Below are 57,671 nucleotides of genomic sequence, written 5' to 3' on the forward strand. Positions count from 1 at the left end.
ATTGTAGGAAGTGATAAACGGGGGACGATTTACGGGTTGTATTCGATCTCCGAAAAGATTGGAGTTAGTCCTTGGGTGTACTGGGCGGATATTGTGCCGGAGAAGAAGCCGGCATTGTCCATTCCTGATAACCAGCTTCATGTGATCTCCAAGGAGCCTTCGGTTAAATATAGAGGTATTTTTTTGAATGACGACTGGCCGTCTTTAGGTTCTTGGGTAACTCAAAGCTTTGGTGATTTTAATGAAGATTTCTATGACAAGGTATTTGAACTCATTCTTCGCTTGAAGGGGAATTATTTATGGCCGGCGATGTGGAGCGCCGAATTCAGCCTGAATGGTAAAAGCAGCCCGATTGCCAACGCCAAGCATGCACAAGAATACGGAATTATTATGGGGACCTCCCATCATGAACCCTTATTCCGGGCAGGCAGTGAATGGCAGAAGGTATACAGTCAATACGGGACAAGTAACCTATGGGATTTCGCCCGTAATAAACAGGCGATTACAGATTTCTGGGAAGACGGAATCAAGCGCAATCAGGACTTTGATAACTTGATTACTCTAGGTATGCGGGGGGAAAGTGACTCTGCGCTGGAGGGCTCCGACCAGGAGAATATTGATCTGCTGAAGGACATTATACTTACGCAAAAAGAACTATTGAAGAAATACAATCTTGAACATGCGCCGCAAATTTTGGCTGTTTATAAGGAAGTTGAGAAGTACTGGTATGGCACTGCCGGGGTGGAAGGGTTGAAGGACTGGGATGTTCTGAATGACGTTACGATCCTGCTTGCTGACGATAACTTTGGCAATCTCCGCAAAATCCCGACGAAAAACGAACGTAACCGCAGCGCAGGATGGGGGATGTATTATCATTTTGACTATCATGGTGGTCCGCATTCCTATGAATGGTTAAATACGACCCCGCTTGAAAAAGTCTGGGAGCAAATGTGTATGGCATTCGACTATGGCATCCGTGATGTATGGATTGTGAACGTCGGGGATTTGAAGCCTATGGAATTGCCTATTTCCTACTTTCTGGATTTGGCCTACGATTTTGAGGTATGGGGGACAGGTGCAATCAATCGGACTGTGGAATACACCAACCGTTGGGTAGAGCAGCAATTCGGATATGCGCTGGAACAAGAGACATGTCTGGGAATCGCACAATTGTTAGGGGATTATACCCGGATGAACGGTCGGCGCAAGCCTGAAATTATTTATCCGTCCACCTTCAGTCCTATCCATTACAATGAGGCGCACAGAGTTCTGGAGCAAGCGGTGATGATCGAGAAGGCTGCCGGCAAATACGATGAGCTAATCCCGGAACAACTAAAGGATGCTTACTTCCAGCTCGTATATTTCCCTGCTGTTGCCTCGGCCAATGTGGTCAAAATGCAAATTTATGCTGGACTGAACCATCTATACGCTAAACGAAATAGTATGTTGACAAATACTTACGCTGCTCTGACCCGCGAAACCATCGAACGGGATAAGTATCTGGAGTTGGTTTATAATAGCGGGATTTCGGATGGAAAATGGCAGGGAATGATGAGTTCCCCTCATGTTGGGTATATACATTGGAATGCAGAAGGGTGGAACTATCCGGATGTAAACACCCAAACTCCCGCCAAAGGTTCTTTAATGATTGTCGATGTGGAAGGAACGGAACAAGCGTATGTTTCCGGCACAGTTGAACTTCCGGTAATTACAAATCTTCAAAAAGAAAATTATCGCATAACAATCAGTAACGGTGGAGAAGCGGGTTTTGAATATCAGGTGCGGAGCAGCGTGGATTGGATCAAGCTTGAGAAAATACGCGGCTGGATTGAGGCAGGGGAGACGCTTCAGGTTTCCGTAGATTGGGAGAAGGTCAAAGAAGCGTCGACGGGCGAAATTACGATCTCCGGTGCCGGGAATATAGTTAAGGTGAAGGCAGCCGTGGATTGGATAGACATTCCGGATGTGCCACCGATGACTTTCATCGAGACCCATAATATTGTGTCCATTGAAGCGGAGCATACCATAACTCGTGTTTCGAAATCAGGGGTGGTATGGAAGACCATTGACAGCTATGGACGTTCTTTATCCTCGGTTAAAATGTATCCGGATGCTGTATCTTTTGAACAACCGGAGGATGCACCTTATCTGGAATATCGGATTATAGTGCAGCAGGACACTGATTATAGCTTAACCGCGTATATTGCGCCGACAAACAATCTGTCACAAACTAGTGGGTTGAAATATGCGATAGGTTTCGATGATCAGGCACCCGTGATTAAGGATGCTTTACCAACGAACTTTGAAGGCGGTAATCATGATAATGAACCGTGGTGCCGCGCGGTTATGGACAATATTCATGCTGTGACCACCAGCCATGCTTTAACAAAGGGTCTTCATACCCTCAGCTTTTACGGATTGGATGCGGGTCTGGTTCTGCAAAAGCTTGTATTGTCCGCTGCCCAGCTTCCTTATTCCTATTTAGGGCCGGAGGAGAGCTTTTATACTAGCGGGACGGCGTCCATTCTTAGTTAGGTTGAATTAAAAGGGCGAACAACTGGGTTGTTGCTTCGAATCCTCCGTTATTTCAGGGCAGATGACGGAGGATAACCCTTTATATTTTTGAAAACGTTGCTGAAGTAGGCGACATCTTGATAACCACAGTGCGCTGCCACTTCGGACACATTAAAACCACCTGCCGATAGAATCATCTCAGCATTGTTCACCCGCACCTTGTTTATAAATTCTTTATAGGTGGAGCCAGTGTTCTGCTTAAATAGCTTACCAAGATATACGGGATTTAGGGCAACCAAATCTGCCAGCTCCTTGATCGTAACTTCCTCCGAATAATGATCCATAATATAGGTCATCACTTTTTGGATTCTTAGATCTATCAGAGGTGTTTCTTGATGGTGGGCGATACTTAATAAGCGGTACACTATCAGTTGAAAGATGGCCCGGGCCTTCATTTTGTAGAAAGGTTGTTTGCCCATCCAGACATGTGAGAATTCTTTAATATCCTCTAGAATCTCTTTAGTTCTCCAATTCCTAGTTACAGTCTCAAAAGGGAGCTGCACATGATTGTCCTCCCCCTCCCAGAAGAAATTAAACGCAAAAGAACGCATGGGTGCCTCCTTAAAGGTCTGAGCTTCCCGAATGCTGCCAGAAGGGGCATAGAGCATATCTCCGGCTTCAACCGTGAATTTCTCTCCATTAATAAAATAGTCAGACTTCCCTTCTACGATGAAGGTAAGATCATGGAAATCGATTTTACTCCTCGTAATCTCCCAATCCGGGAAGGATCGGCGATCAACAAACAAAAAAACACGGGGAACAAGATTTTCATATTTGGTAATGTCCATTTCTACCACCCCTCCTTCCTAATAAATAGAGCCGCGCTAATGCCGATTGGTATATTATACAAAAATGAAACCGATTAAGAAATGGGATTGTAAATTGACTTTGCGCAATCAGAAGAATAAAATAGTTTTATGACTATCGAACAATATTCCTTAAAAGATGATGAAAAGCGAGTGAAGATTTTTAAAGCATTAGCAGAAGTGAAACGAATTGAAATGATTCGTTATCTTCATCTCCATAAGGAGAACAATACATGTGGGTCCATTGGTGAATCTATGGGAATGGACAAATCTAATGTGTCGTACCATCTGAAGATTTTGTATGAAGCTGATTTAGTAAGTGTCACACGTATGGGGCAGAATAAGATTAGCCAGCTTCGAGAGGATACGTTTAGCGAATTATTACCGGGTTTCTTGGACAGTTTATAATATGTCCGGAAACCTATAATTTTTTCTTGATAGTTTGATAGTTTTATAACTATTTGATAATCATGTACAGGGTTTGGTTAATAGTTATAGGTAGCAGCAAAAATAAATATTAATGGAGTAGTGATCTATGAATCAGTTGAAAAATAAACAGGTCCTGTTAATTTCACGTCCTGTAGGCATGCCAACCCAGCAAAATTTCGAGTTCAAAGATATTCCTGTAGTTGAAGCAAAAGAAGGACAAGTTGTTGTACGTACGTTGTATTTGTCAGTGGATCCTTATATGCGCGGAAGAATGAATGATGCTAAATCGTATGTTCCTCCGTATCAGCTTAATGAAGTCATCGCTGGAGGACTTGTGGGAGAGATCGTAGACTCCAAATCGGAGCTATTCAAAGCTGGAGATAAAGTCATCGGTATGCTGGGCTGGCAGTTATATAATACTGTAGATGCTAAAGCAGTAACCAAAATCGATGATTCGATTGCACCTGTATCGGCTTACTTAAGTGTTCTTGGTTTGACAGGGCTCACTGCATATTTCGGTTTACTTGATATCGGTCAGCCGAAAGAAGGAGAGACTGTCGTAGTGTCTGGGGCAGCGGGTTCAGTGGGGATGTTTGTTGGACAGATTGCCAAAATCAAAGGCGCTCGTGTCGTTGGGATCGCAGGTAGCGATGACAAATGCGACTTTTTAAAAAAAGAACTTGGCTTTGATGCAACCATTAATTATAAAACAACGGAAAATTTAGGCCAGGCTTTGGAAGAAGCATGTCCAAATGGTGTTGATGTTTATTTTGACAACGTGGGTGGAGCGATTTCAGATGCTGTGATGAGCTTGCTTAATGATTATGCACGTATTCCACTATGTGGCGCTATTTCTTCCTATAATAGTACAGACGGAGATATGGGTCCACGTATTCAGAGCAGATTGATCAAAACCCGCTCCCTTATCAAAGGATTTGTTCTTAGTGATTACGCAGCCCGCCAGTCAGAAGGCCTTCAAGAGCTTGGAAAATGGCTAACAGAAGGTAAATTAAAATATGAAGAAACAGTTGTTGAAGGATTCGACAATGTGGTGGAAGCATTCCTGCAATTGTTCCAAGGTGCGAACCTAGGGAAGATGCTTGTTAAGGTGAGCGACTCCGAATTCTAAAACAACACAAACAGCCCTGGTAGAGACTTCTATATATCAGGGTTGTTTGTATTATCACCAATCTAATTTGTTCAGACCATACCCTGTTTGGACTTCATGCATTTAAGATTGTATGTGCGGCCATAGGCTTTCGCATATTTGACGATTCGCTCAATCATGCTGGTGTCATTCAGTTTGGTAAACGGGCACGGATCGGGGGCCGTATTTACTTCCAAGATCCATGGTTTAAGGCGTCGATCCAAGGCAATATCCACACCGATTTCCTGCAGGTCGGGATAGGCTGTGCTTAGCTGTCTGGCGGAGTTCACTCCAATTTGTTTCATGGACCGGATCAACGTGCTACTATTCTCTACGTTTGTGTAGAATTCTAATAATGCCTCTACCGGATAAATCGTTCCCCCTTGGCTCCCATTCGTAACCACTTTGCGAGGATGAGCAACGCGACCCGCAATGCCTGTAGCTTCCCACCCACCCTTAAGATTTCTTTGCACCATTACCCGGATATCAAATGGCCTTCCTTCATAAACCAAAAGCCAAATCCCCTTTTGCACCAAATAGGATTTTCCTTGGGTCTCGCTAAAGATTGCCCGATAAGCCATCTCGTAATCAGAAAATGTATGTTTATGCGTACCGGATTGATAGCTGTAGGCTGGTCGTTTTTTGGCGGAATGATCTTGTGATCTTTCAATCCGGATTACACCCTGTCCCAAAGATCCACAGCAGGGCTTAATGTACACCATTCTATGTTTTTGCAACATCTCATAGAGTACGTTTTTATTCATTTTTTTCGTTACCGGGATATACTTCCTTAGCTCTTGTTTTCTAAGCAGTACCCTTGTTTTCGTCAGCTTATTGGATATCCGCCGTATTGGCTCCTTCATTTTGTTCCTCCGTTCTATATATCTATAGGCTATATTACGGGAATACGCAGTTTTTGCTTGGGCAACCACAGAATAATAGAACACATGCAAAGAATTCTACATATGAATATTGGAGGCATTTATTAAACTTGGGCTGCAGCATGCGGTCAACGGGAGGCGGCTATGATGCTGCTCGGGAAATTGCAGAATAAGGTGCAAGAAGTAATGGACGAATACCCTTGGTACAAGGGGCTGATCGATGGGGAGAAAACGAATTATAACCTGCAGAACTTACCTCTTATGTCTTCGAAAACACTTGAAACCTTCTATTATAACCAACCCATCGATCCTTCTTGGACTGTTTATAGGACGTCTGGTACAAGCTCAGGCCGTAGAAAAGCAATCCTCTACTCTGAGGAAGATGACAAACACTATGTGGATATTAAAACGAAGCTATTCGGCGAGCTTATTGCGGGAAGCGGATGTAACAGAGCGTTGGCGGATATGGGCACTGGACATGCAGCAAATACTGCGCTGACCATTTTTGAAAGGTTAGGATTGGAAAAAAGTTCAATACCCTTTGAACTGCCAATCGAACAGCATATTGAACAGCTTAAAGCTTTTAAACCTGACTTGCTCTATACGATGCCGTCCATCCTTGACCATATCGTATATGCTGCCGGAAACCCGCGTGAATTCGGAATTCGCAAAATTATTTTGGTAGGGGAAATTGCTCCGCCTGAGTGGCAGCGGAACATGGCTGGCATGTTCGGTATTGAGCCTAGAGACATCATCGATACTTACGGCTCCATTGAAATCGGTACGATCGCTTATTACTCCCATGATCATGGCAGGTACATTTTTGCCGACGGAATTTTTGCGGAAGGAATCGGGGTTCAGGAGTTAGACGAAGAAGTAAGGCCACTTCGGAACAATGAAAGTATTCTGGTGCTTACCTCAACTGTCCGCAAGATGCTGCCAGCTCTTCGTTTTGTTACTTATGACGTTGTAAGGGATTTTAGGCCTGTGATGATAGACGGGGTTGAACAACAAAGCTTTGAGTCTATTGTAAAAAGAGTGGGTCAAGAACTGAAGCACGGTGAGAAGATCAGCCTGTACGATATCGAGCAGGTCGTATACCGTCATATTGAAGATGCGATCATTCGGGTCAAGGTAAAAAACAATGCGCTCTCTATTTATATCAAGAGTAAATCTGTGAAGCCCTCTATTATTCCGGTAATCAAAGAGGAAATCAGGGAGTGTATTCCGGAAATCGGGATGATGATTCGCAACCATCTGCTTGATGATATTGAGATCATTATAGTAGCTAAAGGGGATTCGCTGGCCAGCGGGCAGGTCAAGAACAAGAAGTTATATTATCAGAAGGACAAAGCTAAGGTGGACATAAATATCCAAGGCGGTATCTTGTCGACTATCGGAAAAACACCATTAATCAAGCTGGATAATCTGTTCCAGAACAGTGAGTTCGAAGTCTACGCAAAAATGGAACTGCTAAATCCGGGAGGAAGTGCGAAAGACCGTCCAGCTCTGCGGATGATCCATGAGGCATGGAAGGAAGGGAAAATCGGGCCGGGAACTACTATTATTGAGTCGAGTTCGGGAAATATGGCGATTAGCTTGGCGATGATTTGCCAATATTTAGGGCTGCGGTTTATTAGTGTGGTTGATCCAAGAACTACCACAACAAATCTGCAGATTCTGAAAGCATTAACTGCAAAAATTGACTTTGTTAGCGAACCCGATCCCGAGACCGGTGAATATCTGCCTGCTAGACTGAATCAAGTGCAGCGACTCTTGGAGGAAATACCGGGCAGCTACTGGCCGAATCAATATGCAAACGCAAATAACTATTTGTCCCACTACCATACGACCATGAAAGAAATCGTGACTGAGCTTGGCGAAGTGGATTATTTGTTTTGCAGCGTAAGTACATGCGGCACGATTCGTGGCCTCGCGGAATATGTAAGGGATCAGGGTCTGAAGACTAAGATTGTTGCCGTCGATGCGGAGGGAAGTAGTATTTTTGGTGGCAAGAAAGAGAAACGGCGGTTCCCGGGACTGGGTGCTGGCATCGTACCCCCTTTCTGCAGAACGGATTTAATCGACCGTATTGTGCATGTCTCAGACTTGGATATCGTAAAAGGATGCCGAGCACTCGCCCAGAATGAATCGATTCTGGCCGGTGCATCCTCGGGGGCTAACCTTGCCGCTGTTAGGCGTATGGAGCAAGAAATGGCTCCAGGATCTGTCTGTGCGGTGATTCTGCATGACAAAGGGGAGCGTTACCTCGATACAGTATACTCTGACCCATGGATTCAGAATGAATTTGGGCAGGAATTCTCGCCTGACGGTGGAGATGTTCTTGCTTAACGAACGGCAAAAGGAGGTTGTGGAATGCTGTATTTAAACGATCGGGACATCCGGGAGGTGGGGCTTGATTGGCCTTCTCTCGTGGAATCGATAGAAACTACGGTGCGCATACTTGATTCTGGAGATTACGCGCAGCCCGTAAAACCTTACCTAAGGTATAAAAATCCTCAAAATCGTATTATTGCAATGCCCGCATACGTAGGGGGGAACGTGAACGCAGCAGGGATCAAATGGATTTCCAGCTTCCCGGATAATATCCAGGTTGGTCTTCCCCGCGCGCATAGCATCATTGTCTTGAATGATCCCATTACGGGCGAGCCTATATCCGTCCTAAGCTCTCCGCTCCCCAGCATCGTAAGGACAGCTTCCATCAGTGGACTGATGATTGGTCACTTTTTGCAGGCTCGTTCACTTGAACGGATTCATCTTGGCATTATCGGCTGGGGACCAATCGGGCGATATCATTTTCAAATGGTTATGGCATTGTACGGAGATCGAGTTGAACGTATCCGCATCTTTGATATAAGGGAAGTAGATTTGTCAGACATCTCATCTATATATAAGGATAGGATAGAAGTGGAGGAGACGTGGGCGGGCGTTTATCGAAAGTCCAATATCTTTATCACCTGTACCGTATCCAATCATAGATATATCGATATGCTTCCGGCGGAAGGTAGTCTTCTACTGAATATTTCACTGCGTGATTATAAGCCTGAGGCATTAGCTTCGGTGAAGGCCATAATCGTCGACGACTGGGATGAGGTGTGCCGCGAGAATACTGACATACAGCAGCTCCATCTGAAACATGGGTTAACTCGTGCCGATACCCGAATGATTACCGATGTTGTCTCGCGCCATTGCCTGAATGAACTCAGAGCAGATGAGCCGATTTTCTTTTGTCCGATGGGGATGGCGGTTTTTGATATCGCAACAGCGGTATACTTCGTGAAAAAGGCGAGAGAAAAAGGGATCGGGACTGAGCTACAGTAAGGTGGTAGGCATACGTTCGCTATGGGATTTTTTATAGGTTTTTGTGATGTAACTAGACTATGATCCGTCACTTTTAAGGGTGGATTGCTGTCTAGTTTTTTTATTGTCTTGTTAACGTTCCATTCATAATACTCTGATAATCTCTATAAGTGTTAGGCGGATGATCATCCACCCCAATAAATGATGACTCGGAGGATAATAATGTTAACACCTATGAAAAAAAGGCTGATCGCTGGTCTGACTCTATTGGCTATAATTAGTGCCGGCTTAGGCGCAAGCTTGGTATTTCCCGGGAAACAGGCCTCGGCTGAGACCAAAATGGGTCAAACCACGCTACCGGCAGCTCAAATTGAAGCATCTGCCAAGCTCGATGATACCGCAGGACTGACTAGCTTCGTTGATGGAATTATGGAAAAAGATATGAACCGGCTGCAAATTCCGGGAGCGGTTATCTCCATTGTAAAAGACGGCAAGATTATTTTAGCCAAAGGTTATGGCAGTTCCAATCTGGAAGAAGCGGCACCGGTTGATCCGACAACCAGCATGTCTCGAATCGCTTCAACAACAAAGCTGTTCACCTGGACAGCGGTGATGCAACTGGTCGAACAAGGCAAGATAGATCTGGACACTGATATTAACACCTACCTGAAATCAGTGAAGATCCCTGCTACTTATCCTGAGCCGATCACGATGCGCCATTTGATGACACATACAGCGGGGTTTGAAGAGGGTGGAGTGGGTTATCAAATCACTACCGACCCTGCCAAATTGCCGGGATCAATCTCGGAAACACTCAATGAACATATGCTGGCACGGGTAAGACCTCCCGGAGAGATGAGTTCTTATTCGAACTTCGGGGCTACACTCGCGGGTCTGATAGTGGAGGAAGTCAGCGGTGTTCCTTACAATGACTATATACAAAAGTATATTTTCGATCCGCTCGACATGAAATATTCGACTGTGGTAGAGCCTTTGCCGGAGTCATTCATACCCAATCAAGTTGTAGGGTACACGAGTGAGAACGGCAGCTTTATTCCTGGCACACCTACCTTCGAGGGCGGCTTTCGTCCTGCCGGCTCGGGTACAGTATCAGCAGTAGATATGGCGCACTTTATGATTGCCCATCTGCAGAACGGGAAATATGGTGACCAGCAGATTCTTAGAACGGAGACCGCAGAACTAATGCATTCAACGGCGTACCAATTCGATAAACGTCTGCCGGGAGTAGATCTGGGGTTCTCTGAGAAACGCATCAATGGTCTTAGACTAATTACTCATGGTGGTTCCGACCCCATGTTTAATACCGAGTTTTATCTTGTGCCTGCCAAGCATATAGGTATCTTTGTTTCCTATAACGGCGGTCAGGGCGGTGATTCCGCGGCAGGCCTAGTCCATGCCTTTTTTGAGCGCTATTATCCCGATCCTGAAGCGAAGCAGCCTGAATTCTCCACTTCTGTGGAATCTGTTCAGAAATATGCGGGAACCTATCAATTCACACGCCGTAACCACAGTGATATTGATAAATTTTTCAATTTTTTTGCCCAGCTAAATGTTAAGGTAGAGGAGAATAAGCTATCTTTGGGAAGTGGTAGTGAACAACAGCTGTACAGAGAAATCGGTCCTAATCTGTTCCAGCTCGAGGGAGGTACCGAACAAATCGGCTTCCGCACAGATGAGTCCGGTAAGGTTACACATATGCTCTTAGGTATGGCGCCGGAAATGCCGCTGGAGCGTACGCCACTCTTGAATCAGAATAAGTTTTGGCTTATTTTACTTGGCGGCTCGGGGTTGATTTTCATCACTGCATTGCTTGGACTAATCTTCTCCAGACGCAAGATCAAGGCGATGACGCCTCCGGAAAAGTGGGCCATCCGCTTATCTGCGGGAACTGCCGGGTGGGCGCTGCTATCTTTCGTCACGATATTTATGGTGGTTATGTCCATGGACACGATGCAGAAGTTCAGTGGTATCAGTCTTTCGCTTTCTCTCAGTTTAGTTATGCCAATCCTTTTGGTTGGTCTGACTTTAGCTTTGCTAATCTCGGCTATACTGGTTTGGAAGAATAAATACTGGACAGTTTTCAAGCGTGTGCATTATACACTAGTGGCACTTTCGGCTGTAGCAATAACTCTGTTTTTCTACTATTGGAACCTGTTGGGTTGGCAGTTCGGATAACTTCGTTTCTTGTCAAGAATTTATCATATATAATGTAAGCTTATGAGAGGAGGACAATCGTGGCTACTATACTTATTGCTGATGATGATGATAACATCCGAAAGCTAATGTCTTTGTTTTTGCGAAAAGAAGGTTTTGACCTCAAAGAAGCCAGGGATGGCACCAAAGCGCTGTCCATTATAGAGAACTCGCGAGTCGATCTCGTCATCCTAGATATTATGATGCCAGGATTGGATGGTTGGGATCTGTGCAGAGAAATCAGGCGCTCTGATGCCAACATTCCCCTCCTCATGGTGACGGCTAAAGGAGAATCTGCACATAAAGTGAAAGGTTTTCAACTCGGCACGGATGACTATCTGACCAAACCGTTTGATCCGCTTGAACTGGTGATGCGAGTAAAGGCTTTGCTTAAACGCTCGCTGGTCGTTTCTTCCCAGTCTGTGCAGTTGGGCAATGTGGTGCTTAACCGCCGCACTTTCCAGGTTACGCGTGATGAAGAACCGGTAACGATTCCTTTGAAGGAATTTGAGCTACTGTTTCTGCTGGCTAGTCACCCTAGGCAAATCTTCACAAGAGAACAGTTGATTTCTCAAATCTGGGGATTGAACTATGAAGGAGACGGCCGGACTGTAGATGTGCATATAAGCCGGTTGAGGGAGAAATTCTGCGGTAACGACGAGCAATTTCAAATCGAAACGGCCCGCGGCCTAGGATACCGGCTGATCCCTGCGCTATGATCAAGACATTGTATGTACGCGTCGTTCTCACGTTTCTAGGCATCATTATCTTTAGTCTGATCTGTTCCTTTTTCATTGGTTTGTATGTCTTTCAGAAACAAATAAGTTACGAGGGACAGAATGAAATGATCACAGTGGGGAAGGAGATCATTCACCGTTATGATGACGCCAAGCCTGAGGATACAGACGAGTTCTTGAATAGTATGGTTAAGGTATCTGCATACCCTATCCACCTGTATAATCATTCCGGGGAATATACCTTCTATGGGCTTAAGGATAGTCCGGCCGTCACTATCACCCCCGATGCTGTGAAACAAGTGCTGCAAGGAAAACTCTATCGTTCCTCTGCGAAAGATAAGGATACCTTTATCGGGATGCCCTTTATGTTTAACGGGGAGTGGCAAGCAATGTTCTTGCAGTATTCTGCCGAGAACGAAAATATCGTCAATCGGATGCTGCTCTTTGTGCTTTTACTCGTGCTTTTACTGGGTAGTCTATGCATTCTTATTGCCGCCAGATATTTGGTGGAGCCGATCAAAGCTTTGACGAATGCGACAAGAAGGCTAGCCAAGGGTGATTTCGAGGTAGCGCTTAAAGTAAACCGAGTAGACGAAATAGGGGAACTGACACAAAGCTATGTGGAGATGGCCGGGGAGTTGAAGCAGTTAGAACAGATGAGGCAGGATTTCGTATCCAACGTGTCTCATGAAATTCAGACACCGCTTACGTCTATTTCCGGCTTTGCTAAGGCATTGCAGAACAATGATCTAATCATGGAAGAGGAACGTTCTGAATATCTTGATATCATCATTGCTGAGAGTGAGCGTCTGTCGAGGTTAAGTGATAATTTGCTGAAGCTCGCTTCCCTGGATTCTGAACATCATCCCTTTAATGCAGGTTCCTTCAATCTTGACGAGCAGATTAGAACCATCGTTGTGACCTGTGAGCCACAATGGTCAGCCAAAGGCATCGTTATCGATCTTGAGCTGCCGGAAGCTGTCAAAATTAAGGGTGATGAAGATCAGCTGAAGCAAGTATGGATGAATTTGCTTAGCAACAGCATCAAGTTCACACCGGAAGGCGGGAACATCCGCATCAGTATAGATGACAGTGCAGCAGATGTATCGGTCACCGTCAGTGATAACGGGATCGGGATTTCCCCGGAAGAGTTCAACACCGTATTCCAAAGATTTTATAAAATAGACAAGTCACGGAATGGAAACAACAATGGCAATGGCTTGGGACTTGCAATCGTTAAAAAAATTGTCTCCCTGCATCAGGGAAACATAGAAGTGGACGGTGCGGTTGGAGCGGGAACGACGATTATCGTCAGTTTGCCCCATAAGTGAAATTAAGGGTTTGTCTCATTCTTGGATTGCCGTACGCCAAACATAATGAAATCCTTGAATTGCCGGTCCATAACCCGATCTTCCTCCGTAACCACACCCCCCCGCTGATGAGTAATAATGACGGCTTTTTGTAAATACATGAAATACAGGTGGGTGGACTTGTGCAGAATGTCCAGCCACTTATTTTTTTCCTCCGGAGCGACTGAAATTGTCTCAAGGAGAATTAACCGTGAATACCAGCCTTCCATAGCCTGCTTAAAGTCAGGAAGTTCCGCGGGATTTTTGGAAAGCGTGCTGTAGTAAACTCCAAAAATGGCATCATAGTAGATCAGGGCTTCCTGATGATCTCTTAACGCCAGATATTTATCGAGAATGTTCTCCAATGACTGTACAGGGTGTTCAAAATCAAAATCAAACAGCAGCTGTCCAAACATCCGCTCCAGATTAAGGGCATAGATTTGAGCGGCTAACTCTTCCTTGTCCTTATAATGATGATACAAAGTACGCCGGGAGATGCCGGCTTGTTCCGCAATCTGTGCCATATCCGTGCGCTCAATACCTTGGGCACAGAATAAGCTAAGCGCTGTATCCTTAATGATCTCCCTTGTCATTTGCATTTGCTTTTCCCGCAAATTCATTGATTTTCTCTCCTGTCTTGTTGCAACTCTTCCGCTGCTTCTAGCACTATTTCTGAGCTGGCTTCGAATTCATGAGGAATTTGCTGCCCACTGAATAGGGGTTCTGCCGGTTGATCGCATCACCTAACCAATTCAGAAGCTTCACACCATCCTGTTCAGCCTGAAAGAAGGTCTCTCTGGTGGCAAAAGTGTGCGGAGTTGTACCCGTCTTTGCGTTCAGTCCATAGTCGGTGAGATAGTAATAATAATTAGGTAAAGTGGCTGCCAAAGAAGAAACAGATTGCCGCATTTCCTGTGACCACTCATTAATGATGCTTTGATCTCTTGGCCCCTTGTAATCGTTGATGTTGTTCTGAAAGTGGATCAGAATCTCGTCAAATACCGAGTAGGATTGCAATATTATCGCATTCGCAGGAAGTAGATGGCCGTTCGCTTTAAAAGCTGCCCCGATGATATCCGCTTCAGGGGCATATCCGAAGTTCTTCACGAAGTCTGCCTGCCATTCCTGCTTCACAACATTTGGCCACTTGTCTGATTTCAAGAAGGAACTGTCCGAATATTGGAAGATCTCGGAGTCCTTGTAGTGAGAGGCGATCTCGGGAGCCCAAAAAGCGGACCCAAAGCCACCAGCACTTTCGCCAGCAATCAGTAGTTTGCCGGGTTTATCCACGTTGGCATATATCCAATCGAGGCTGCTTCGCACATTATTGCTGCCGTTATAACGCATAGTAAAGGGGCTGCCGTCATCTTTTTTATATTCAACTGTGCGGTTGCCGATATGGAAGTCACCGGTCGAATAGGGAAGGTAGACCACATTCCAGCCATGAAATGGATTGGCAGGGTTATCCGTATCCATCATGCCTCTCAGCAATGTAAGCATATAGAAGGGGATGTTGGGGAAATAGTTGCCTGTATCTCCACCTTTAATAAAGTTCATAAGCTTTATGGGGTGTGCGGCACTTTGGGCATCCCAGCTGGCCCCGCCCCCGGAAAAGAAGATGATCCAGTTATTATTTTCACCCTTTTTATTCCACAAAAAATACTCTGATCCATCACTTGATATGACATTTCCGTCTAGCGTGACTTTATTCCACTTGTAAGGCTTCACTTCCGCGATTACGGGGGTGGTAGTCGCCGGTCTTTTGATTACAAAAGCGCTGATTACAAACATGGCAATCAAAACAAGGCTGAATAACCCAATACCTGTGAATATTGTGATTTTCCTCATTTTTCTCATATCCATCTCTCCCTTACTCGGAGTATACGTCAAGATTACTCATTGCACAAGGTGTATACTTAAAAGCATAAGAAACAATCGTGAGAAAATATATAAAGAGGTGTCCTACGTAACCTTTGATCTATGGCTACAGGGACACCCCGATTTTTGTACGTTACTTTATTAGTTTTGCTGCTTCGATTTCAAATGTTTTTAGTTCGTAAGGTTCAAGTATAAAAGTAATGACAGGTTCAGTGAGGACTTCCCCTTCAGGACGCTCCATTAGATTACACTCTTGCCACGAAATAATATTCAAGTCGCTAGTCATATCAATTTGCTGGCGGCTTCCAGAATAGTCGTGCACACGTACGATTAATTTTTGACCATCCTCAGACTTCTTGATCGCAGAAACCATAACCGTTTGATTAGAAAGGCGAATAAGCGACTTGGTTGCTACTTCTGCTTGACCCATGGTGCTCCGTAGAGGGTTGTTGACGGACCAAGCTTGACGGACGGTGCCACCCTGTAGCCAATCCCCAGTATGAGGCAGGATAGAGTAGGTGAAAGTATGTTCGCCTTGATCCGCTTCAGGGTCAGGGTGCGTTGCCGATTTGATTAAGGATAGACGCATCACATTATCCTTGATGTCATAACCGTATTTGCAGTCGTTCAGCAAGCTAACGCCATAACCACGATCTGATAAATCCGCCCACTGATGCCCCACAGTCTCGAATCTAGCGTAATCCCAGCTAGTGTTCCAATGTGTTGGACGCGTAACATTACCGAACTGGATATCATAAGTGGCTTCGGTAGCTCGTATCGCAACAGGGAAAGCTACTTTCATTAGCTGTTGTCGCTCATGCCAGTCTACCTTCGTCACGAAATCGATACGACGATGGTGTGCATGTAAGATCATTTGCTGCTTAATCGTGGAATCCATATAACTCCATGTGAATTGTACAACACATCGCAGTGAACCCTTTTCTATGACTTCAATACTACGGCAGTCGATTACTTCGCGCATTTTTTGTTGATAGTAGATGTCAATGTCCCACGCTTCATGGGCCAGAGGTTTATCTTCAAACACTTGGAACACGTTACCGTGACTTCCGTTTGCTAATACTTGTCTTTGTTCATTTATATCATAGATGGATACTAATTGCCCTTGTTCGTTCCATTCAATTTCGAAGTGAGGCGTTGAAACTCCTGATTCATTTAGCTTGAATGGAGCGCTTAGAGACTCAGAATTTACATCTTCTACGAAGGAAATGGTTGTGTATCCGAGAGAAGGAATGTTAGATACTTCAACGATCCAGCGGTCACCTTCACGTTGAGCTTGTAGTTGTTTTCCTTCTGAGCTTATCCAATGTCCTGTTTCCATCCCGGCTTCAACAGTAATTTCTACGAGTTCTGTCAGCTCCCAAGCAGCATTGTTCCAGATCGTATATTTACCGGCTTCATTTCCGCTCACAAGTGCCTTACTGGATTGCTCCCAGACAGACTGACCTATTGCTTCTGCTTGTGCATATTCAATCGTACTGTCTTCATATACTTCACGAATCGAAGAGCCCGGAATAATATCATGGAATTGGTTGCGCAAAATAATTCTCCAGCCCTCGTCTAAATCGGTCTGACGATAGTTCGACCAGTCACCTGTCATCACACTTTGCAGTGTATTTAGCCATTCCGCCTCACGGTATAGCAGTTCAAGCTTACGGTTCATCCGCTTATTGTAGGCTTGGCTTGTGTAGGTGCCGCGGTGATATTCTAAGTAAAGCTCGCCATCCCATACATGGACATAACGATCCGTATTTGCAACAGTTTCTTGCAAGTTACGGAAGTAGTCTCCCGCTGTTCCTGTTTCAATCTTCGGCAGACCGGGAAGATCGTTTAGCCGACGGCGCATCTCTAGCATTTCACGGTTCACACCCCCGCCACCATCGCCATATCCGTAAGAAAGTAACAGATTGCGATTCACTTCTTTATCCCGGTAGGTATCCCAAATTCCTTTTACAGTCTTAGGAATAATCCGGCCATTATAAGTGTAGAACCAAGAATCTTCTTCGGACCAAGGCTCTGGCGTTGTAATAAAATGTGTTAACACCTCTGTGCCATCAATCCCACGCCATTGAAAGGTATCATGTGGCATCCGGTTATATTGATTCCAGCTAATTTTTGTGGTCATGAAGGTATTAATTCCTGATTTTTTTAGAATTTGTGGCAAGGACCAGCTGTAGCCAAATACGTCCGGCAGCCATAAATAGTCACATTCAACCCCAAATTCATTACGTAAGAAGCGAGTTCCATACAGTAATTGACGGACTAGAGACTCTCCTGAGGTCAAGTTGCAATCTGCTTCAAGCCACATGCCGCCGCCAGCTTCCCAGCGTCCTTCAGCCACACGTTCACGAATATTTTCGTAGATTTCTGGATAGTCATTTTTGATATATTCATAGAGTTGCGGCTGAGTCTGTAAAAAGGTATAGTCCGGGAACATTTCCATCAGACGCAGTACGGTTGAGAAGGAACGCGCACATTTCTCACGGGTGTGTTTCAATTGCCACAACCAAGCCACATCAATATGGGTATGGCCAATACAGGTAACTGTGACTGGTGAGGATTTTTCCATTTTGTTAATTTCATCACGCAAATAATTGCGGGCTTCCCCGATCGAAGCGTAGAAGTTGTCTGAACCTGGACGAGACCAGTCGATCAGAAGAAAGGAGCGGTCTACTGTACTCATAAGTTGTGTATATTCTGGAGTTTTGGCATCGAGTACGTTCAGCGTCTCGACTACAGCAAGCGCGGTAAAATAGAAATCATCCGTTGCTTCATCCAGCCAACAAATTTCAGCCATGCGAATGCCATGTGTCTGATCCTTTTTAGGGCCGCCACCTTCGAGTCCCGACCATAACCGGAAGGTCAGTGGAAGCTTAGTGCCTACCGTTTCATTTGGCAAGAACACTTCGGTATGATTGGAATCTACACCTTGATAGGGTTTGCCGTTGAAAAAGAATAAGGATTCAAATCCGGAGTTGTTTCCAGCACCCGTCTCGCCAAAATCAAATCGACCCAGTACTCTACGGCCTGCCCAAGTGGCGGGTACGTCTATATTTGTCGTTAGCCATAAATACAAATCGCGGCCTTTCCAGGTATCGCCAACTCGTAGCTCAGACCATTCTCCATCCACGGGCGGTTCGGCTGCAATTTCACCTTGTTCGTCAATCAATGAGTTGAAAAAAGGAATGTGTATACGATCCCGGTAACGATATTCGGAAATTTCGTTTAGTTGGGAGTTGAGTTTGCGTTTGGTTAGAAACATGAGTAATAGCCCCTCCAATATGTTGATGGGGGACGAGGAAATTAAGATCTATTTGGGTTATTATAGGTTTGTTTGGGGGGTAGAAATCAACTATAGACGATTTTTTGTGAGTTGTAAACTCTCGGTGGAGAGAAAAGTTGGAGCGCTAGAATTTATAAATAAAAAATGCATGCGCTTCCATTGCAGAAAAAGAAGTGTGATGTTAAGCTTCTAATCCTAAAGGTGATATTCAGAAAGAAGGTGGCTTTGTTGAATGTAAAGAAATTTTATCAAAACCATTTGCAGAAAAAACTGTTCAATAAAATATTAGCTATATACTCTTCAATCATCATAATTACGTTAATAGCCTCTTCCATTACCGTATATAAATACTATGAACAGACGATCACTCGCCAACATGTAGATGCCAATCGGGAGGTGCTGGATTATGTAAGTTTGTATATGAATCAGCAGTACGAAAGCATCCAAGTGGCTATCCAGCAAATATATAGCGATGCCTCTGTCAGTGAGGATTTGTCCTACTTTTTGCAAAATGATTATGGGGATTATCTTAAATACCGTTTAGATCAATATGCAGATATAGGGAGCTCCGTTCCTCATACGTTCGATACGTATTTCAAAACCTATTTGAATCAGAAAAATGGGATTTATGACGTTATTTTGTACAGCACAGAGAAAGAATTTTATTATTTATATAAAAATAATACCCGACAATTCTATTTGAGCGACATGGACGGTCCTAAGCAAAAATTATCCTTACCGAAGAATGGCTGGGTCTCGCATGAAACCAAATTAGTGCTTAAGGAAATAAGAGAAGACAATAACAATTTGTATACAATGACTAGGGAGATTAAAGATCCGATTACACTGAAAACGATCGGTATGCTCATAGTAGATTTTGACGCGGAACTTATTTCAAAATGGCTTGGCACAAAAGTTACAGAAAATAATGGTCAATTGTTGGTCTTAACCCCAAGCGGTGACGTTATATATGATTCATTGGGAAGGTATATGGGACAGCGATATCCACATATCGATGCGCTTCATACGGATGGCTGGATAACACTGGATGAGATCTCCAAGGTTAACTTAAATACAACGAACAGCTCAGGTCTTATTATGGCAGGAATCATTCAGAAGTCACAGGTCAACAACGAAATGAAAACGGTTCGAACTTGGATTATCGGAATTACCACAGCGCTTATTATTACTGCAATGTCTTTTACATACGGAATTATTTTACGTTTCTCTAAAAAAGTGAAGATCATTGTCAAATCTATGAAGCGCTTACAGGAAGGTGATTTGAGCACACGTATTCACCTTAATCGAGAAGATGAATTGCAGCTAATTGCCAACAATTTTAACTATATGTGTGAAAGACTAGAACTCTATATTAACAAAGTGTATATTTCGGAGCTTACCCAGAAAAATGCTGAGCTAGTTGCACTTCAATCACAGATTAATCCACATTTTTTATATAACACACTTGAGGCGATTAGGATGCGGGCAATTACGCAAGGAGCGAAGGATGTAGGTCAGATGATTTACATTTTATCGACATTATTTCGAACGATGATTAAGAAAAGCATGGTCGTTACAATATCTGATGAGATTGAATATTGTAATTTGTATCTGGAGTTGTTCCAGATTAGACATAAAGATAGGCTCCAAATCGAATCACAAATAAGTCCAGCTGCCATGAATTGTTCTATCGTTAAATTGCTTATTCAACCGGTTATTGAAAATTATATTGTTCACGGATTTAGACCTGACCGTTTTGGCAATCTCATCCGTATTGAAGTTACTGAATCTGGCGGGGAAATTCAAATTGCTATAAGTGATAACGGAAATGGAATTACTCCCAGCAAGCTAACAGAGCTACAGCAAATGCTTCAAGTCAGTATGAGAATGGATGAACCTCCTTCTTCGGTAGGCCTATGTAATGTGAATGAACGAATTAAACTTTATTATGGGACTGAATATGGATTGACGATCGCTAGTGAAGTAAATAAAGGAACAATAGTCATCATGAATATACCAGTAGTAAGGGAGAGTACTAATAATGCACAATATACTTATCGTGGATGATGAACCTCTTATTCTTGAAGGATTACGTTCAGTGATTGAATGGGAAAAATATGGATTGAGAATCGCGGGACAAGCGTCTAATGGGGAAGAAGCTTTAGAATTTCTGCGCAATCATAATGAAGGGATCGACATATTAATTACTGACATTACGATGCCAAAACTTACGGGACTTGAACTGATTCAACAAATAAAGGTTTTTGATTCAAAAATGAGATTTATTATCTTGAGCGGCTATGAGCAATTTGAGTATTTAAAAGCTGGAATGAGTCTAGGCATTGAAAATTATATTCTCAAACCCATTAATATAAATGAATTGGAATCAACCATTGAACAAATTGTTGAAGTGCTGAATCAAGAGGATGTTGAACAATTTCATGCTAAAGAGGATTGGCAAGTTCTGCGCAACAATATTCTAAACCGCTGGGTAACTGGCAATATAGGTAGGCAGGAGCTACAGCACCGTTCAAAAGTCTTAAATATCTCACTGGACTGTTCATTTTTTACGGTGGCTGCGATTCGGCTTATCACCGAACAGGATGACGATGAGGGGCAGGATAAACTCCACAGGAATCAGCTTATGGATGAATGTTATCGTATCGCTGTGAAGTCATTAGAGCAACTTGGAACCGTTATTGTATTTATAGATATGGAAGGTGATCTTGTTCTTATTATTGCTGAGCGGGCTGAAGCTGAGAACAAAGAAGAGCTTTATTGTGTACTGGAACGAGTACAATATGAGATTATGCATGAGTTGGAGAAGTCTGTCTGGATAACGATAGGAAGTAAGGAGCATGCTTTTCAGGAAGTCCCAAAAAGTTATAAAAAAGCGAAGAGTTTATATGTTGATCATCTAATGCTACCTGGCTACCCGATTATAGATGCGGAACAACTGTCAAAGATGGTTCTGCACGAGGAGAAGCTCGAAATTGATTATGAGGAATTCACCAAATTATTATTATCTGGAGACCGTGAAGCTACGAACCAGTTTATCGCAGAAACGTTCGAAAAGCTGTTTGGCTGTGGCATGATTACCCGTATTGATAATTACAACGTAGCGATTGAGTTAATGTTGATTGCCAAGAAAATGGAGAAAAACTCTAATTTTAGTGCCGTGTTTAATCCATTGCTGCGCATACATACTATTGAGCAATTGGTGCACCATGTGCAGGAAAGTGTGAAAGAAACACTGGACCAATTATCGTTAGTAAGTGATGAGCTCAGTCCGAATATGAGATATATGGTTGATCAAGTAAGCAAACACTATAGAGAAGAGCTATCCCTGAAAACGCTCAGTCAGCGTATGGAAATGCATCCTAATTACTTGGGACAGCTATTTCAGAAGGAAATGGGCCGTAGTTTCTCTGATTATGTTAATCAATTTCGAATTGAAAAGGCAAGACAATTGCTGCTACAAACTACGTTACTAACCAACGAAATTGCAGCTGAAGTAGGGTATCCGGATCCAGCATATTTCTATCGCCAGTTCAAAAAATCAGTAGGTGTATCGCCGACAGAGCTTCGGAATATGTACAAAAAAGCAAAATCCTAAAATAAAGGAAATGTTCCTGGCTATCCACGTTCAAGTACGGGTTTCATGGACGCTGATAACGAGAATGTTTCCTTTTTTTTGCTCAAATTTAAGGGGAAATAGACTTTTTAAATGTCCTTTCTGCTGTGGATCTTTAATTTTTACATCTGATTCTGGAGTTTTTCAACTTTATGAAACCGCTTTTATAGCGCAGAATTAAGGGTAGTTAAAGGGGCGAGGGAAAAAGATCGAAGGGATATATAGGGGTTGTTTGGGGATAGAGAGAAGGGGGATGTGGAATAATGCCTGCATTTTTCAAAAGTCTAATTAAGGATAAAGTACTCTGGTTTATGGTATTACCAGGGACATTATGGTTCCTGATCTTTTGCTACTTACCGATGTTTGGAACAGTAATTGCATTCAAGGATTTCAAGATTCATCGGGATGGATTCTTTGCAAGCGTTTTAAATAGTAAGTGGGTTGGCCTTGAAAATTTCAACTTTTTGTTCTCGACGGAGGACGCCTATATCATTACAAGAAATACGATTCTTTATAACTTGGCGTTGATCTCTCTCGGTTTAGTTCTTGCGGTGGGCATTGCGATCACCTTGAATGAACTTGTGAACAAACGGACGGCTAAAGTTTATCAAACGGCGATGTTTATGCCTTACTTCCTTTCTTGGGTCATTATTAGTTTCTTTACCTTCAGCTTTCTGAGTGTAGATAAAGGAATATTGAATCAAGTGGTTGTTTACTTCGGAGGCGATCCTATTTCCTGGTATGGGGATACTCGCTTTTGGCCATATATCCTAATTTTCATGGGGATTTGGAAATCAATTGGTTATTCAAGTGTTGTTTACTTAGCGGCTATAGCGGGTATCGACAAGTCCTACTATGAAGCGGCTATGATTGATGGGGCCAGCAAATGGCAGCAGATTAAGTTTATTACACTTCCTTTGCTTAAACCTTTAATGGTAACGCTAACGATTTTAGCGATTGGTGGTATTTTTAGATCAGACTTCGGTTTATTCTATCAAATCCCTCGGGATTCAGGTGTTCTATACTCCGTAACGAATGTTATCGATACTTATATTTATCGAAGCATGAGTACGACAGGTAATCTAGGAATGAGTACAGCGGCGGGTCTATATCAATCGATTGTTGGATTTATCATGGTGCTTGTAACGAATTCTATTGTGAAAAAGATCAGCAAAGAGAATGCGATATTCTAGAAAGGAGTTAGTGACGTTATGGCAGTATTCAAACGTAAGCCAAAAGAAATCGACAACAACGCCATTACTCCTTTATGGAATGTGGTACTCAATATTATAATTGGCATCTTCGCTTTTACTTGTGTGTTTCCGTTCTTGTTTGTCATAGCCATTTCTTTTACAGATGAGAAAGTACTTGCTCTAAATGGATTTAGCTTGTTACCCGAAAAATATAGTTTAGCAGCTTATCAGTTTGTTTTTAACACAGGTGATCAATTACTTCGTTCCTTTGGAGTTACTTTGATGGTTACTGTACTAGGTACGCTCATTAGTTTATTTCTAATAACAACTTATGCGTATGTTCTCTCTCGAAGATCATTTCGCTATCGTAATTATTTCAGCTTCTTCGCCTTCTTCACGATGTTATTCTCAGGCGGAATGGTTCCCAACTATATCGTGGCTACGCAGTTTTTACATTTGTACAACACGATATGGGCTTTGATATTGCCAATCGCGATGAATGCATTCTTTATTCTAGTAATGCGGACCTTCTTCCAGACTAGCGTACCTGATGCACTCATTGAGGCTGCCAAAATTGATGGGTCTGGTGAGTTTCGGACCTTCCTGCAAATTGTACTTCCAATCTCTTTACCGGGGATTGCAACGATTGGATTGTTCTGTACGCTGGGATATTGGAATGATTGGTTTAATGCCCTGCTGTATATAGATGATGCTAGTCTTGTTCCACTCCAAGCGATGCTGATGCGAATTCAGAATAATATGGAGTTTGTCATTCAGAACAGTATGCAGATGGGATCAAGCTTTGAGATTGCTGCAACCTTGCCAACAGAAACCGTTCGTATGGCGATGGTTGTACTGGCAACCTTGCCTATAGCACTAGCGTATCCGTTCTTCCAAAAGTATTTTGTACAAGGTTTAACCGTGGGCTCTTTAAAGGAGTAACACTACTAAGATGTATTTATTCGAATCGCTAGGATAGGAATCGATATAAATAAAGCGTTCATTAATCTAAAGGGGGAAAATAGAAATGAAAATGAAAAAAGGCTTAACACTCGCTCTTGCAGGGACAATGCTTTTTTCTGGCCTTCTAGCTGGATGTGGTTCGAATAATAATACAAATGCTGCTAAAGAAACAAACAATTCAGCGGCAGCAGGGAATTCAGCAGGGAACACATCAGAATTAAAGCCATATGAGCTGAAGATGTATTTAATTGGTGGACCTCAAAAGGATTTGGATCTTGTCTTAAAAGAAGTTAATAAATATACCCAAGAAAAAATTAACGCGACGTTGAACATTACGATGTTCGATTGGGGCGATTACGATAAGAAGATGCAAGTCATCACCGCTTCTGGTGAGCCTTATGATATTGCCTTTACCTCTTCTTGGACAAATGACTTCCGTCGTAACGCTGCTAATGGTACGTTCTTGGGTCTGAATGATCTGCTAGATAAGTATGGTAAGGAAACGAAAGAAGTTTTGGACCCTCGTTTCTTAGAAGGAACTAAGATTAAAGGTGAGATCTATGGTGTTCCCGTAAATAAGGAGCTTGGACAGCAATGGGTATGGCGCTTCAATAAGAAATATGTTGATAAATACAACATGGACATTTCCAATATCCGTACATTGGATGATCTAGAGCCACTTCTTAAAACGATTAAAGAGAACGAGCCGGGTGATATTACACCGCTAGCTGTTCCTAAAGGCTTTAAACCATTTATGCCATTTGACTATGTACTAGGTGATGAGTTACCTATCGGGGTCTATATGGATTCCACAGATGGCAAGGTTGTTAATATTCTGGAGACACCTGAACTTGCAACATCGTTAGATACGATGCGTAGACTTTACACAGCAGGTTACTTACGCCCAGACGTTGCGACACTTGAAGGTATTGATAACATTAAGACGGGTAAATGGTTTGCCGATCGCGAAATTACACAACCTTATGCAGAAAAAGGTTGGTCTCGTTCAGCAGGTTATGAAATTGTAACTTCGCCTATGCATGAGCCTTATGTATATACACAGTCCGCCGCAGGTTCGATGCACGCGATTTCCGTAACCTCAGGTGATCCTGAACGGGCTATGATGTTCTTGAATCTTTTGAATACAGATAAGTACTTACGCAATTTGCTCAACTATGGTATTGAAGGCACTCATTATAAGAAAATCTCCGACAATGTCATTGAAGATCTGCCAGCTATGCAAGATAGCTATGCAATGCCAGGCTTCACACTTGGAAACATGTTACTGACTTATCTGCATGCTGATGACCCTGCTGATAAATGGGATGCTTTTAAGAAGTTTAATGATTCTTCAAAAGAAGCCCCTACCTTCGGTTTTGCATTTGATCCTACACCTGTGAAAACAGAAGTAGCGGCTATCAACAACGTAACTAAAGAATTTATGCCAGCGCTATACACAGGTTCTGTTGATCCTAAAACATATCTGCCAAAAGCAGCGAAGAAATTTAAAGAAGCTGGACTTGATAAAGTCATTGCAGAAGTTCAAAAGCAACTTGATGAGTGGAACCAGACAAAGAAATAAGCTAATGAACGTAACACGCCTAAGATTAATCACTAAAGGTAACACAAATAGGATTAGTGGAGACGGGCAGCTATGCTGCCCGTCTCTCTATCTATCCCCATTTATTATGAAGGAGTGAGAATATGGAACAATTCCGACTTCCCACCATCTCTATGCCGAAGCTGACGCTTCCTCAAGCGGTTCAAGAAGTATTAAACGAAGCAGAGGAGAAGTTAGCTCATCGGCCGAAGCTATTGCAGCTCTTTAAGAATTGTTTCCCTAATACGCTTGAGACAACGACTAAGCTTATGGATGATGGAACAACGTTTGTGATTACAGGAGATATCCCGGCTTCTTGGTTGCGAGACTCTGTGGAGCAGGTTATGCACTACGTGCCCTTTGCTAAAAACGATCCCGATCTTCAGCGGATTATTGGCGGGTTAATTAAACGTCATATCGAGTATATTCATATCGATCCGTACGCCAATGCGTTTAATGAGACGGCGAATGATTGGCATTGGAGCACTAGCGATATTACGGAAATGTCCCCCTGGGTGTGGGAACGTAAATTCGAGATCGATTCTCTTTGTTTTTCCATGCGTCTGGCTTATGCCTATTGGAAAGAAACCGGAAAGGCTGATATATTCGACGCCGGATTTAAGGCAGCAATGGTCAAAATATTCAACCTGTTCAAAACTGAACAGCGCCATAGTGAGTTATCTCCATACCGCTTTACGCGTAACAATGGGATTCCTGAAGATACAATGCGTAATAACGGCCTGGGTATGCCTGTTAATTACACGGGCATGGTCTGGTCCGGGTTCCGCTCGAGCGATGATGCTTGCGACTTCCATTACAACATTCCGGGGAATATGTTCGCTGTTGTTGCATTACGTCATATGCAGGAATTCGCTGAATGGGTATTCCGTGATCTTGAATTTCTGGAACAGCTTAAAGCATTAGAAGCTGAGATTGATCACGGAATTCAATTGTATGGTATTTATCGTCATCCAAAATTCGGTCCAATCTACGCCTACGAGACCGATGGTTATGGCAACTACTGCTTGATGGATGATGCGGGAACACCAGGACTCATGTCGATTCCTTATCTCGGCTATGTTACCGCAGAGGATGAAATTTATCAGAATACGAGACGATTTGCTCTGAGCAAGGATAATCCTTTTTATTTTGAAGGAACCGCAGCGAAGGGAATCGGCAGTCCGCATACTCCCAAAGACTACATCTGGCATATGGCATTATCGATGCAAGGTTTGACGGCTTCCACTAAGGAGGAAAAGCTGGAGATGCTTGCGATGTTAGAAGCTACAGATGCGGATACTGGCTTTATGCATGAGGGATTCCATGTTGATGATCCGAATACGTTCACTAGAAAATGGTTCGCCTGGTCCAATAGCCTGTTCTCCCAACTTGTCTATAAAACGATGAAGGAAGGACTACTATGAGCAGCCCGAGCAGACCTGTAATCATATTTTATGATTCTGATTTTCCAATTTCCAGTCCCATTCCTAGCGATGCGATTACATCCATGAGTGAGTTCGGATCTATTGTAAATGAGAATCAGCTTGCAGAAACGCTTCGCGAAACGGAAGGCGGCTGTTTCATCAATCTGCATGCACCCTATTTCCCCAAAACGACCTGGATAGCCATTCTTGAATACCTGCAAAGAGGTGGCGGGCTGATTAGCATTGGAGGCGCACCCTTCAAACAACCTGTTCGTTGGGAAAATGGCCAATGGCATGTGGAAGCGGAGCAGACTTCCTATCATCAGGAGCTGTATATTCATGAGGCACTTCATGTTGAATGCTCACGCAACCATTCATTGCTTGCCTCGGATGTCATTCCTCTGCTTAAGGGTCAAGAATCTCTTTTTCTAACGAGTGCGAATACATGGAACCTCGTGCCACATACGACAAAGACGAGTGATTTACCACATCAAATGGGCTCTGCAGGTCCGATGAGCACACGGATTTACCCGCTATTAAAAGGAGTTACACTCGAGGGTCGGGAAATTTCTGCGCCAGTAGTTCTTTGGGAGAATACGAGCGGTTTATTTGCAGGCTCACGCTGGCTGTTCGTAAATACACCTGCAACAGCTTCTTTTTGGGAGCAAAAAGGTCCTTTCGCGATATCCAATTGGGCTCGTTTCTGCAGCAAGGGTGTAACGGAAATGTGGGTTAAGCCCAATTACGCGTCTTATGAATTAGGAGAACGTGCTTCCCTAACCCTTCAGATTCAGCAGCTTGAACGAGTGAGACCTTCTATGCGTAATGAAGATACATGGAATTTCACAATTCATGTAGAGCATGAATCAGATACCTCTTTGAAGTGGTCTCAGAGTTTGGAAATGAAGGCGAATGCTGAACTAAACATGGTGCGTCTGCCTATTCCTTTGGAGATAAGTAGGGGCCTCTACCAGATTGTCTGTGAAGCAGAAGCCAGTGATGGTGAGGTTCGCATTCTGCGCCAAGGGTTCTGGGGTCATGCTCCTGAGCTGCTGGCAGCAGGCAATCCGGTAACGAGCGGCAGAGATTATTTTATAAAAGATGGGCGTCCGCTACCAGTGGTCGGCATGACTTATATGGCGAGTGATGTGGCGCGGAAATTTCTATTTCTACCGAACGTGGGAGTTTGGGACCGTGATATGGGCCAGATGCGGAAGGCCGGGATTAACTGGATCCGTACAGGGATCTGGACAGCTTATCGCAATGTGATGCAAGACGATGGACATGTCTCGGAAGAAGTATTGCGGGCGATCGACGCCTTCATCATGACGGCAAAGAAGCATGATCTTCAAGTGACTTTCACGTTCTTCTCCTTCACACCGGAAACGTGGGGAGGGGTAAATCCTTATCTGGACCCACAAAGTGTGGAAGCTCAGAAGCGGTTCATTTGGTCTATTGTATCTCGTCATAAAGATTCTTCGAATGTAGATTGGGATCTTATTAATGAACCGTCGATGTTTGATCCGGCACGTATTTTTTCGGACGGCCCGAGTTCATGCCATGATCGTTTTGAGCGACAAGCCTTTATGGAATGGCTACAAGAAAGACATGGTGTAATCGACGTGCTGCAGGAACGCTGGAATATGACACCTGCACAGCTTCCGAACTTTGCATCTGCAGGGCTGCCAGAAGCAAAAGAGATTAACTTCGACGTACAAGACATGCACAGTGCTAAGAGGGGAACACGCTGGTTGGATTATTGTTTGTTCTCTATGGAGATGCATAACCGTTGGGTGAAACAATTATACGACGCCATTAAGGAGCAATGTCCAGCTCAGATGGTTACGGTTGGTCAGGATGAGGGACTAGGAGCGCAGCGACCTTCGCCGTTCTTCTACGAGGAGGCAGTGGATTACACCACTGTTCATTCCTGGTGGTTTAATGATTATCTGGTGTGGGATGGCATCTTTGCCAAGACGCCTAATAAGCCAAACCTAATTCAGGAGACTGGCGTCATGTATGTAGAAACTCCAGATGGCCGAGCCAAACGTTCAGAACAAGAGCTGCAGAATTTGCTGGAACGCAAGTATGCTTACGCTTTTGGAACGGCAGGTGCGGGGGCTGTTCACTGGATCTGGAATACGAATTTCTATATGGATAATGCGAATGAGTCCCATATCGGAGCACTGAGAGCAGATGGAACCGAGAAGCCTGAGGCAGGCGTATCTTATGATTTCGGGAAGTTTATAGAAGGTATCCGTGATATATTTGGTGATCGGAAATTGGAAGAGATTGCGGTGGTGTTCCCTTATTCGAATGATTTCTCTAATCGGAAGTTGGCTTTTGCTGCTACAACAGAGCTTACCCGCATTCTGTCTTATGAGCTCAAGATGTCTTTTCGGGGGGCTTCCGAATACCATCTAGATGATTTGGAGAAGAACCCTGCGAAACTGATTATACTGCCAAGCGCGCATAACTTCGCTGATGCAGCAATGGAACGGTTGTTACACATTGTTGAAGAGACAGGAGCGGTATTGCTTGCCACTGGACCGTTAGGCATTGATGCCTATTGGCGTTCTTCGGATCGGTTGAGTGATATCCTTGGCAAACGTGAATTGCGTAATGTGCGCCGCGAAGAAGTGCTTATGCTTCAAGGTCAAGTCCTGCCTGTCTCTTTCGGCCACCGCCGGATAGCTGAGGTGACAAAGGAAACGATCATTCAAGAAACTGGTGGAAGTTCAACTATAGAGACTGTCGTGAACCTTCCGCTTGGCAAGGGTCGACTCCTATGGAGCCCACTGCCAGTTGAATTGAGTGAGCGTAGGGATACTACGGCTGCACTTTACCGCTACGCGGTTAATGCTGCTTTTGTGGAATGTGATTTTGAATGGATTAGTGGTGGGGACTTAGCGGGTATCTACGGACGGAAATTGAGCTTTGCTACGGGTGCGCTTTTTACCTTCGTGTCGGAATATGCCCAAGATGCAAAGATCGAGGTGAAGGATTCAGCCACTGGCCGAACCTATTCGTTCGTGTTAGAACAGGAACGTTCTGTTCTCTTTGCTACGGATAGTAAAGGAGACTTGCTTGGTGTTTATCGCCCGCAGGAAGTCGAGATCCATGTAAATTAACCACATCTTCTACATTAAGCATCTTGGTAGAGAGAACGCATTGCATATAAGGAGGTCTTCACTTTGGAAAGTTCAAATCAATCTATTAAACCTCAGACTGCCCATATCATTTCCCATACACACTGGGATCGGGAATGGTATCTTCCCTATGAGAAACATCATGTACGCTTAGTAAAACTGGTTGATGAATTACTGAACCGGTTGGATGAGGATAACGAATTTAAGAGTTTCTATCTGGATGGACAGACGATTATTCTGGATGATTATCTTCAGGTACGTCCCGAAAATCAAGAGCGGCTACAGAAATATATTACGGAAGGTCGCCTTCTAATAGGACCTTGGTATATTTTGCAGGATGCGTTCCTTACTAGTGGGGAGGCCAATGTTCGTAATATGCAGATTGGCCATCAGGATTCGAAGCGTTACGGAGAACCCTCCAAAATCGGTTATTTTCCGGACACCTTTGGTCTAGTCGGCCAGACTCCACAATTAATGCGGCAATCCGGCATCAATAATGCCTTTTTTGGAAGAGGTGTGAAGCCCACTGGATTCAATAATACGGTGTCAGATGGAGGTTACGAATCCTCATTCTCGGAGCTGATTTGGGAAGGTCCTGATGGATCAAAAGTGCTCGGCATCTTATTTGCTAATTGGTATTCTAACGGAAACGAAGTGCCTGTAAATGAAGCAGAAGCCAAAGTGTTCTGGGAGAAAAAGCTGGCAGATGCGCGGAAGTTTGCCTCTACAGGTGAGCTGCTGTTCATGAATGGTTGCGATCATCAGCCGGCTCAACTGGATTTGCCAGAGGCTATCGAAACTGCGAAGCGGTTGTATCCAGATATGGAGTTCATTCATTCGAACTTTCCTGATTACCTTAAGGCCGTAGAGGGTGTAATGGATCGCAGCAGCTTGTCGACTGTAAAGGGAGAACTGCGGAGCCAGCATACCGATGGATGGGGTACGTTAGTGAATACCGCGTCTGCGCGTGTCTATTTGAAACAGATGAATCAGGAAGGGCAAATCTTGCTTGAAAAGGTGGCCGAGCCACTTGCTTCGTTCGCACATTTACTGGGCAAAGAGTACCCCCATCATCTGTTCACCTATGCATGGAAGACATTAATGCAGAATCATCCGCATGATAGTATTTGTGGATGCAGCGTGGATGAGGTACACCGTGAGATGGTCACCCGTTTTGACAAAAGCCGTCATATGGCAGAGACCATTGTTGAGGGTAGTAAACGAGAGATTGCAGAAGCTGTGGATACGACCGGGTTTACAGCATATGGTGAAGACGTGCTTCCACTAGTTGCGATGAATATGACGGGTTGGAGTCGCACGGGTACTGTGAGCGTAGAACTTGATGTGGCGCGTCTATATTTGCGAGAAGGGTTCTCTCTGGAAGAAACGGCTAGCCGTATGACCGGAATTGACTTGCACGGTCGTGTGTTAGTAGACGATCAAGGGAATGATATTGCCTGTCAGATGGAGGACTTAGGTCTTCAGTTTGGTTATGATTTGCCAGATGACAAGTTCCGTCAGCCGTATATGTGCCGCCGGGTAAGACTTACCTTTGAAGCCGTAGAAGTTCCTGCGCTAGGTCTTCGTTCATATGCTTGGGTTCGCCGAGCATATGCAAAACTGCCAATAGCCGCTGAATCTTTGCTACAAGGAGATCGGGTGCTGGAAAATGACGTTATCAAGGTAGTTATTAATGATGATGGTTCGTTTATGCTAAGTGACAAAACTAGTGGCGTGACCTATCAAGATCTTGGCGTATATGAAAACACCGGGGATATCGGCAATGAATATATGTACAAACAGCCAGAGGCCGAACAAGCTCTGACGACTAAAGGACTAAAGGCTAATATTTGTGTACTGGAAAATACATCGTTTCGCGCCACTATAGAAATTAAGCATGACTGGGAGATTCCAGCTTCGGCAGATGATAAACTGGATGAGGAGCAGCGTGCACTGGTTTACTATCCGGAGCGCAAAGCTCAGCGCAGTAGTGACACAGTCATTCTAAAACTTCGTACTGTAATCACCTTGGAGCGGGGCGGAAAGGGATTGCATATCGAAACGACAATAGATAACCAGGCCAAAGATCACCGGATTCGTATACTGTTTCCGACAGATCTGAATGCTGTCACGCATCGTGTAGATTCGATGTTCGAGGTTGCTGAGCGGAATATTGAACCAGCTACAGAATGGAAGAATCCGAGTAACACGCAACATCAGCAAGCCTTTGTTGATATTAGTGATGGGAAGGCGGGTCTAACCGTCGCTAATTTTGGATTAAATGAATATGAAGTGCTGCGAGATGGGCGTAACACTATTGCGATTACACTGCTACGTTCTGTTGGTGAACTTGGTGACTGGGGGCTATTCCCTACTCCAGAAGCGCAGTGTCTTGGAGAGCACATTGTTCGTATGGAGCTAATCCCACACACAGGTGAGGGTATAACTTCTGGTGCTTATGCTGAAGCTTACCAATTCCAGGTTCCGTGGATTGTATGTCAGACAGATGTACATGCAGGCGTGGTTGCGCCGGTGTATACTCCATTCGATTGGGAGAGTAAGGAACTTGCATTTTCTTCACTAAAAATGAACAAGCAGACTGGAGACTTGCTGCTGCGTTGGTATAACATGAGTCAGCAGAACACCAACCTGTCCTTCCGTTCAAGTATTCCACAGCAGTATTTCTATAAAACGACGATCCTAGAAGAGGCGAGCCACCCAGTCTCTAGTGATGAGAAAGAGAAAGGAAGCTTTGACTTACAGATCGGTCCATGCGAAATTGTAACGATTGGTATTAGAAAATAAATGAAAAAGGACGGTATCCAGAGAGTCGTATGACTTTTGGATATCGTCCTTTTTTGTATAAATACGTATCTTAGGAAGAAGATTTGCCGCGCGCAGTGGATCCAAGATGATCAATCTGCTCTTCTAGAACCGCACTTGCTTTGCCTAAAAACTGCGAAATAAGGGCGAGCTCTTCATCCGTATAAGAAGCTGCGAGCTTAACCATGGCGGTATGGAGCGGTTGGTACGTATTAATGACATCATCTTTATTCTCATATAATGGCACAATAATCACTTTACGGCGGTCATTCGGGTCATTTTGTCTGCGGACATAGCCATTTTTTTCGAGCCGGTCTATTAATGCTGTAACACTTCCGGTGGTCAGACCGGTTAATTTAGACAGTTCTCCGGCAGTGATCGGACCTTTCTCCCGTAGAATATCTATAGATAAGAAATCATTATTGTATAACCCAAGTGAGGCGGCTACATTTTGTTGGTACAATACCGTTCGGTTTCCCAAACTGCGCATAAGCAAGGTGAATTGTTCCTGCTCTGGTGTAGGTTGTTCGTGGCTTGACAAAAGATAACGCTCCTTTTAAAATAATTATATCTTGATAGTCAAGATATTAGATTATAAAGTTATTTGAAAATTTTGTGATTTATCAAATACATTCTATCGAAATTAGAAATGTTTTGCAAAATAATTGCAATACAACAACTTTGGGCAACCATATGGATAGAAGATATAACTACAAACCAGTGGGTTGAAATGAGAGGGGAATAGATGTGAAAGAGACTATTGTTATTAAAGGTGCAAGAGAGAATAATCTGAAAAATGTCTCGCTCACGATTCCTAAGTATAAGCTAGTTGTCCTGACAGGACCTTCGGGATCAGGCAAATCGACGCTAGCTATGGATACACTACAGCGGGAATGCCAAAGACAGTATTTGGATTCCATGGGCATGACGTCAGATACGATCAGTAAACCAAAGGTGGAGTCTATTATTGGACTGTCTCCGTCCATTAGTGTTGGACAACATGTCACCAATCGTAATCCCCGTTCGACAGTCGGGACTGTCACTGACATCTATACGTTTGTCCGGTTTATCTTTTCCAGATTAGGCGAGCAGGTTTGCCCTTCCTGTAGTGGCAGCATCCCACCTTCTTTTGAAGCGAGGGGATTGCTGATGGAGGAAGACGAGGAAATGGATGGTCAGACGATGGATTGTCCACATTGCGGAGCAGAGCTTGAGAAGCTGGGTATGTCCCACTTCTCTTTTAATAAACCGGAGGGAGCTTGTGAAGCCTGCGGTGGTGTTGGATCTGTGGCAACAATAAATGAAGCGGCGGTGTTTAATCCAGAGCTTAGTATGCGTGAGGGTGGGGTTGCCTCGCTGAATGGTGTTCATCGTGATATACAGATGCGTATATTATTGGCCGCTGGCAAGCATTTTGGCTTTGAGTTTGACCCGGATCAGCCCTTAAAAGATTACGGTGAAATTCAGCGCGACTTGTTGTATTACGGAGTGGAAAGTGAGGCGTTTAAGCGCCATTTTCCCAATGTTAAGCCGATTCAAGGCACCAAATTTGAAGGCGTCATTCCTGGTTTGTGGCGGCGTTACAAGGAGAAGGAAGGAGAAGCTGGTACACAGGAAAAAGACGGCCGATTTTTTCATGAGCAGCAATGCCCGGAATGTCTTGGCGCTCGTCTGAAAAAAGAAGTTCGTCTCGTACGGGTAGCTGGCGCATCGATTACGGAGGTATCGGATTGGTCATTAAGCGATGTTTACGAGTGGACGAAAGGCTTGGAGGCGGCTTTGCCCGCCGAGGGACTTCATCTGCTTGAGCCCATCCTTCACGATATGCCTACCCGACTAAAACGGATTATCGATGTTGGTCTAGGTTATCTTTCTATGAACCGTCAGACGGTCTCCCTATCTGGTGGAGAGGCACAGCGGCTGCGCCTTGCCTCATTGCTGGGGTCAGGTCTGACTGGAGTGTTATACATTCTAGATGAACCGACGACCGGGCTTCATCCGCGGGATACTGTTGGCCTCATTCGTGTGCTTCAGGAGTTACGCGATTTGGGGAATACGGTGCTCGTTATCGAGCATGATATTGAGATGATGCGCGCTGCCGATCATATTATTGATATGGGTCCGGGTGCTGGTCTGGACGGCGGGCAAGTTGTTGGCGAGGGCAGCATTGAGGACTTGATGGCAAGCGAGACTTCTGTTACGGGAGCCTATCTTAGAGAAGAGCGTCATAAGACTGCTGCATATGTTCGCCGGAAAGGTGACGGAAAACAGATCACCATCCGACAGGCTCAATACCGGAACATTGAGATCCCGGAGGTTACATTTCCTCTAGGTTGTCTAGTTTCTGTAACTGGGGTTTCGGGTTCAGGCAAGTCGACGCTAGTCTTTGATATTCTTGCGCAAGGTAGTGCGAAAGAACATGAGCAAACAGGCTGTGCGGAGATTGCAGGCTTAGATCAGGTTGGAAATATAGTGATTTTTGACCAATCGCCCATGGGGAGGATGTTGCGTTCTAATGTAGCGACATTTACAGATGTTTTCACACATCTGCGCCAGCTGTTTGCTGCATTGCCGGAGGCGAAAAAAAGAAAACTGACCTCCAAGCATTTTTCCTTTAACACACCGGGTGGACGCTGCGAAACCTGTCAGGGTCTTGGGGTGCTGACTGTAGACATGAATTTCTTACCCGATTTGGAGGTTAAATGCCACGTTTGCAAGGGGAGAAGATTTACGGATGAGGTTCTCCAGGTGAAATATGATGGATATTCCATCTCGGATATGCTGGACATGTCCGTGCAGGAAAGCTTACCAATTCTTAAGTCGGAAGCCAAAATGGCGGGGATAATCGAGACGTTGTGTGAGGTGGGTCTCGGTTACCTTAAATGGGGACAATCTGTCAAAACCTTATCTGGTGGTGAAGGGCAACGGATTAGACTGGCTAAAGAGTTGAGCAAACCTTCCAAAAACCATACGCTCTATCTGCTCGACGAACCAACAACAGGCCTTCATCCGTCAGACATCAGGCAGCTCCATACCTTATTGAGCAAATTGGTTGATACGGGAAATACGGTCGTGGTTGTGGAGCACAGCTTAGAGTTGATTCGGGAGTCCGACTGGGTGATTGACATTGGCCCTGAAGGTGGCGTTGTGGGCGGTAAGCTTGTAGCTGAAGGTACACCGGAGCAGGTTGCTGAAGTGCGGGAATCCTACACAGGGATGTTCCTGAAACGGATTCTGGCTGAGGGGATGTAATCAAAAAAAGGAGGTGTCCAAAAGCCATGAAAATGGCTAGGACACCTCCTTTTTTTGAACTTAAACCAACCACTGCTCTCAACTCTAAACTTCGTCTGAACGTTTGAACCGATCCCATTCACGCGTACTTAACACTTTCGGAATAACAGATGATCATGAGTCGATGGTGTTTGATCCGCAGATGATTAGGATACGGTAGCAACAGACAGCGAAAGACTATGCTTCGGCGGTATCGGACTCAGCGGACCTTAAATGCAGGAAAATCCGCCATTTGGAGTATTATCGGACCGCATAGCTCCTATTGGCGAAAAAAACGCCTTATAAGAGCCAGTTTCTAAGAAATAGCTGCACTGGAGTCCGATGGATTGCTGAAAAGGCGATAAATTAGTAAATAGCATCATTGGAGTCCGAAAGCCTCAGCAGGAGATCATGGTGTCAGCAGCAGTAGCAGTAGCAATAGCAATAGCAATAGCAGTTGACCCAGCGAATGACTATGCTTCGGCGGTATCGGACTCAGTAGACCTTAAATGCAGGAAAATCCGCCATTTGGAGTATTATCGGACCGCATAGCCCCTATTGGCGAAAAAAACGCCTTATAAGAGCCAGTTTCTAAGGAATAGCTGCGCTGGAGTCCGATGAGTTGCTGAAAAGGCGATAAATTAGTAAATAGCGTCATTGGGGTCCGAAAGCCTCAGCAGGAGATCATGGTATCAGTAGCAGTAGCAGTAGCAGTAGCAGTAGCAGTAGCAGTAGCAGTAGCAGTAGCAGTAGCAGTAGCAGTAGCAGTAGCAATAGCAATAGCAATAGCAATAGCAATAGCAATAGCAGTTGACCCAGCAAATGATCATACTTCGGCGGTATCGGACTCAGGAGTCCAGCAAATGACCATGCTTCGGCGGTATCGGACTCAGCAGACCAGTGAATGACCATGCTTCGGCGGTGTCGGACTCAGGAGTCCAGCAAATGATCATTCTTCGGCGTATCGGACTCAGCGGACCTTAAATGCAGGAAAATCCGTCATTTGGAGTATTATCGGACCGCATAGCCCCTATTGGCGAAAAAAAACGCCTTATAAGAGCCTGTTTCTAAGGAATAGCTGCGCTGGAGTCCGATGGATTGCTGAAGAGGCGATAAATTAGTAAATAGCGTCATTGGAGTCCGAAAGCCTCAGCAGGAGATCATGCATCTAGCGCAGCTTAATAATCTAGCAGACGTCCATTATCATGCCATTGCCCGTACATTTTATTTTCTTTAGTGTTTGTTATGAATTTGTCTAATTTACTCTTAAATAAATCTGGCTGATGTTTATTGCTTTGGATCGTGTCGATCCGAACTCTTTTATAAAGGGGGGGAAAGGCCCGGAAATTCTCATATACTTGCCTGTCCTCTTTTAGCCTTTGCTCTATAATCTTATCTACTATAAAAGAATCAGGGTTCATATCAGGAAGTATCCGTTTTCCTTCAGCACTCATTAACCCCAGCTTTTCGAGGCGGCGGACCCGTTCTTTGTTCAATTCAGTCCAAGAGCTTTTTTTACTTCGGGGAGAGAGTCTTTGCGCCAGCTCTGTTTCCGAAATTTTCTTTTTCACTCCATCGATCCATCCAAAACACAAACATTCCTCGACCACGTCCAAATATAGCAACGTTTCTGGGTTTGGCTTCATACTAACGAGTACCCAACAAGATTTTTCAGTCTTACAATTCTCCTGCAGCCAAACTCTTAAATCTTCCCTCGATTTTACTGTAATTAGATTTTCAATCTCCATAATTAAAATACAATTTCCTTTCTAGGTATGGAGTGGAGTACATTGCCCATTAGTGTTTAAATAGCTTCCGCTGTTACCTGATACCAAAAAAGAGAATAGTCATTCATGGTGGAAACGTGGCCTAACTGCCGTAACATAGTAGATATATTACCTCTATGATAAGTCCCGTGATTGACGACTTGCAACACAATTTCTGATAGGCGTGTTTGGCGGATTCCGGCGAATGGATTGTCAAGCAGAATGGTTTGCTCCAAATCGGATTGGTTGTGTAACCATTCTTTGTATTGTTCTGATAGCTGGGCAAAGATATTTACGTATTCATCCACAGAATCTAGAATGCTCAAATTTAGCGGGATACTTTGTTGAAAAGCCTCAGGCATGGCAGTGCCCGTTAAAACAAGATACCAGATCGTATCAACCGCATAGATATGGCTAAGGGCATGAGCGATGGTGGGAAATGAGCTGTTCACTTCTTGACTTAGCACAGAAGCCGGGAGTTCCTTGATTCTCCCCAGGATAGTTTGGTTTGCCCATGTGTGGTATTTAAACATTTCTACTGGATAATTTGTCATTCGTATGGTCTCCTTTTGAATTGTCATGGATTTGTTTTTGTTACTGTTGTTAATATAAAAGAAGAAGTATGACATCAGACTGTCATACTTCTTCATAAAGTTTGAGTGTGTTTTGAAGCTGCTCTTTTAAAATACCTCGCAATGCAGGGGGTTCGAGGACTTCGGCCCCGCTGCCGAAACTCAGCAGAATGGACCAAAGCCAACGAGCTTCCAATGGCTTATACACAGGAATTCGCATCGTCATGCTTTTATCGGAATGAAATTCCTTGTCGACTTGATGAAACTGATCCAAAGCTTCTGCCAAAGCCTCAGGGTCCACCCGGATTACTATTTCCTCCACCTGATCTACCCTGTTTGAACAGCCAGCCTCTTTGGGTACTTCATGTTGTGATTGAAAGGTATCCTGCGTCAGGAACAAATTCAGCATCCGGGAAAGACGAAACTCCCGATAGTCCTGCCGTGCCCGGCAATAACCATAGATGTACCAGTTACTATATTTAAAATGAAGCTTTACTGGTTCCATTTCACGGGTTGTACGTTCATTTTTTACACTGATGTAATCAAAACGGACAACATTTCGTTCCGCTATAGCCGCACGTAAAAGAGGAAGTGCGTCAGGATCCGTACGCCGGGTTTCAAGATCCACCGCGAGACTAGAAGTCTGTGGCTCCGTTCCTATCGTTTGCAGCCGTTCAATGGTTCCTTGCGTATGCTCATCTTCAAACACGGAAGAGAGACTGTTAAGTACAGTAATCAGAGAAGTGACATCATACGAACGGAGCAGGCTTTTATCCATTTTATATCCGTCCATAATGCCATATCCACCTTTAGTACCCTGATACGATACGACCGGGATACCAGCGGCACAAATCACATCGATATCCCTATAGATTGTTCGCTGGGAAACCTGAAACTCTTCAGCCAGCTTGGAGGCAGATAAAACTTCGTGGTTCAATAGCTTGTAGATCATAGAAATCAATCGTTCCAATTTCATGTGTGCATTCCCACCCATTAGTCCATTTCGTGTTACAGCGTGATTATATCATAGATTTTTTCGGGCTAATTTTGGGAGGGAGGAGTTTTGTTGTTGGTGATGAAGAAATATCCTATGACAGAGTCTGACAGAGCCGATTAATTTATTTACAGATTAAATCCGCAGGCTCTGATAAATCATTAACAGAAATAATAGCATCGTTTTTTTTCACAGGTGGGGTCCAATATTGCTCATTCCCAGGCAGGTCATCGAACCATTCGGCGTCCTTTGGACAATCTAGAATCATGAATTTTCCGTATTCCTGATCTCTGGATTGATGGTATTTGAGATAGGCTTTCCCGTTATCAATGGCGAGAATTTCTATTTTTCCTGAGGTGTGGCTCATGGATAAGCGTACTCTTTTGCCAAGTCCTGAGGTTCTAGCTTTGGCTTCTTCTACAATTTGATAGACTTGCTCGAGCGGTAATACGAAATCCCGGTTTCCGGCAACGGGCCGGTTCACAAAGAAGTAGTAGGGTGTAACGCCAGCCCATGAAAGTCGGTCCAGTAGTTCCCCTAAAATAATGGGATCATCGTTGATGCCTTTGAGGATGGGAGTCTGATTTACGACAATTGCCCCTGCGTTGTGGAGAGCTTTAAATGCTTTTTTGGCTTCAGGTGTGATTTCACGAGGATGATTGATGTGCGCCATAACATAGATTCGTTTGTCTTCGGTAGAGTAAGTACGAATCAGCTCCAGCAGCTCTTCGTCTTCAGAGATCCGCATCGGATTAAATACGGGAATTTTGGAACCTAGTCTAATGATCTTAACATGCTCAATGCTTCTTAGATTTTCAATAATGGATCTTAGCTTCGGTGTGGAGAGAATTAAACTATCCCCACCCGTAAGAAGTACGTTGTTAATCTCCGGATTCTTTGCGATATACTCCAAGCCCGGAGAGACATCAGCCATCGCCTCTTTCACGTCATTTCGGAACAGACGCTTACGAAAACAGTAGCGGCAATAAGCCCCGCAGACCTCGGATACAATCAGTAGTGCAGTGGTTCTATACTTGTGCTGACAACCAGGTACCACATAATTCGTGTCCTCATCGGAGGCGTCCCAGCGCCCATACTCCAGCAGTTCACCTTCGTTAGGAATAACCAGCTTACGGATGGGATCATCTGGATCATCCCAGTTAATCAAAGACAGATAGTAGTCATTTACACGAAAAACAAATTTGTCTGTAATTTCTTTCAGATTCTCTTTTTCCAGCTCAGACAACATAGCTATTTTGTTAATATCCGTGAAGTACTTTACCTTTTGCACGTACATCTCTCCTTTGTCTCGTAGTGTGAGAAATGAGGGAGCCTTAGTGTCAAAGGCCAATCTACTGCCAGCAGGGTCCAAAAAAAGCACAAAAAGAGACCCTTAGCAAGGGTCTCTGGTTATGTAAATAACATGAAAAGCAGACCCATCCACTGCTGACGAGGTTAGCTGACGGACTCGGGTAAGATGGTACCCTACATTCTAATACTCAATGATTCGCCCCAATTAACTGGTTCCCCCGCTTTTCAACTGTAAAAGTTGGAAATTAAGCGTAGATAAAGTATACCCTATGAAGTTTTGAAAAGTCAAAAGAGAATCCTAGATTCACCTTCAATTGCTAGCGCTACTTCCGCCGAGTAGTTTAGGCAGCAGCGTTAGTAGCTTCTCCCGGGTTAACGCATCACTGGAGTTCCATTTGCTTCCATCGAGCAGATAAACATGTCCCTGGCGTACTGCCGGGAGACTGTTCCAAAGTGAACTGTCTAGTAATCGTTCCATCGCAGCTCGCGAGTCTTTGCGTTCCGGAATGAACATGAAGATATGATCTCCGGCGTAGGCAGGCAGTCGTGTTGGATCAACTTCGGCGAACCCTAACTCTTCGTCCAATATGGCTTGGATCTCTTCGGTCGGTTGTAAACCACATGGGGCATAAAGCGCAGTGGAGAATCCGGACATTCCCATAGCATATAGATGATCTCCATGATCATAGACCAAAGCAGAGGCGGTTTCTCCAACTTGGAGAGTTGTCGAGTAAAGCTGCTGCCACATGGCAGCGTTTTTGATTGTGAATGACTCCAGCCATGCTTCGGCTTCGCGCTGTTTACCTAGCCAACTGCCTAATGTCCGCATTCGGTTGTCGAGAGGCGCAAATGAATCAAAGGTGAGTGTCGGAGCGATACCAGAAACTGCTCTGTAGGCTCTTTCATCACTATTTGCCAAAATGATCAAATCTGGGTTTAGGGAAGCGGTCAACTGCGGGTCCAGTGGAAACCCGACGTTGGCGAGCTTCTTAAGCCGATGTTTATAGACGCTGTTCCGGGCGAATGCTTCATCTCCACCGATAGGCTTTACAGCTAACGCGAGAAGGTCGCCAAGTGTCTCGCCATGATAGACAATACGTTTCGCTCGTTCAGGAATTTCCACCTCATGACCCGTCCAATCCTTGACGGTAAGCTTACGACCTTGCTGATGTGCATATTGTCCGGGTGTAACTCCGGTTTTTTGCCGAAAGCGGCGGCTGAAATAGTATTCATCCGAGAAGCCGACCAGTCTGGCGATTTCCCGCAGTGGTTCAGTCGATTCCTGCAGGAATCGTTTGGAATGATTAATACGCAGATCCGTCAGGTATTCAAGCGGCTTTTTACCCGTAAGCTGCTGAAAGATCGGTGTATATTGCCAGATTGATATTCCCGCCAGTTCAGCTAACTGCTTCACGGTGATACTCTCTGTATAATGCTCCTGAATGAATGTTATGGTCTTTTCTACGGATTCCGTAGGACTTGGCAGGTGTTTGGAAGGGTAATTATGCTCAAAAAGTAACAGCAGCAATTCTTGGAATTTTAATTGTCGCTTGAATTGTTGTACATCATCGGTGTTATTCCTGTTCATGAGCAGGTCTTCGACTAGTCGGATTACCTTGGTGAACGGGTGCACAATTAACTCCCGCCTGCCGGAAAGCAGCTCTCCAGAATATCGTTTAGGAAGCTTGGTTGTATAAATTGCTGTAAAGGTGATGAGGTAATAATACAACGTCAGCTCCTGGTTGTTCGTACTATAGGAGATTCCAGGAGATAGTAGATAACATTTATCCGTACTTAGTATCACGCTTTGATCATCGAGGTTCAATTGTCCGTTCCCTCCAGTAAATATGAGAAGGGTATAGTCCCGGGTTGTACGCGTTATAGAGCTTGAATCGGCAGCTTGAATCATCAGTTCGGCCTCGTTTAGCTGAAATAGCAGAGAGTGGAGTGGGGGGCAGGACGATGATGTATGCAGCATGGGTTCAGCCTCCGTTCATTTGGTGAGAATGATTATCAATGAATTCATTGTATATAAAAAAAAGAAGCATATCAACAGCTGTTGACATGCTTCTTGCAGTTTTTTATCAGCCTTGTGTTAAACACTTCATCTCGGAAGGTTATTTCATATTCAATAGCTGTGGAATTTCGCCAAGCAGCCATTCTCTTGTTGTCGCATCACTTGAAGTCTTCATGATGTCTTGTGTATAGACATATCCGTTCTTGACGGCAGGAAGGCTCTTCCAGATAGGGCTCTTTAATAGATTCTCTGTGGATTGTTTTGCTTCTTCTGCCACTGGAGTCAAGATGAATATCCGGTCTCCGGCATATTCTTTCAGGACTTCCATGGAAACTTCCTGGAACCCTTTACCTTCATCAAGTATCTTCTGAATAGCTGGAGTTGCCTTGAAGCCATTCTCCCCATAGAGTACCTGTGAAAGTCCGGTTGCTGCCATTATAAATAGTCTGTCTCCTGGATAATAAGTGAAGACCGCAGCCGTTTCGCCCTCTTTCATGCCTGCGGATTTCAATTGCTTCCACATGTTCTCTTCAGCGGTTTTATACTGGGCAAGCCATGCTTCTGCTTCAGTCGTTTTACCAACAATTCCACCAATGTCCAGCATACGTTCCTGGAGTGGGGCAAAGGTATTAAATATTATCGTTGGTGCAATTTTGGAGAGCTGCTCGAAATCAGCTTCATCTGTGCCCGCATAGATGATCAAGTCAGGCTGAAGCTCCAATGTTTTTTCCAGATTGATAGGGAAGCCTACATCCTCCACACCTTGCAATTGATCTTCAAAAATCTGGCCTTCCCCCATAGAAAGAGGATAACCTACCGCCTGCACACCAAGTGCGAGCAAATCGCCATAAGTTTCTCCAGAATAGATAATTCGCTGCGGATTCACTGGAATCTCTACAGTATGTCCTATGTAATCTGTATAGGAGCGGGTAGTCGCTGCAGCTTCATCTGTACTGCTATCTGAGGGTTCTGCTGAAGGTGCCGCGGTTGCAGCGGAAGAGTTCCCGGTTGCGTTTGCCGTACTATTGGCAGAGGATTGTTCCTTTGAGTTTCCGCACGCCAGTAGCAATGTACTCAGCAAAAATAGTACACATACCACAGCGAAGAACTGTCTTACCTTGTTCATATCTTATTGCCTCCCTATTATATGTAACGACCACCAATAATGATAATCATTCTCGATTAAAAACTATCATAAATTAAAGCCTCTTTTTACTCAATGGACAAAAAATAACCCCGTAATTTGTTTTGTACAATCAAGTAAAAAGGATGTGGTTGAAATTATTTTAAATTATTTTTAGCTGCTTGGAAAAATACTCTAAATAACAGCAATGGAGAGAAAGAGAGGGAGCTTGCCTTCATAACAAACTTGGCAGAAGGAATCCCTTGAAGCACATAGGATTGTGGTGTTTTTTTGAATCTGATTATTGTTATGTATTAAGATGTTCAGGTGATGCAAAAATTCAGGGTTGTCCGCATTGATTGTAATCGTTATCATTACGTGGCATGTTATCTACCGTGCTTGACGTCAGTAGAAGGGCTTTGTTATGGTTTTTATAGTCAAACGCAAGCCGAAATAGCTTTTTGTAGAATATGCAGAAGGTTTTGCGTAAGATATTCTAACCAAACATAATACGAGGGAGATGGTTGATTGTGATCAAAGGAATTATTTTTGATTTTGACGGAACGATTATCGACACGGAGACTGCTTGGTACACCGCATTTAACGAGGCTTATGCAGAATATGGAGTGGACCTGACGCTTGAACAATATTCCACCTGCATCGGCACGAGCTTGAACAGTTTTAATCCTTATGAATATTTGATGACTGATCTTAAGCTCGCAATTGACAAAGAAGAGTTCAGCAAGGCTGTTAAACAGAGACACAGCAAACTTATGGAGCTTGAAACAATAAGACCAGGTATTCAGCATTATCTTGATTCTGCCAAGGCAGCTGGACTGCGCATAGGGCTGGCCTCAAGTTCTTCCCTGGAATGGGTGGAAAAATATCTGAATCAATTGGGTATTCGCGAGTATTTCGAATGTGTTCGGACTGCCGACCATGTGGCAAAAGTGAAACCAGATCCGGAGCTATATAACCAAACGTTAGCTTGTCTTGGAATCACAGCTGATGAGGCGGTTGCTATCGAGGATTCACCGAATGGATCTAAGGCAGCGGCAGCAGCTGGCATCCGTTGCATTGTGACGCCTAACGAAATTACTAATTTTCTTGAATTCGATAAGCAGCACCATAAAATTGATAATCTAAGTCTTCTTGAATTTGATCATGTAGTTACTCAACGTTGCTTCGTATAGAGAAACCGAGAAACTAAGTTCAAATTAAAGGGGGATACCAAATTGAGAGCCGTACATTTTGGAGCGGGCAATATTGGCAGAGGTTTTATTGGGCCTATGTTGTCGGACTCCGGTTACAATGTTTGTTTCGTCGGAAGAAATAAGAGTAAAATTGCCCAATTGCAAAAACGTGGGCAATATCCTGTCACCCTAGCTAACAAGAACCGGGACAGCTTTATCGTTGATAATGTTACTGCGATCAATCTGAATGATACTGAGGACGTTACTAGAGCTATAGCAGAAGCTGAAATTGTGACAACTGCAGTCGGAATATCCGCTTTACAAGATATTGCTGAGACCATTGCGCAGGGCATCGAACGAAGGCTTGAAAACAACAGAAATCTCACCCCTCTTCATATCATCGCCTGTGAGAATGGGATTGGAAGCAGTCAGAAGTTGAAAAAATCTGTTTATCGATATATGAAGCAATCCTTCAAGGAGCTTGCTGACCGCAATGTCGCTTTTCCCAATGCGATGGTGGACCGGATTGTACCTATGCAGAAAAATACAGATTCACTTGAAATCCTCGTTGAACCCTTCAGTGAGTGGGTTATTCCCCGCAGTGGAATGATTGGTAACTACAATGAAATTAAAGGCGTCCATTATGTAGATTCGCTGGCGCCATACCTCGAACGGAAGCTATATACTGTGAATACAGGTCATTGCAGTGCAGCCTATTTTGGATACCTGGAAGGTTATACTAGCATTCAAGAAGCGATGTCTGATCCCGAAATCAGAGCTCGTGTTCACGGGGTGCTTAAGGAAACAGGGACCTTATTGGTGCATTTATATGGCTTCAAGCCCATAGAACATGACCGGTATATAGAAAAGATGATGGAACGATTCACTAACCCCAACTTTAACGATAAAATTACACGTGTCGCCCGCTCCCCGCTTCGCAAGCTTTCACCTAATGATCGACTCGTAAAACCGGCAATGCTTGCTCATGAACTTGGTTTTGAGACCTCACATTTAGTCTCAGCTATTGTTTCTGCACTTTATTTTGATTATGAAAAAGATCCAGAAGCCTTACAGCTTCAAGCGGACATCCGAAACCACGGGCTAAGTGAAGTCATTGCTACACAACTAAAAATCCCTACGGAGCATCCGCTTCATGGTCGCATTATTTTGGAGTCCAACAAATTACGCGCGAGATATCCTCATAGGACTAGAATGAAGACAGTAAACGTCAGGGTACCCTACTTTTAATATAAATTGATGGTTATAAAACTATAAAAGAGTGTTCTCTGCTGGATGGGCAAGAACACTCTTTTTATAGGTTATGAAGTTCTGTAAGTGTCCCTAATCCAATTCAATCCGCAGAACAACCGGAGTCTCACTGCGAACCGAGGTTGTTTTTATAATCAGGGCTTCATCGGTTCTTTCCCATGCAGGTTGTTCCTCAAAACCTAAGATTTTGATCTGTTTAATCATCCCATGGAAGTGAGCAGAGTTTTCTTTAAGGGATTTGATTTGCACTATACCGTTGTTTGGATAGACAAGAACAGTAGCGTAAAGATAACTGCCTTTTACCGTAAAGCGGATATCTTCATTAGTGAAAATTTTCGTGATCCCATCTGTAAACTGACCTTCAACGATCTCTGTAGGGCCTTCCCCGAAGGTGCGCCAGTAGGTCGTATCATAGATTGCTTCACCATTCACCTTTAGCCATTCTCCGATGCCAAGCAGAATCTCCTGATCCTGAGCTGGAATGCTGCCGTCCGCTTTAGGGCCTATATTCAGCAGCAAGTTGCCGTTTTTGCTTACGATATCTACTAAATCTTTGATAATTTCTACGGCAGATTTATAATCATTTTCCGGTGTAAAACACCATGAATTTTTAGCTACTGCTGTATCCGTTTGCCAGAAATAAGGTTTAAGCCCGGAGAAATGACCTCTCTCAATATCTGGGATCGCTGAGCCAAACATGAAGGCATCATGCTTATAATTGATTGCAACCGGAGTTCCCCATTCCTCTCCCTTGTTGTAATAGTAAGCAGCGAACTTTTTGAGATAGGGTTTGAAGGCGGCTGTGTGAATCCACCAGTCAAAGTAAAAGATTTTCGGCTGATAATTGTCTACCAGCTCGCAGCAGCGAATCAACCAATCCTCCAGAAATTCTTGATTGGGTGGGGAGCCGAATAAATCCTGATGATCGGGTTCGGGCATGGATGGCCAATAGAGATCTCCACATACAAGCGGTTCATGGATATCGGAATCAAATTCCTTGCCATGAGACAGGAAGAACCAGTGCTCAGCTCTATGGGAAGATACACAAAACTCTAATCCCTGCTGCTCAAAAGCGTCTTTCATTTCCCCGACTAAATCCCGCTTGGGACCCATCTCATATGTGTTATAGTAGGAGTAAGCGCTCTTATACATTTGAAAGCCGTCGTGGTGCTCTGCAACAGGCATCACGTATTTGGCTCCAGATAATTTAAAGAGATTGGCCCATTCCTCAGCATTGAAATGCTCAGTCTTGAACAAGGGGATGAAATCCTTATAGCCAAAGGTTTTATGCTCGCCATAAGTAGCAAGATGATGTTCATATTCCCGTGAACCCTGGATATACATATTTCGGGGATACCACTCATTGGCGAAAGCCGGAATAGAATAAAGACCCCAATGAATGAAAATACCAAACTTAGCGTTCTCATACCACGTGGGCACTTGAAATTGACTTAGTGAATCCCAATCGGCTTTGAATCTTCCAGTTGCAATCGTATCTTCGATTACTTTTAAATATTCGCTTTTATCCACCATTTTGCAATCATCCTTTCAAACGTTTATTTCTTCTTCATTGTAGTGAATGGATGTGGGAATCAAAATGTAGGACATTAACTTTTAGATGTACAAAACTAACCTGATAAGGCGGAGTAAGGGATGGATAACCATGTTTTGCTTACTAATTATTTATCCAATTTAAAGGTTGATTTATTTATGGCTGATTACAATCTTTGTGGCCGTGACTGGAGAGATCTCGACTATACACCTGACTATAGCAAGTTTTATTTTATTTGCGATGGGGAGGGTTGGTTAAAGATCGGGGATCGAGAATATTATCCGAAGCCTGGTCAGCTTTTTTTGATGCCTGAGGGAGTTAAGCAATCTTATTCTTGCATAAGTGATCAACCCTTTGAGAAGTATTGGTGCCATTTCAGCGCAAAAGTCGGAGACATTAATCTATTCAAAATGTTAGAGTTAAGTCATGTATGCAGAGAAGTAGATCCTCATGTAATCCAAGAGATTTTCAGCAGCCTAACGAGTCATATGAAATCTGATGCGGTGTATGCTCATTTATTAGCCAAAAGTAAGTTAATGGAGTTATTTTCTTATTTTATTATGAACATAGATGTAGACGAAACCACTTTTAAGAATCTAAGCTCGATCGAAAAATTAACGAAAATATTAACGTACATAGACGCCCATATCGAGCGTAATATCACCATACAGGAGCTTGCCGAGATTGCGTACATGCATCCCAACTATTTTATCCGGCTATTTAAACAGCAAATCGGAGTTCCACCCATTCAGTATATCACCAGAAAAAAGATAACTAAGGCCAAGGAGCTATTGAGGGGGACGCAAAGTTCTGTCGGTGAGATTGCCCATGATCTTGGTTTTAGCGATCTCTATTATTTCTCCAAACAGTTCAAAAAAAATGTGGGTTTAAGCCCTTCGGAATTCAGACAAGGAACAGTAGCAGTGAAATAAATAAAAGAAGACCGTCCTGTGTGGTAGAAACCAACCAGAGACGGCCTTTTTTATAAGTGGAAGAGATTAGAGCAGTGAGACAGTGAAACGGAAGATGTACGGGCGATTAGCCGGCAGAGTGAACTCTTCGTGGGTTGGTGCGCCCCAGCTGTCGTCCCCGCCAACACCCATTTGCTTGTAGTTAACTCTTAGTACGCTTTTGTTCGAGACTGGCAATTTATAGACGTGGTCATGGGCTTCCAGTTCCTCAGGCTTCCAAGGCAGGGCATTAATTTCGATAGGCGTTGCACTTTCAAAATAGAACCCTGATCCATCGTTGCTCTCTGTAATAGAAGCGAATCTGACATCAGTCTTGTTGCCGCACTCTTGAGGTTTGAGATAAGGTGTGAATTGATCACTGACCTTACCAGTGTAACGTCCAAGTGGGGCTCCGGTTTGTCGATCCCAATAATTCTCATGAGGTCCGCGGCCGTACCATGATAGGGTATCAAGACTTCCATCTAGAACGAACATCATTCCGAACTCAGGGATTTCTGGCAGAACGCTGCTGCCCGGACTCAGTTCTTGCGTGATCTCTAAAGTCCCGTCAGCGCGAATCACATACTGAACCCGAAGCGTGGAGTCCGGACTTGTAGCCAGAAGGTAGCTGGCAGAGACGAGACAGAGAGATCCTTCGGTTCTAAATGTAAAGCTGATTAAGTGTTGTTTATGCGATGCCTGCTTCCATACTGCACACCGCTGTGGCAATTTATTACCGCAATCATTATCTGTGACTGCTCTCCAGAAGTTAGGTCTTACAGGCTCAAGCAGACGTTCTTTGCCTGAGGAACGATAAGAGTTCAGAGCACCCGTAGTGGTACTAAAGCTCAGTTCGAAATTATCACCTTGTACGTTCAAAACATTCTCAAGCTCGCTGACACGCAGTGTTTCTGTGGTTCTCTTTGAGGTATTGGTTACGAAACGAGGTGACAGAATGAACTGTTCCCAAGCGATTTCGTGATTGGCTTCTGCCCATATAGTTGCTGAAGGCTGAATAAAGGAAAGATTCAGAACTGCCTCATGATTGCCACGCAGTGAATCCAGCTCGTAAGGAACTTTGCATGAAGTGCTCTCACCTGGTGCACATGAGATCTTCAGTAAGCCTTCTTGCGCAGTTACTCCGTCTAAACGAACTTCCCATTTGAGATCGTATTCCTTTAAGTTGGTAAATAAGAAGGAATTGCGAATCTGGAAGAGTCCTTCTAGGATATTTTCAGTCGTTACTTTAATATTCTGATAACATTTTTTGACCTCAAAGAGCTTAGGAGTAACCGTACGATCAGCAAAAAGCAATCCGTTGCCACTAAAATTGCCGTCATGAGGCGATTCACCAAAGTCCCCGCCATAAGCGAGATATTCAATTCCCTCGGAGGTGTGGGTCCGAATGGCTTGATCTACCCAATCCCAAATGAATGCACCTTGAACAATGTCATATTTGTCGAACAAGTCACAGTATAAGTGCAGCCCACCGCATGAATTGCCCATGGCATGACTGTATTCGCAGAGGATATAAGGCTTCTTCGGATTATTAAGCGCATATTTTTCAACATCCTGCGGTTTAATGTACATAGTAGATTCTATGTCACTTGCTGCTTCCGATTCTCTACAGTGAAAGATTCCCTCATAATGAACCGGCCGCGAAGGATCGGTTTCTCTCAGGTAGTCGTGCATAGCGATAAAATTGTCGCCTCCGAAAGATTCATTGCCGAGAGACCATATGATGACTGAAGGGTGGTTTTTGTCCCTTTGCATCATGGAGTTGCAGCGGTCAATGACATTGGCCCGCCATTCCGGTTTGCTTCCAGGAACATTCCCGTCATTCAATCCTTCTTGGCTGTATGCCCAAGTGCCGTGCGTTTCCAGATTGGTTTCGTCAATTACATATAATCCGTATTCATCACATAACTCGTACCAGACAGACTGATTCGGGTAATGGGAGGTTCGAACGGCATTAATATTATGTGTTTTCATTAATTGGATGTCGCGCAGCATATCTTCTTTGGCTAAAGCACGACCTGTGTCACAAGAGAACTCGTGGCGATTGACGCCCTTAAGCACGATTCTTTTGCCGTTGATCTTCATAAGTCCGTCTCTAATCTCAAACTTGCGGAATCCAACCTTACAGCTGACCGTTTCTTGTGTATGCCCGTTGTCGTCATTTATAGACAGGACTAAGGTATAAAGATAAGGGGTTTCAGCACTCCATTTAAATGGCTGCTCAACCGGGGCAGAAAGCTTGAGTTGCTGGACGCCTTCTTGCTCAAAGGAACCAGTAGTGGAGATAGGAGTCTCCCAAACAGGCTGGTCCTCTTTATTGTAAAGCTGCATTTGCAGTGTATATGGGCTTTGCTCATTAAAGTAATTTTCCACCTGGATATCTACATTTAAATCCGCATGTACGAAGTTTTCATCCAGGTCGGTGTGGACGAAGTAATCAGCAATATGAACGGAAGGCGCCGAATAAAGATAGACTTCCCGAAAAATACCGCTAAGGCGCCAGAAATCCTGATCCTCTAGCCAGCTGGCATCACACCAACGATAAACCTCGACAGCTAGTTTGTTGTCCCCTGCAACTAAATATGGGGTGATATCGAACTCTGATGGAGTAAATGTATCTTCACAGTACCCGACAAGTTCACCGTTTACCCAGACGTAGAAAGCGGATTCAACACCCTGAAAGCTTAGGTACACCGGTTGACCATTCCAAGACTCAGGTACAGTAAAGGTTCGAAGATAAGAGCCTACTGGATTATATTTTGTTGGGGCAAAGGGGGCTTTAAGCTCTGGCTCGGATTCCGCCCAAGGATACCGGAGATTTGTATATTGTGGATAGTCGTAACCTTGGAACTGCCAGTGGGACGGTACAGGAATTGTATCCCAATTACTGCAATCGAAATCGGCTTTATAGAAATCCACAATTCGTTGATCCGGTGTTTCGGAAAAAGCGAATTTCCAAAGCCCATTGAGGGTTTGGTAGAAAGGTGAGGTTTCTTTATCGTTAGTTAGCGCTTGGGATAAACTACGGTAAGGGATCATGGAGGCATGTGCATCCAATCGATTTAATTCAAAAGTCTCTGGGTTGTTATTCCATTCCGGATAACCGTTAGCAGGTGGCTGGTAGACAAACTTTGCTCGCATGAGTTGATCTCCTTTATAATCATTGTAATGTTATTATATTCATATTATAAGTTGAAGTAATGTTAGGATAAATAAAAGAATTTTAGTCCCGGATAACAAAATATGAAACGAGGACTTTTTTATGGAGAGCAAAATTATTTTTTGCCAAACAGAAGATGTAAGCATGCTGCCGCTTTATGCTACAACCCTTGGATTTTGGGAGCACCAGCCAGAAACTATACGTCCTGCAGGCTTTCCAGACTATCAAATACATCAGATTCACGAAGGTAAGGGTGAGCTTATCATTCATGAGAGCCGATATCTCGTGGGTCCAGGGGATGTGTTCTTTTTGTTCCCGGATATTCCTCATTCGTATGCCCCTATCAGTGGGAAGGAGTGGAAGGTATCATGGGTCTCGTTCAATGGCAGAGAGGTTGGTCAAATGCTGCTCTATGCGGGCATCCGCGAGTCTGGTCCTGCTAGATTAAAAGAAGATCAATGGCTCAATCCTCTAAAGCAAATCCTTATGCTGCCAGATAGCAATGAGCTGGAAACCAATTTAGCACGATCAAAACATCTTTACGCATTGCTTCTGGATTTAAAAAGAAAGCTAGTATCGCCTCTGAATGAGGCACATGAATTGGAGCGAATCAAACCGGTGCTGCGTTATATAGAGAGCAATCTGCATAGGACGCTTCCTTTAAAGGAGCTGGCGGAGATTATTTCTGTATCGCCACAGTATTTATGCAGGCTTTTTCAAAAAACAATTCATGATCGACCTGTAACCTATATCAATAAGCAACGTATCAATTTGAGTAAACAGCTTATGTTTAATGGACGCGATAAAAAAATGTATGAAATTGCCCAGCTAGTGGGCTTTGATAATGCTAGTTACTTTTGTTTGGTGTTTAAAAGATTGACAGGGATGAGTCCTGAGCAATTTAAGCAGCTGCATGGTTTGGATTAGATAAACGCTTACTTGTTACCGTCTAGCACAACATGATATAGTTTACTTGAGTTCCTGCGATGTTTTTTTTACTGCTTAGCCCATACTTTTACTGCCACAAGAATTCAATACATAGAACCAAATTAACGATCTGAAATGACGAAAAGCATCAGGAAGGAGACATCATTTTGAATGAGAAGCTAAAGCAAGCCTATGAGCGTTTGAACTTGCCTGAAGACGTTACCCGGGAGGAATTGAACAAAAGGTTAGATATTCATTTGAAACGCCGTCGATCGAATTCGACTGAAGATGAGGTCGCAGCTTATGAAGAGGAATTCCGCGCTTACAAAACCATCCTAGATGGCTTGGATCAGAAGGAGATTCAGGAAGCGGAGGACAAGCGCCTGGAGAAGTGGGGAGCCATGTCCGGAGTAGCACGTAAATCGGAGAATTTCTTTCGGCTCTACAAAACGCACACTATTATTTCTATTATCGTGCTGCTGGTGGTTATCTTTGGGGGGAAAGCGCTCTATGATCAGTGGCAGGAAAGAAAATATGAAGCTACGCTCCCACCGGTAGATGTTCGAATCATGTTCCTAGGCAACTATGAATCTCAGGACTCGTCAGGTAAGAATGAAGAGCTAAAACAAGAGATTATCAAACGTTACCCGACCTGGAAGAGAGTGGAGGCAGAAATCGTTTATCTACCCTCAACAGGTGGGACGGACGGTGGAGTCTTGGATATGAGCTATATGCAGCGGGCTATGGCGATGCTGGCAGCCGACCATCCGGATATCCTGATTATGGATGATGCTACTTTTGAATGGATTGGCCAGCAGTCGGGACTGCAAAATCTGGAGTCGTTTATTAAATCCGCAGGACTTCCTCTGGACGATAACCGTTTGAAACGTATGACTAACCCGGAGAGTGGTCAAGAGCTGATTACTGGCATAGATATCACAGATACGGATTTTGCTACAGAACTCCCTATCCATTCTAACCAGATGATCATCGGAACGTTAGGGCAAGATGACAGTAAGACTAAATCAACTGATTTTGTTGAGTTTTTACTTAAACAGATCACTAATCAATAAATTAATAGGGCCGATGTTGTATGGATGTTCATACGACATCGGCTTTTTTATGATCTGTAGAGCTTGCGGTACGCGATGGGTGTCTGGCCGACTATTTTTTTGAATACAGCGTTAAAGGAGTCGATGTCACGGTAACCAACTAACTCGGCAATCGTATTAATTTTATGTCCAGAAGTACGCAGCAATTCACAGCTTTTATGCATTCGCAGATTCTTCAAGTAGGTCCCAAAGGACTGGCCAGTATGCTTGTGGAACATACGCTGAAGATGCCTGCTGCTCCACTGTGTAATACGGGCTAATTCGGCAAGTGTAATCTTCTCCGACAGATTATGCTCTAGGTATTGAATTACTTGCGTGAAGTCAGCCATATCCATCGTAGATTTGTCATCTTCTCCGTATTTTTGCCTGTACACTGCTATGATTAATTGACTCAGCAGGGTGTAAAGCATTGTTTTGGAGCCCATACCGGATACCGACATTTCATGATATAAATTCAGCATTAAGCGCTCAATAGAGCCATCACGATCTGAGACGGAAAAGTAAGATGAGCTGCTACTCCCAAGAGTGGCTAGGTGCTCCCGGATAGATGGCTCTTGAAGGACGATATTTAATTGCTCCACCATTTGCATATCAAAAAGGCAATTATAGACGATCAGGCGATTCCCTAAAGTATCAGAAGTTGCTGGACGGAACACATGGGGAGCACCTACAGGAATCACGAACAGCATTCCTTTTCTAACGGGAAAGATCTCATTTTCAAGGTGATGAAAACCTCTTCCTTCAGCTACATAGCAATACTCAATAAATTCATGTGCATGAAAAGGGGCATGGAAGTTCTCAGAATAGCGGTTAACCAGCAGATGCAGATCGTTTTGAAAAAAGACTTCACTTTTGAACAACTCGGTGGTTCGTTGCATGTATAATTTCCCTTCCAAATTTATGGCATGATTGCAGGGGTATGATGTCCTTTTTACCGGGTGATGAAAGCGGTAACGCAGCTATAATTATAGGGCAAAGACTAATTTGTAGCTATAGAGGGAGGTTTTTATCTATATGTTCGCAATCACTAAGCTTCGTTGTGAGTACAAAGAAAATCCGCTAGGAATTGATGTGATCAGACCTAGAATCAGTTGGCAGTTAGTTTCAGATGACAGGGACTGCATGCAGTCTGCTTATCAAATTCAAGTGGCTGAGAATATGCTTTTTCAAGGCAAGCTATGGGATACAGAGGAAGTAAAGTCTTCTCAATCGATCCATGTTGAGCTTGAAGGTCTGCTGCTGGAAGCTCGCACGCGTTATTATTATCGGGTTCGGGCATGGAATCAGAATGCAACAGACTCGGGTTGGTCTGAGGTTGCATTTTTTGAAACCGGACTATTAGATGCAGGGAATTGGCAGGCGGAGTGGATCAGCGCTCCTACAGCCTCTTTTTCACAAGATTCTGAGATTTGCCCACAGCTTCGTACATTCGTGGATGTAAAAGGTCCAGTGGAAAGTGCAAGGATTTATGTTACTGCTTTGGGCTTGTATGAACTGCAGCTGAACGGAAGTCGGGTGGGAGATCATTATTTTACTCCAGGCTGGACCAGTTACAGTAAACGGCTGCAATATCAAACTTATGATGTCACAAAGCTTCTGCATGAAGGTGCGAATGCGTTAGGCGCACTGTTAGGCAATGGCTGGTACAGAGGGTATTTGGGCTGGGATAATCAAAAGGAGATTTATGGATCAAAGACTTCACTTCTGCTGGAGCTTCATATCCGGTACGCAGACGGTTCAAATGAGCTTATTAGCTCAGATCAGAATTGGCAGGCTGCAAAAAGCGCAATTATGATGTCTGAAATTTATAATGGTGAAACCTATGATGCTCGGCTGGAGCTGGATATCACCGATCCTTCATCAGAAGGTTGGCATCCAGTGGAGATTATTAACTATTCCAAAGCGATTATCGTTGCCCAGGAAAATGTGCCAGTGACACAAGTTGAAACCTTGAAGCCGATTGCACTGCTGACTACCCCGCAGGGAGATAGAGTGCTGGACATGGGCCAGAACATGGTAGGGTGGTTAAAATTTAATGTGAAAGGTCAATCTGGTCAGGCGGTAGAACTTCAGCATGCTGAAATATTAGACCGGGACGGAAATTTCTACACGGAGAATATGCGTAAAGCGAAACAGTGCATCCGCTATACTCTGAAAGGTGGAGAGCAAGAGACGTATGAACCACACTTCACTTTCCAAGGTTTTCGGTATGTGAAGCTTAGTGGGTTCTCAGCAGATCTTCAACTAGAGGATTTCACAGGAATTGTGATGCACTCCAATATGGAACGTACGGGTGATTTTCAGTGCTCAGATCCACTTGTGAATCAACTGCATCACAATATCCTGTGGGGGCAAAAAGGGAATTTCCTCGATGTGCCCACTGATTGTCCACAGCGTGATGAGCGGCTCGGCTGGACGGGGGATGCTCAGATGTTTGTCCGCACAGCCTCTTATTTGATGAATACGGCACCATTCTTTACGAAATGGCTGCGGGATTTGAAGGCAGACCAAACCCCTGAGGGCGGCATTCCGTTTTTTATTCCAGAGCTGAGAGCAGCTCCTCCTGGCGACGGAGATACTAACCATTCTTCTGCGGCCTGGGGAGATGCAGCTACGATCTGTCCATGGACAATCTATGAAATGTATGGCGACAAAAGGCTGCTTGCAGAGCAATACGAGAGCATGAAGCATTGGATTTCTTATATTTATGCACAGGGAAGCAATCCCTATCTATGGAATACTGGGTTTCATTTCGGCGATTGGTTGGCGCTTGATTCCAAGCCAGACAGCTATGTAGGGGCTACAGATCGGGATTATGTCGCCACCGCTTTTTATGCCTATTCTGTTTCTCTGACTTTGAAAGCGGCAATAGCCTTAGAAAAATCGGAGGACGTGGACTATTATAGTGAGCTGCACGCCAAAATTATAAAAGCATTCAGTGATGAGTTCATAACACCTGCGGGAAGGTTATCCGTCTCTACACAGACTGCACAGATATTAGCCTTACGTTTCGA

At 44.0% G+C, this 57,671-nt stretch carries 39 protein-coding genes and 1 riboswitch (2 of these 40 cut by a window edge); of the genes, 24 read left to right on the forward strand and 15 right to left on the reverse strand.

What is annotated here, in order from left to right:
- Positions 1 to 2,535, forward strand: partial view of a glycosyl hydrolase 115 family protein gene (locus NYE72_RS10885; protein WP_339211779.1) — the 3' portion only. Its footprint begins 333 nt before the window's first position; only the last 2,535 of its 2,868 coding nucleotides appear in the window; its start codon lies off the left edge, out of view; its stop codon occupies positions 2,533 to 2,535.
- A gap of 47 nt (positions 2,536 to 2,582) precedes the next feature.
- Here NYE72_RS10885 and NYE72_RS10890 read toward each other — a convergent pair whose 3' ends face one another.
- On the reverse strand, positions 2,583 to 3,362 hold the full coding sequence (locus NYE72_RS10890) for a helix-turn-helix domain-containing protein (protein WP_051491630.1): 780 nt from the start codon (positions 3,360 to 3,362) through the stop codon (positions 2,583 to 2,585).
- Between the two features lie 129 nt (positions 3,363 to 3,491).
- Between NYE72_RS10890 and NYE72_RS10895 the strand changes: the two genes are divergently transcribed.
- Positions 3,492 to 3,788, forward strand: a complete 297-nt coding sequence (locus NYE72_RS10895; protein ID WP_038569940.1) for a metalloregulator ArsR/SmtB family transcription factor — start codon at positions 3,492 to 3,494, stop codon at positions 3,786 to 3,788.
- Between the two features lie 127 nt (positions 3,789 to 3,915).
- On the forward strand, positions 3,916 to 4,938 hold the full coding sequence (locus NYE72_RS10900; protein ID WP_094902539.1) for an NADP-dependent oxidoreductase: 1,023 nt from the start codon (positions 3,916 to 3,918) through the stop codon (positions 4,936 to 4,938).
- A 71-nt stretch (positions 4,939 to 5,009) separates the two neighbouring features.
- On the opposite strand, the gene NYE72_RS10905 is transcribed toward NYE72_RS10900, so the two are convergent.
- Entirely contained in the window at positions 5,010 to 5,819 is an 810-nt protein-coding gene (locus tag NYE72_RS10905) for a YheC/YheD family protein (RefSeq protein ID WP_339211780.1), read from the reverse strand.
- 162 nt (positions 5,820 to 5,981) lie between these two features.
- On the opposite strand from NYE72_RS10905, the gene sbnA reads away from it, so the two are divergent.
- The 5 genes from sbnA to NYE72_RS10930 all read left to right on the forward strand — a co-directional run bounded on the left by sbnA (position 5,982) and on the right by NYE72_RS10930 (position 13,440).
- Positions 5,982 to 8,189: a 2,3-diaminopropionate biosynthesis protein SbnA gene (sbnA, locus tag NYE72_RS10910; protein ID WP_339211781.1), complete on the forward strand. Its 2,208-nt coding sequence runs from the start codon at positions 5,982 to 5,984 to the stop codon at positions 8,187 to 8,189.
- 24 nt (positions 8,190 to 8,213) lie between these two features.
- A complete protein-coding gene (locus NYE72_RS10915; protein ID WP_076100808.1) occupies positions 8,214 to 9,179 on the forward strand; it encodes a 2,3-diaminopropionate biosynthesis protein SbnB in 966 nt (321 codons plus the stop codon).
- Positions 9,180 to 9,380: 201 nt separating this feature from the next.
- Positions 9,381 to 11,354 (forward strand): serine hydrolase domain-containing protein, encoded by a 1,974-nt coding sequence (locus tag NYE72_RS10920; protein ID WP_076100807.1) that lies wholly within the window; start codon positions 9,381 to 9,383, stop codon positions 11,352 to 11,354.
- A 59-nt stretch (positions 11,355 to 11,413) separates the two neighbouring features.
- Positions 11,414 to 12,091, forward strand: coding sequence for a response regulator transcription factor (locus tag NYE72_RS10925; RefSeq protein WP_076100805.1), 678 nt, complete (start codon positions 11,414 to 11,416; stop codon positions 12,089 to 12,091).
- On the forward strand, positions 12,088 to 13,440 hold the full coding sequence (locus NYE72_RS10930; protein ID WP_076100804.1) for a HAMP domain-containing sensor histidine kinase: 1,353 nt from the start codon (positions 12,088 to 12,090) through the stop codon (positions 13,438 to 13,440). The genes NYE72_RS10925 and NYE72_RS10930 overlap by 4 nt, the downstream gene beginning before the upstream one ends.
- Before the next feature lie 2 nt (positions 13,441 to 13,442).
- On the opposite strand, the gene NYE72_RS10935 is transcribed toward NYE72_RS10930, so the two are convergent.
- From NYE72_RS10935 to NYE72_RS10945, 3 genes are all read right to left on the reverse strand, one after another.
- Positions 13,443 to 14,078, reverse strand: coding sequence for a TetR/AcrR family transcriptional regulator (locus NYE72_RS10935; RefSeq protein ID WP_051491631.1), 636 nt, complete (start codon positions 14,076 to 14,078; stop codon positions 13,443 to 13,445).
- A gap of 46 nt (positions 14,079 to 14,124) precedes the next feature.
- The gene (locus NYE72_RS10940) at positions 14,125 to 15,315 is read right to left on the reverse strand and encodes a pectin acetylesterase-family hydrolase (RefSeq protein ID WP_339211782.1); all 1,191 of its coding nucleotides are present in this window, start codon (positions 15,313 to 15,315) and stop codon (positions 14,125 to 14,127) included.
- A 154-nt stretch (positions 15,316 to 15,469) separates the two neighbouring features.
- The gene (locus NYE72_RS10945; RefSeq protein ID WP_339211783.1) at positions 15,470 to 18,616 is read right to left on the reverse strand and encodes an alpha-mannosidase; all 3,147 of its coding nucleotides are present in this window, start codon (positions 18,614 to 18,616) and stop codon (positions 15,470 to 15,472) included.
- Between the two features lie 249 nt (positions 18,617 to 18,865).
- Between NYE72_RS10945 and NYE72_RS10950 the strand changes: the two genes are divergently transcribed.
- The 8 genes from NYE72_RS10950 to NYE72_RS10985 all read left to right on the forward strand — a co-directional run bounded on the left by NYE72_RS10950 (position 18,866) and on the right by NYE72_RS10985 (position 33,405).
- Positions 18,866 to 20,704, forward strand: a complete 1,839-nt coding sequence (locus tag NYE72_RS10950; RefSeq protein WP_179089002.1) for a sensor histidine kinase — start codon at positions 18,866 to 18,868, stop codon at positions 20,702 to 20,704.
- Positions 20,679 to 22,253, forward strand: a complete 1,575-nt coding sequence (locus tag NYE72_RS10955; RefSeq protein WP_076104649.1) for a response regulator transcription factor — start codon at positions 20,679 to 20,681, stop codon at positions 22,251 to 22,253. Before NYE72_RS10950 ends, NYE72_RS10955 begins: the two co-directional genes overlap by 26 nt.
- 281 nt (positions 22,254 to 22,534) lie before the next feature.
- Positions 22,535 to 23,464 (forward strand): ABC transporter permease subunit, encoded by a 930-nt coding sequence (locus NYE72_RS10960; protein ID WP_076100799.1) that lies wholly within the window; start codon positions 22,535 to 22,537, stop codon positions 23,462 to 23,464.
- Positions 23,465 to 23,482: 18 nt separating this feature from the next.
- Positions 23,483 to 24,406, forward strand: a complete 924-nt coding sequence (locus NYE72_RS10965; RefSeq protein WP_038569957.1) for a carbohydrate ABC transporter permease — start codon at positions 23,483 to 23,485, stop codon at positions 24,404 to 24,406.
- 85 nt (positions 24,407 to 24,491) lie between these two features.
- Entirely contained in the window at positions 24,492 to 26,009 is a 1,518-nt protein-coding gene (locus tag NYE72_RS10970; RefSeq protein WP_038569959.1) for an ABC transporter substrate-binding protein, read from the forward strand.
- Positions 26,010 to 26,131: 122 nt separating this feature from the next.
- On the forward strand, positions 26,132 to 27,451 hold the full coding sequence (locus NYE72_RS10975; RefSeq protein WP_076143239.1) for a glycoside hydrolase family 125 protein: 1,320 nt from the start codon (positions 26,132 to 26,134) through the stop codon (positions 27,449 to 27,451).
- Complete coding sequence (locus tag NYE72_RS10980) at positions 27,448 to 30,582, forward strand: beta-galactosidase (protein ID WP_076143237.1); 3,135 nt, start codon at positions 27,448 to 27,450, stop codon at positions 30,580 to 30,582. Before NYE72_RS10975 ends, NYE72_RS10980 begins: the two co-directional genes overlap by 4 nt.
- 63 nt (positions 30,583 to 30,645) lie before the next feature.
- Positions 30,646 to 33,405: an alpha-mannosidase gene (locus NYE72_RS10985; protein ID WP_076143236.1), complete on the forward strand. Its 2,760-nt coding sequence runs from the start codon at positions 30,646 to 30,648 to the stop codon at positions 33,403 to 33,405.
- 70 nt (positions 33,406 to 33,475) lie between these two features.
- Here NYE72_RS10985 and NYE72_RS10990 read toward each other — a convergent pair whose 3' ends face one another.
- On the reverse strand, positions 33,476 to 33,913 hold the full coding sequence (locus tag NYE72_RS10990; protein WP_052097458.1) for a MarR family transcriptional regulator: 438 nt from the start codon (positions 33,911 to 33,913) through the stop codon (positions 33,476 to 33,478).
- A gap of 257 nt (positions 33,914 to 34,170) precedes the next feature.
- Here NYE72_RS10990 and uvrA point away from each other — a divergent pair, with 257 nt between their 5' ends.
- Together uvrA and NYE72_RS11000 are read left to right on the forward strand one after the other, a co-directional pair.
- Positions 34,171 to 36,675 carry an excinuclease ABC subunit UvrA gene (uvrA, locus tag NYE72_RS10995; RefSeq protein ID WP_076143234.1) on the forward strand — a complete coding sequence of 835 codons (2,505 nt, stop codon included), beginning with the start codon at positions 34,171 to 34,173 and terminating at the stop codon, positions 36,673 to 36,675.
- A gap of 704 nt (positions 36,676 to 37,379) precedes the next feature.
- Positions 37,380 to 37,601: a hypothetical protein gene (locus NYE72_RS11000; RefSeq protein WP_339211784.1), complete on the forward strand. Its 222-nt coding sequence runs from the start codon at positions 37,380 to 37,382 to the stop codon at positions 37,599 to 37,601.
- A gap of 270 nt (positions 37,602 to 37,871) precedes the next feature.
- On the opposite strand, the gene NYE72_RS11005 is transcribed toward NYE72_RS11000, so the two are convergent.
- The 6 genes from NYE72_RS11005 to NYE72_RS11030 form a co-directional block, all read right to left on the reverse strand.
- The gene (locus NYE72_RS11005) at positions 37,872 to 38,441 is read right to left on the reverse strand and encodes a YdeI/OmpD-associated family protein (protein WP_076100793.1); all 570 of its coding nucleotides are present in this window, start codon (positions 38,439 to 38,441) and stop codon (positions 37,872 to 37,874) included.
- Between the two features lie 56 nt (positions 38,442 to 38,497).
- Positions 38,498 to 39,013: a DinB family protein gene (locus NYE72_RS11010; protein ID WP_076143230.1), complete on the reverse strand. Its 516-nt coding sequence runs from the start codon at positions 39,011 to 39,013 to the stop codon at positions 38,498 to 38,500.
- Positions 39,014 to 39,095: 82 nt separating this feature from the next.
- Positions 39,096 to 40,007 carry a YafY family protein gene (locus NYE72_RS11015; protein WP_076143229.1) on the reverse strand — a complete coding sequence of 304 codons (912 nt, stop codon included), beginning with the start codon at positions 40,005 to 40,007 and terminating at the stop codon, positions 39,096 to 39,098.
- 142 nt (positions 40,008 to 40,149) lie between these two features.
- Positions 40,150 to 41,316: a KamA family radical SAM protein gene (locus NYE72_RS11020; protein ID WP_036689715.1), complete on the reverse strand. Its 1,167-nt coding sequence runs from the start codon at positions 41,314 to 41,316 to the stop codon at positions 40,150 to 40,152.
- Between the two features lie 140 nt (positions 41,317 to 41,456).
- Positions 41,457 to 41,598: riboswitch (cyclic di-AMP (ydaO/yuaA leader) on the reverse strand.
- 48 nt (positions 41,599 to 41,646) lie between these two features.
- On the reverse strand, positions 41,647 to 43,314 hold the full coding sequence (locus tag NYE72_RS11025; protein WP_339211785.1) for an AraC family transcriptional regulator: 1,668 nt from the start codon (positions 43,312 to 43,314) through the stop codon (positions 41,647 to 41,649).
- A gap of 139 nt (positions 43,315 to 43,453) precedes the next feature.
- Positions 43,454 to 44,479, reverse strand: coding sequence for an ABC transporter substrate-binding protein (locus NYE72_RS11030; RefSeq protein ID WP_339211786.1), 1,026 nt, complete (start codon positions 44,477 to 44,479; stop codon positions 43,454 to 43,456).
- Positions 44,480 to 45,006: 527 nt separating this feature from the next.
- Between NYE72_RS11030 and NYE72_RS11035 the strand changes: the two genes are divergently transcribed.
- Together NYE72_RS11035 and NYE72_RS11040 are read left to right on the forward strand one after the other, a co-directional pair.
- Positions 45,007 to 45,669 carry an HAD family hydrolase gene (locus tag NYE72_RS11035; RefSeq protein WP_036689719.1) on the forward strand — a complete coding sequence of 221 codons (663 nt, stop codon included), beginning with the start codon at positions 45,007 to 45,009 and terminating at the stop codon, positions 45,667 to 45,669.
- A 42-nt stretch (positions 45,670 to 45,711) separates the two neighbouring features.
- A complete protein-coding gene (locus NYE72_RS11040; RefSeq protein ID WP_094903805.1) occupies positions 45,712 to 46,917 on the forward strand; it encodes a mannitol-1-phosphate 5-dehydrogenase in 1,206 nt (401 codons plus the stop codon).
- 93 nt (positions 46,918 to 47,010) lie between these two features.
- Here NYE72_RS11040 and NYE72_RS11045 read toward each other — a convergent pair whose 3' ends face one another.
- Complete coding sequence (locus NYE72_RS11045) at positions 47,011 to 48,471, reverse strand: alpha-L-fucosidase (RefSeq protein WP_339211787.1); 1,461 nt, start codon at positions 48,469 to 48,471, stop codon at positions 47,011 to 47,013.
- A gap of 120 nt (positions 48,472 to 48,591) precedes the next feature.
- On the opposite strand from NYE72_RS11045, the gene NYE72_RS11050 reads away from it, so the two are divergent.
- Positions 48,592 to 49,422 carry an AraC family transcriptional regulator gene (locus NYE72_RS11050; protein WP_339211788.1) on the forward strand — a complete coding sequence of 277 codons (831 nt, stop codon included), beginning with the start codon at positions 48,592 to 48,594 and terminating at the stop codon, positions 49,420 to 49,422.
- A 66-nt stretch (positions 49,423 to 49,488) separates the two neighbouring features.
- Here the strand turns inward: NYE72_RS11050 and NYE72_RS11055 are convergent, their stop codons facing one another.
- The gene (locus NYE72_RS11055; protein WP_339211789.1) at positions 49,489 to 52,599 is read right to left on the reverse strand and encodes a glycoside hydrolase family 2 TIM barrel-domain containing protein; all 3,111 of its coding nucleotides are present in this window, start codon (positions 52,597 to 52,599) and stop codon (positions 49,489 to 49,491) included.
- Between the two features lie 121 nt (positions 52,600 to 52,720).
- Here NYE72_RS11055 and NYE72_RS11060 point away from each other — a divergent pair, with 121 nt between their 5' ends.
- Together NYE72_RS11060 and NYE72_RS11065 are read left to right on the forward strand one after the other, a co-directional pair.
- On the forward strand, positions 52,721 to 53,545 hold the full coding sequence (locus NYE72_RS11060; protein ID WP_036689725.1) for an AraC family transcriptional regulator: 825 nt from the start codon (positions 52,721 to 52,723) through the stop codon (positions 53,543 to 53,545).
- A 167-nt stretch (positions 53,546 to 53,712) separates the two neighbouring features.
- On the forward strand, positions 53,713 to 54,618 hold the full coding sequence (locus tag NYE72_RS11065) for a hypothetical protein (RefSeq protein WP_036689727.1): 906 nt from the start codon (positions 53,713 to 53,715) through the stop codon (positions 54,616 to 54,618).
- Positions 54,619 to 54,665: 47 nt separating this feature from the next.
- Here the strand turns inward: NYE72_RS11065 and NYE72_RS11070 are convergent, their stop codons facing one another.
- Positions 54,666 to 55,535 (reverse strand): AraC family transcriptional regulator, encoded by an 870-nt coding sequence (locus NYE72_RS11070; protein WP_036689729.1) that lies wholly within the window; start codon positions 55,533 to 55,535, stop codon positions 54,666 to 54,668.
- A 136-nt stretch (positions 55,536 to 55,671) separates the two neighbouring features.
- Between NYE72_RS11070 and NYE72_RS11075 the strand changes: the two genes are divergently transcribed.
- On the forward strand, positions 55,672 to 57,671 hold the 5' portion of the coding sequence (locus NYE72_RS11075) for a family 78 glycoside hydrolase catalytic domain (RefSeq protein ID WP_339211790.1). 667 nt of this gene lie beyond the right edge of the window; 2,000 of the gene's 2,667 nt are visible here — the first part of the coding sequence; its start codon is at positions 55,672 to 55,674; the stop codon falls past the right edge of the window.

Origin of the sequence: Paenibacillus sp. FSL L8-0333 (genome assembly GCF_037965665.1) — a bacterium.
Taxonomy (GTDB): Bacteria; Bacillota; Bacilli; order Paenibacillales; family Paenibacillaceae; genus Paenibacillus_AQ; species Paenibacillus_AQ odorifer.

Bases quoted from the DNA above. Each gene is read 5' to 3' on its own strand.
- NYE72_RS10890 (WP_051491630.1), bottom strand. From the start codon at position 3,362: ATGGACATTACCAAATATGAAAATCTTGTTCCCCGTGTTTTTTTGTTT.
- NYE72_RS10895 (WP_038569940.1), top strand. From the start codon at position 3,492: ATGACTATCGAACAATATTCCTTAAAAGATGATGAAAAGCGAGTGAAG.
- NYE72_RS10900 (WP_094902539.1), top strand. From the start codon at position 3,916: ATGAATCAGTTGAAAAATAAACAGGTCCTGTTAATTTCACGTCCTGTA.
- NYE72_RS10905 (WP_339211780.1), bottom strand. From the start codon at position 5,819: ATGAAGGAGCCAATACGGCGGATATCCAATAAGCTGACGAAAACAAGG.
- sbnA (WP_339211781.1), top strand. From the start codon at position 5,982: ATGATGCTGCTCGGGAAATTGCAGAATAAGGTGCAAGAAGTAATGGAC.
- NYE72_RS10915 (WP_076100808.1), top strand. From the start codon at position 8,214: ATGCTGTATTTAAACGATCGGGACATCCGGGAGGTGGGGCTTGATTGG.
- NYE72_RS10920 (WP_076100807.1), top strand. From the start codon at position 9,381: ATGTTAACACCTATGAAAAAAAGGCTGATCGCTGGTCTGACTCTATTG.
- NYE72_RS10930 (WP_076100804.1), top strand. From the start codon at position 12,088: ATGATCAAGACATTGTATGTACGCGTCGTTCTCACGTTTCTAGGCATC.
- NYE72_RS10935 (WP_051491631.1), bottom strand. From the start codon at position 14,078: ATGAATTTGCGGGAAAAGCAAATGCAAATGACAAGGGAGATCATTAAG.
- NYE72_RS10940 (WP_339211782.1), bottom strand. From the start codon at position 15,315: ATGAGAAAAATGAGGAAAATCACAATATTCACAGGTATTGGGTTATTC.
- NYE72_RS10945 (WP_339211783.1), bottom strand. From the start codon at position 18,616: ATGTTTCTAACCAAACGCAAACTCAACTCCCAACTAAACGAAATTTCC.
- NYE72_RS10955 (WP_076104649.1), top strand. From the start codon at position 20,679: ATGCACAATATACTTATCGTGGATGATGAACCTCTTATTCTTGAAGGA.
- NYE72_RS10960 (WP_076100799.1), top strand. From the start codon at position 22,535: ATGCCTGCATTTTTCAAAAGTCTAATTAAGGATAAAGTACTCTGGTTT.
- NYE72_RS10965 (WP_038569957.1), top strand. From the start codon at position 23,483: ATGGCAGTATTCAAACGTAAGCCAAAAGAAATCGACAACAACGCCATT.
- NYE72_RS10970 (WP_038569959.1), top strand. From the start codon at position 24,492: ATGAAAATGAAAAAAGGCTTAACACTCGCTCTTGCAGGGACAATGCTT.
- NYE72_RS10975 (WP_076143239.1), top strand. From the start codon at position 26,132: ATGGAACAATTCCGACTTCCCACCATCTCTATGCCGAAGCTGACGCTT.
- NYE72_RS10980 (WP_076143237.1), top strand. From the start codon at position 27,448: ATGAGCAGCCCGAGCAGACCTGTAATCATATTTTATGATTCTGATTTT.
- NYE72_RS10990 (WP_052097458.1), bottom strand. From the start codon at position 33,913: ATGCGCAGTTTGGGAAACCGAACGGTATTGTACCAACAAAATGTAGCC.
- NYE72_RS11000 (WP_339211784.1), top strand. From the start codon at position 37,380: ATGGTATCAGTAGCAGTAGCAGTAGCAGTAGCAGTAGCAGTAGCAGTA.
- NYE72_RS11005 (WP_076100793.1), bottom strand. From the start codon at position 38,441: ATGGAGATTGAAAATCTAATTACAGTAAAATCGAGGGAAGATTTAAGA.
- NYE72_RS11010 (WP_076143230.1), bottom strand. From the start codon at position 39,013: ATGACAAATTATCCAGTAGAAATGTTTAAATACCACACATGGGCAAAC.
- NYE72_RS11015 (WP_076143229.1), bottom strand. From the start codon at position 40,007: ATGAAATTGGAACGATTGATTTCTATGATCTACAAGCTATTGAACCAC.
- NYE72_RS11025 (WP_339211785.1), bottom strand. From the start codon at position 43,314: ATGCTGCATACATCATCGTCCTGCCCCCCACTCCACTCTCTGCTATTT.
- NYE72_RS11030 (WP_339211786.1), bottom strand. From the start codon at position 44,479: ATGAACAAGGTAAGACAGTTCTTCGCTGTGGTATGTGTACTATTTTTG.
- NYE72_RS11045 (WP_339211787.1), bottom strand. From the start codon at position 48,471: ATGGTGGATAAAAGCGAATATTTAAAAGTAATCGAAGATACGATTGCA.
- NYE72_RS11050 (WP_339211788.1), top strand. From the start codon at position 48,592: ATGGATAACCATGTTTTGCTTACTAATTATTTATCCAATTTAAAGGTT.
- NYE72_RS11055 (WP_339211789.1), bottom strand. From the start codon at position 52,599: ATGCGAGCAAAGTTTGTCTACCAGCCACCTGCTAACGGTTATCCGGAA.
- NYE72_RS11060 (WP_036689725.1), top strand. From the start codon at position 52,721: ATGGAGAGCAAAATTATTTTTTGCCAAACAGAAGATGTAAGCATGCTG.
- NYE72_RS11070 (WP_036689729.1), bottom strand. From the start codon at position 55,535: ATGCAACGAACCACCGAGTTGTTCAAAAGTGAAGTCTTTTTTCAAAAC.